47 protein-coding genes and 2 tRNA genes (1 of these 49 only partly in view) are annotated in these 48,595 nt (G+C 64.0%); 22 read left to right on the top strand and 27 right to left on the bottom strand.

Annotation, left to right across the window (positions count from 1 at the left end; genetic code table 11):
* Positions 1–61 precede the first annotated feature (61 nt).
* From FJ988_RS06085 to FJ988_RS06065, 5 genes are all read right to left on the bottom strand, one after another.
* On the bottom strand, positions 62–1,204 hold the full coding sequence (locus tag FJ988_RS06085) for a slipin family protein (protein ID WP_181183431.1): 1,143 nt from the start codon (positions 1,202–1,204) through the stop codon (positions 62–64).
* Positions 1,205–1,245: 41 nt separating this feature from the next.
* Positions 1,246–1,518, bottom strand: coding sequence for a hypothetical protein (locus tag FJ988_RS06080; protein ID WP_140815845.1), 273 nt, complete (start codon positions 1,516–1,518; stop codon positions 1,246–1,248).
* Positions 1,519–1,570: 52 nt separating this feature from the next.
* Positions 1,571–1,646, bottom strand: a tRNA-Arg gene (locus FJ988_RS06075).
* A 2-nt stretch (positions 1,647–1,648) separates the two neighbouring features.
* Positions 1,649–1,723, bottom strand: a tRNA-Leu gene (locus tag FJ988_RS06070).
* A 229-nt stretch (positions 1,724–1,952) separates the two neighbouring features.
* Positions 1,953–2,501 carry a histidine phosphatase family protein gene (locus FJ988_RS06065; protein ID WP_140815844.1) on the bottom strand — a complete coding sequence of 183 codons (549 nt, stop codon included), beginning with the start codon at positions 2,499–2,501 and terminating at the stop codon, positions 1,953–1,955.
* A gap of 154 nt (positions 2,502–2,655) precedes the next feature.
* Between FJ988_RS06065 and FJ988_RS06060 the strand changes: the two genes are divergently transcribed.
* From FJ988_RS06060 to FJ988_RS06050, 3 genes are all read left to right on the top strand, one after another.
* Positions 2,656–3,606, top strand: a complete 951-nt coding sequence (locus FJ988_RS06060) for an AEC family transporter (RefSeq protein ID WP_140815843.1) — start codon at positions 2,656–2,658, stop codon at positions 3,604–3,606.
* A gap of 176 nt (positions 3,607–3,782) precedes the next feature.
* Positions 3,783–5,240 carry an NAD-dependent succinate-semialdehyde dehydrogenase gene (locus tag FJ988_RS06055; RefSeq protein ID WP_140815842.1) on the top strand — a complete coding sequence of 486 codons (1,458 nt, stop codon included), beginning with the start codon at positions 3,783–3,785 and terminating at the stop codon, positions 5,238–5,240.
* Positions 5,241–5,433: 193 nt separating this feature from the next.
* On the top strand, positions 5,434–6,459 hold the full coding sequence (locus FJ988_RS06050; RefSeq protein WP_140815841.1) for an aldose epimerase family protein: 1,026 nt from the start codon (positions 5,434–5,436) through the stop codon (positions 6,457–6,459).
* A 45-nt stretch (positions 6,460–6,504) separates the two neighbouring features.
* Here the strand turns inward: FJ988_RS06050 and FJ988_RS06045 are convergent, their stop codons facing one another.
* The gene (locus tag FJ988_RS06045) at positions 6,505–7,425 is read right to left on the bottom strand and encodes a sugar kinase (protein ID WP_140815840.1); all 921 of its coding nucleotides are present in this window, start codon (positions 7,423–7,425) and stop codon (positions 6,505–6,507) included.
* 215 nt (positions 7,426–7,640) lie between these two features.
* On the opposite strand from FJ988_RS06045, the gene FJ988_RS06040 reads away from it, so the two are divergent.
* Positions 7,641–8,084, top strand: a complete 444-nt coding sequence (locus FJ988_RS06040; RefSeq protein WP_140815839.1) for a FixH family protein — start codon at positions 7,641–7,643, stop codon at positions 8,082–8,084.
* A 7-nt stretch (positions 8,085–8,091) separates the two neighbouring features.
* Complete coding sequence (locus tag FJ988_RS06035) at positions 8,092–9,300, top strand: cytochrome-c peroxidase (RefSeq protein ID WP_140815838.1); 1,209 nt, start codon at positions 8,092–8,094, stop codon at positions 9,298–9,300.
* Here the strand turns inward: FJ988_RS06035 and FJ988_RS06030 are convergent.
* Entirely contained in the window at positions 9,297–9,749 is a 453-nt protein-coding gene (locus tag FJ988_RS06030) for an Lrp/AsnC family transcriptional regulator (protein WP_140815837.1), read from the bottom strand. The two genes, FJ988_RS06035 and FJ988_RS06030, sit on opposite strands and share 4 nt — an antisense overlap.
* Before the next feature lie 164 nt (positions 9,750–9,913).
* Here FJ988_RS06030 and putA point away from each other — a divergent pair, with 164 nt between their 5' ends.
* A complete protein-coding gene (gene putA / locus FJ988_RS06025) occupies positions 9,914–13,522 on the top strand; it encodes a bifunctional proline dehydrogenase/L-glutamate gamma-semialdehyde dehydrogenase PutA (protein ID WP_140815836.1) in 3,609 nt (1,202 codons plus the stop codon).
* An 11-nt stretch (positions 13,523–13,533) separates the two neighbouring features.
* On the opposite strand, the gene FJ988_RS06020 is transcribed toward putA, so the two are convergent.
* The 5 genes from FJ988_RS06020 to FJ988_RS06000 all read right to left on the bottom strand — a co-directional run bounded on the left by FJ988_RS06020 (position 13,534) and on the right by FJ988_RS06000 (position 17,835).
* A complete protein-coding gene (locus FJ988_RS06020; RefSeq protein ID WP_140815835.1) occupies positions 13,534–13,905 on the bottom strand; it encodes a VOC family protein in 372 nt (123 codons plus the stop codon).
* Positions 13,906–13,907: 2 nt separating this feature from the next.
* Positions 13,908–14,222 carry an antibiotic biosynthesis monooxygenase gene (locus FJ988_RS06015; RefSeq protein ID WP_140815834.1) on the bottom strand — a complete coding sequence of 105 codons (315 nt, stop codon included), beginning with the start codon at positions 14,220–14,222 and terminating at the stop codon, positions 13,908–13,910.
* Positions 14,223–14,276: 54 nt separating this feature from the next.
* Positions 14,277–15,203 (bottom strand): energy transducer TonB, encoded by a 927-nt coding sequence (locus FJ988_RS06010; RefSeq protein WP_140815833.1) that lies wholly within the window; start codon positions 15,201–15,203, stop codon positions 14,277–14,279.
* Positions 15,204–15,341: 138 nt separating this feature from the next.
* Positions 15,342–15,734 (bottom strand): hypothetical protein, encoded by a 393-nt coding sequence (locus FJ988_RS06005; RefSeq protein WP_140815832.1) that lies wholly within the window; start codon positions 15,732–15,734, stop codon positions 15,342–15,344.
* A gap of 88 nt (positions 15,735–15,822) precedes the next feature.
* A complete protein-coding gene (locus FJ988_RS06000; RefSeq protein WP_246688441.1) occupies positions 15,823–17,835 on the bottom strand; it encodes a TonB-dependent receptor domain-containing protein in 2,013 nt (670 codons plus the stop codon).
* A 260-nt stretch (positions 17,836–18,095) separates the two neighbouring features.
* Between FJ988_RS06000 and hemP the strand changes: the two genes are divergently transcribed.
* The 5 genes from hemP to FJ988_RS05975 are packed head-to-tail and all read left to right on the top strand — an operon-like array spanning position 18,096 to position 22,220.
* Complete coding sequence (hemP, locus tag FJ988_RS05995) at positions 18,096–18,302, top strand: hemin uptake protein HemP (protein WP_040981784.1); 207 nt, start codon at positions 18,096–18,098, stop codon at positions 18,300–18,302.
* Between the two features lie 48 nt (positions 18,303–18,350).
* Positions 18,351–19,412 carry a hemin-degrading factor gene (locus FJ988_RS05990; protein WP_140815830.1) on the top strand — a complete coding sequence of 354 codons (1,062 nt, stop codon included), beginning with the start codon at positions 18,351–18,353 and terminating at the stop codon, positions 19,410–19,412.
* A gap of 11 nt (positions 19,413–19,423) precedes the next feature.
* Positions 19,424–20,317, top strand: a complete 894-nt coding sequence (locus tag FJ988_RS05985) for a hemin ABC transporter substrate-binding protein (RefSeq protein WP_140815829.1) — start codon at positions 19,424–19,426, stop codon at positions 20,315–20,317.
* Between the two features lie 6 nt (positions 20,318–20,323).
* Positions 20,324–21,424, top strand: coding sequence for an iron ABC transporter permease (locus FJ988_RS05980; RefSeq protein ID WP_140815828.1), 1,101 nt, complete (start codon positions 20,324–20,326; stop codon positions 21,422–21,424).
* Between the two features lie 7 nt (positions 21,425–21,431).
* Positions 21,432–22,220 (top strand): heme ABC transporter ATP-binding protein, encoded by a 789-nt coding sequence (locus FJ988_RS05975; RefSeq protein ID WP_140815827.1) that lies wholly within the window; start codon positions 21,432–21,434, stop codon positions 22,218–22,220.
* Between the two features lie 291 nt (positions 22,221–22,511).
* Here FJ988_RS05975 and rirA read toward each other — a convergent pair whose 3' ends face one another.
* Positions 22,512–22,973 carry an iron-responsive transcriptional regulator RirA gene (rirA, locus tag FJ988_RS05970; RefSeq protein WP_140815826.1) on the bottom strand — a complete coding sequence of 154 codons (462 nt, stop codon included), beginning with the start codon at positions 22,971–22,973 and terminating at the stop codon, positions 22,512–22,514.
* Between the two features lie 199 nt (positions 22,974–23,172).
* On the opposite strand from rirA, the gene FJ988_RS05965 reads away from it, so the two are divergent.
* The 3 genes from FJ988_RS05965 to FJ988_RS05955 all read left to right on the top strand — a co-directional run bounded on the left by FJ988_RS05965 (position 23,173) and on the right by FJ988_RS05955 (position 25,638).
* Entirely contained in the window at positions 23,173–24,468 is a 1,296-nt protein-coding gene (locus FJ988_RS05965) for a DUF445 domain-containing protein (RefSeq protein WP_140815825.1), read from the top strand.
* 65 nt (positions 24,469–24,533) lie between these two features.
* On the top strand, positions 24,534–24,962 hold the full coding sequence (locus FJ988_RS05960; protein WP_140815824.1) for a phasin family protein: 429 nt from the start codon (positions 24,534–24,536) through the stop codon (positions 24,960–24,962).
* 181 nt (positions 24,963–25,143) lie between these two features.
* Entirely contained in the window at positions 25,144–25,638 is a 495-nt protein-coding gene (locus FJ988_RS05955) for a MaoC family dehydratase (RefSeq protein WP_140815823.1), read from the top strand.
* A 172-nt stretch (positions 25,639–25,810) separates the two neighbouring features.
* Here the strand turns inward: FJ988_RS05955 and FJ988_RS05950 are convergent, their stop codons facing one another.
* Positions 25,811–27,232, bottom strand: coding sequence for a PLP-dependent aminotransferase family protein (locus tag FJ988_RS05950; RefSeq protein WP_140815822.1), 1,422 nt, complete (start codon positions 27,230–27,232; stop codon positions 25,811–25,813).
* Between the two features lie 104 nt (positions 27,233–27,336).
* Between FJ988_RS05950 and FJ988_RS05945 the strand changes: the two genes are divergently transcribed.
* Positions 27,337–28,200 carry a DMT family transporter gene (locus tag FJ988_RS05945; RefSeq protein WP_140815821.1) on the top strand — a complete coding sequence of 288 codons (864 nt, stop codon included), beginning with the start codon at positions 27,337–27,339 and terminating at the stop codon, positions 28,198–28,200.
* 9 nt (positions 28,201–28,209) lie between these two features.
* Here FJ988_RS05945 and FJ988_RS31545 read toward each other — a convergent pair whose 3' ends face one another.
* On the bottom strand, positions 28,210–28,599 hold the full coding sequence (locus tag FJ988_RS31545; protein WP_181183430.1) for a hypothetical protein: 390 nt from the start codon (positions 28,597–28,599) through the stop codon (positions 28,210–28,212).
* Between the two features lie 9 nt (positions 28,600–28,608).
* Between FJ988_RS31545 and FJ988_RS31540 the strand changes: the two genes are divergently transcribed.
* Positions 28,609–28,869: an FAD-dependent monooxygenase gene (locus FJ988_RS31540; protein ID WP_181183429.1), complete on the top strand. Its 261-nt coding sequence runs from the start codon at positions 28,609–28,611 to the stop codon at positions 28,867–28,869.
* A gap of 31 nt (positions 28,870–28,900) precedes the next feature.
* Here FJ988_RS31540 and FJ988_RS05935 read toward each other — a convergent pair whose 3' ends face one another.
* Genes FJ988_RS05935 through FJ988_RS05925 form a run of 3 tightly spaced genes read right to left on the bottom strand, consistent with a single transcriptional unit; the run spans position 28,901 to position 31,317 of the window.
* Entirely contained in the window at positions 28,901–29,941 is a 1,041-nt protein-coding gene (locus FJ988_RS05935) for a zinc-dependent alcohol dehydrogenase family protein (protein ID WP_140815820.1), read from the bottom strand.
* Positions 29,942–29,971: 30 nt separating this feature from the next.
* Positions 29,972–30,622: a maleylacetoacetate isomerase gene (gene maiA, locus FJ988_RS05930; RefSeq protein WP_140815819.1), complete on the bottom strand. Its 651-nt coding sequence runs from the start codon at positions 30,620–30,622 to the stop codon at positions 29,972–29,974.
* Positions 30,619–31,317: a fumarylacetoacetate hydrolase family protein gene (locus tag FJ988_RS05925; RefSeq protein WP_140815818.1), complete on the bottom strand. Its 699-nt coding sequence runs from the start codon at positions 31,315–31,317 to the stop codon at positions 30,619–30,621. Before FJ988_RS05925 ends, maiA begins: the two co-directional genes overlap by 4 nt.
* Positions 31,318–31,507: 190 nt before the next feature.
* Between FJ988_RS05925 and FJ988_RS05920 the strand changes: the two genes are divergently transcribed.
* Both FJ988_RS05920 and FJ988_RS05915 read left to right on the top strand, forming a co-directional pair.
* Entirely contained in the window at positions 31,508–32,191 is a 684-nt protein-coding gene (locus tag FJ988_RS05920; RefSeq protein WP_140815817.1) for a response regulator transcription factor, read from the top strand.
* A 174-nt stretch (positions 32,192–32,365) separates the two neighbouring features.
* Complete coding sequence (locus tag FJ988_RS05915) at positions 32,366–35,704, top strand: autotransporter outer membrane beta-barrel domain-containing protein (RefSeq protein WP_181183428.1); 3,339 nt, start codon at positions 32,366–32,368, stop codon at positions 35,702–35,704.
* Positions 35,705–35,826: 122 nt separating this feature from the next.
* Here FJ988_RS05915 and FJ988_RS05910 read toward each other — a convergent pair whose 3' ends face one another.
* Positions 35,827–37,167: a hybrid sensor histidine kinase/response regulator gene (locus FJ988_RS05910; RefSeq protein ID WP_140815815.1), complete on the bottom strand. Its 1,341-nt coding sequence runs from the start codon at positions 37,165–37,167 to the stop codon at positions 35,827–35,829.
* 6 nt (positions 37,168–37,173) lie between these two features.
* Complete coding sequence (locus tag FJ988_RS05905; RefSeq protein WP_140815814.1) at positions 37,174–38,421, bottom strand: FIST N-terminal domain-containing protein; 1,248 nt, start codon at positions 38,419–38,421, stop codon at positions 37,174–37,176.
* A 213-nt stretch (positions 38,422–38,634) separates the two neighbouring features.
* Here FJ988_RS05905 and FJ988_RS05900 point away from each other — a divergent pair, with 213 nt between their 5' ends.
* From FJ988_RS05900 to FJ988_RS05885, 4 genes are all read left to right on the top strand, one after another.
* Positions 38,635–39,135, top strand: a complete 501-nt coding sequence (locus FJ988_RS05900; RefSeq protein ID WP_140815813.1) for a (2Fe-2S)-binding protein — start codon at positions 38,635–38,637, stop codon at positions 39,133–39,135.
* 110 nt (positions 39,136–39,245) lie between these two features.
* On the top strand, positions 39,246–41,594 hold the full coding sequence (locus FJ988_RS05895) for a xanthine dehydrogenase family protein molybdopterin-binding subunit (RefSeq protein WP_140815812.1): 2,349 nt from the start codon (positions 39,246–39,248) through the stop codon (positions 41,592–41,594).
* Between the two features lie 13 nt (positions 41,595–41,607).
* Positions 41,608–42,405: a xanthine dehydrogenase family protein subunit M gene (locus tag FJ988_RS05890; protein ID WP_140815811.1), complete on the top strand. Its 798-nt coding sequence runs from the start codon at positions 41,608–41,610 to the stop codon at positions 42,403–42,405.
* Positions 42,406–42,684: 279 nt separating this feature from the next.
* Positions 42,685–43,707, top strand: a complete 1,023-nt coding sequence (locus tag FJ988_RS05885) for an acyltransferase (protein ID WP_140815810.1) — start codon at positions 42,685–42,687, stop codon at positions 43,705–43,707.
* On the opposite strand, the gene FJ988_RS05880 is transcribed toward FJ988_RS05885, so the two are convergent.
* The 7 genes from FJ988_RS05880 to FJ988_RS05855 form a co-directional block, all read right to left on the bottom strand.
* Positions 43,708–44,196, bottom strand: coding sequence for an SRPBCC family protein (locus FJ988_RS05880; RefSeq protein ID WP_140815809.1), 489 nt, complete (start codon positions 44,194–44,196; stop codon positions 43,708–43,710).
* Between the two features lie 78 nt (positions 44,197–44,274).
* Entirely contained in the window at positions 44,275–44,772 is a 498-nt protein-coding gene (locus FJ988_RS05875) for a GNAT family N-acetyltransferase (RefSeq protein WP_140815865.1), read from the bottom strand.
* 5 nt (positions 44,773–44,777) lie between these two features.
* Entirely contained in the window at positions 44,778–45,533 is a 756-nt protein-coding gene (locus FJ988_RS05870; RefSeq protein WP_140815808.1) for a copper homeostasis protein CutC, read from the bottom strand.
* A gap of 94 nt (positions 45,534–45,627) precedes the next feature.
* The gene (locus FJ988_RS05865) at positions 45,628–46,059 is read right to left on the bottom strand and encodes a cupin domain-containing protein (RefSeq protein ID WP_140815807.1); all 432 of its coding nucleotides are present in this window, start codon (positions 46,057–46,059) and stop codon (positions 45,628–45,630) included.
* Positions 46,060–46,325: 266 nt separating this feature from the next.
* Positions 46,326–47,840 carry a pilus assembly protein TadG-related protein gene (locus FJ988_RS05860; protein WP_140815806.1) on the bottom strand — a complete coding sequence of 505 codons (1,515 nt, stop codon included), beginning with the start codon at positions 47,838–47,840 and terminating at the stop codon, positions 46,326–46,328.
* 204 nt (positions 47,841–48,044) lie between these two features.
* Positions 48,045–48,176, bottom strand: a complete 132-nt coding sequence (locus tag FJ988_RS31355) for a hypothetical protein (RefSeq protein ID WP_281407743.1) — start codon at positions 48,174–48,176, stop codon at positions 48,045–48,047.
* A gap of 258 nt (positions 48,177–48,434) precedes the next feature.
* On the bottom strand, positions 48,435–48,595 hold the 3' portion of the coding sequence (locus FJ988_RS05855) for a hypothetical protein (RefSeq protein WP_140815805.1). Its footprint extends 118 nt past the window's final position; 161 of the gene's 279 nt are visible here — the last part of the coding sequence; the start codon falls outside the window, past its right edge; its stop codon occupies positions 48,435–48,437.

The raw sequence follows: 48,595 nt of genomic DNA, 5'->3' as shown, positions 1-48,595 counted from the left end.
GGCCGCCGGTCGACCCGGCGCCCCTTCCCATTTGACGTAACGTCAGCTCGGGCGACATGCATCAGTCGCGGAGCTTGACCAGGTCGTTGAGCAGCCCGCCTGTACCGTTGTGAACGGTGAGCCGCTCGACCTTGCCGGCGATGGCTTCGAGAGCCTCGAGCTCCTTCAGCCGCAGCATCACCGGGTTCTCGGCCATCACCTTGGCCGTGTTGAGGAGCGAGCGTGTGGCGTTCGTCTCCTCGCGACGGCGGATGACGTTGGCCTCGGCCTGCTTTTCGGCCGAAACCACCTGGTTGAGGATCTCGCGCATGTCGCCCGGCAGGATCACATCCTTGAGCGCGATGTCGCTGACCTCGAGGCCGATCGCGGCCATGTCGTCCCGCACCTTGGCCGCCGCGTCCTCGTCGACCGTCACCTTCTTGTCGAGGATCTGGTCGAGCGTGAGCGCGCCGAGCGTCTTGCGGAAGGCGTACTGCAGGGCGCGGTAGAGGGCTTCCGAAAAGTCCTTCACCGTGCTCACCGCCTTGACCGGGTCGACGACCCGGTATTCAGCGGCGATGTTGACCCGGATCGTCACGCGATCCCTGGTCAGCACTTCCTGCCCGGCGACATCGAGCGACTGGCGCTTGAGGTCGACGACCTTCACCTGGACCATGCGGCCGACGTTCCAGAAGGCGTGCACGCCCGCCTCGAGCGTGCGAACGAGCACGCCGTCGACGAAGAGCAGACCCACCTGGCCGTCCACGACCGGATGCAGGAACATGTGTTCCGTCTTCCGGGCCTGGCCGAGCCGGCGCATCACCGCCGGATCGATGGCGAGATCGGCCGCCGTGTCGACGGCCGTCACCTTCCACGGGCCGGCATCCGTCCACAGCACGAGCTTGCGGTCCGGCGACAGCACGGCAAAGAGCGCGCCGTCGCGCTCGACCACCGCGATGTCGGTGCGCCCGGTGCGAACGACGGTGAAATGACGCGCGGCCACATCCGGGAGCTTGTCGAACAATGCCTTCTCGTATGCCGAAACGAATTCCGGGTTCTTCAGGTCGTGCCTGGAGATTTCCAGGTTGCCGCGCCGGTTGGCGAGCCAATGCTCACCCGGCATCAGGACAGCCTGGATCTCGCCCTTGTAGAGGGCAACGGCACGCTCGTTTTCCTTTACGAGGACGCGCTGGCGTCCAAGAGTCTTTTCGAGAATGGTCTTCATTGTCTTACTCCTGTCGGGCATGGCCCCATGCGAGGGTCACGTCATGCGTCGATCTTCCTTTTCGTTTCTCGTTTCACGTCGTCGTACTTCACATCCCGGGCACGAATGATCCGGGGACCGGTGGCATCGAGCCGCGGCGGGCCTTCGGGAGCGGATCGCGAGGCGACGACGTGGGTGCCGGAGGCCGAAGCCTCCCTTGCCGACATTGCCGCGCCTTGATCGTCACCGCGGGCCTGGCCGCGCGCCGATGGCGTCGGACCGTCCGATACGGCTTTGGCCCGAAGGCTTCGGCCGTCTCGTCTGGTCTTCAGCATTCCGGTCCCCGGACCGATTTTCCGAATAACACCGTGACAGGGTGGCTTGGCTTGGAAGGCCAATGGAGAAGGATTCGAACCTTCGACCGTCAGATTCGTGGTCTGATGCTCTACCCAACTGAGCTATCCGTGGTGCTGATGAAGGGACTCGAACCCCTGACCTCCGGATGCTTAGTCCGGCGCTCTTCCTCTGAGCTACATCGGCGATCCCAACACCCGAAACGGCGCCGTACACAGCGCGGCAGAGCCGTCTGCGCGGGCGGAGGCAGAAGCTCCAACCGTTGTGCTCGCTTCGGTTTTCGTGACCGGGAGCGGGCGTATAGACCCTGCGACGGGTTGTCGCAAGCTGCATTGTCGCGGCGAACTTGCGGCTTCTTTCAGCTGTGGCGCTTTGGCAACAGTAGTCGAAGCAGCCAGCTAGAAGACGAAGCCTTTTAGAAGGTGACGCGTCCGAGCACCTTGAGGCCGTCGCCGTCCGGCGCCACCACCACGGCTTCGCCCTCACGCGGCGAAACGCCGGTAAGCGCCTGGATGTTTTCCAGATGCGTGACCAGCACCAGATTGTCGGAGCCGGAATAGCCGCTTATTTCCTTCATCACCGCGGCGATCTGCGCGGCCTTCTCGGCGGGATCGGTCTTGAGAAGGTCGAGCGGCGCGAAAGGTTGCGGCTCGGATTCGAAAGCGATGCGGGCGGTGTCGAGGCAGCGGCAATAGCGGCTGGAAAGCACGTGATCGATGGGCGCCGCGCGGGCCGCGAACAGCGCGCCGATGCGGCTCGCCTCCTGCTTGCCGCGCTCCGACAGATTGAGCTGCGTGGCGCAGTTGCCGATATCGAAATTCGCCGGATCGGTCGCGCCGGTGACGAAGGCATGGCGAAGCAAAACCACATGGCCGCCGTTGCGCAGCAGCGCCCATCCTGCGTCGGTCGCGTGGGCCAGGCTCGGAACGGCAAACAGGAAAAGCGCCAGGGCAAGTCGCAGCATCGGGAGTCCTATGACGGCCCAACAAGGCCGGGCCATGATCGGCATATAGGGACCGCAAAGCCGACTGAAAGACAAGCAGGGGAAGGCGAGCGAGTGGGGACGGGCTCCGTCGGCGCGATTGCGTGGCCGGCAGGCCTCGCCTATCACGGAAAAAATGTCTCCGCTCGTCGAAACCGTCCTCTTTGTCTTCAGCCTTGTCGCGCTCGGCTATATCGCCGGGCTCACCGGCTATCTGAAGCCGGCGAGCGGGGAGGGCATTTCCGAATTCGCCGTCAACGTGGCGATGCCGCTGCTCTTGTTCCAGACCATGGTGCAGTCGGATTTCCACGGCGTCACGCCGTGGCCGCTGTGGGGCGCCTATTTCGCCGCTGTGGCGATCACCTGGGTGCTCGGCCATATCGTCATGACGCGCCTCTTCGGCCGCGATGCTCGCGCCGGCATCGTCGGTGGCGTGTCCTCGGCCTATTCCAATGTCGTGCTGCTCGGCGCGCCCTTCATCCTCGGCGTCTTCGGCGCCGGCGGCTTCGAGGTGCTGTCGCTGCTGGTCTCGGTGCATCTGCCGATCATGATGATGGCCTCGATCGTGCTGTTCGAGATGTTTGGCCGCGCCAGCGGCGAGGCCGTCCATCCGCTACGTGTCATCAAGAGTTTCCTGCGGCGCCTGTTCATCAATCCGCTGATCATCGGCATTCTGGCGGGTCTCGCCTGGCGCTTCAGCGGCGAGCCGATGCCGGATCTGATCGAGCGGCTGGTCGACACGCTGGCCGACACCGCCGGCCCGGTGGCGCTGTTCGCGATGGGGCTCAGCCTGCGCCGCTTCGGCATTTCCGGCAACATCCGGCCGGCCCTGGCATTGTCGGCGCTAAAACTCTTCGTCATGCCGGCGCTGGTGCTTCTTTTCGTCTGGCTGCTCGGCCTGCCGCCGATGACGGCCAAGGTCGCGGTGGTGGTCGCGGCACTGCCGTCGGGCATCAATTCCTATCTCATCGCCGTCCAGTTCAACACCGGACAGGCGCTGGCCTCGAACCAGATGACGCTGGCCACCGCAAGCGCGGTGCTGACCACCTCGTTCTGGCTGACCGTCGCTGTCCACGTTTTCGGATAGGCGTCAGGGGCCGGCATCCAGCTCGTTTTTGCTGGCCCAACCCCTATATGCCATCTTGTGATTGCCTGCCTGCCTTTCCCTAGGTAAGAGCAATGCGCCGGCGTGCGGCCTTGCCAGCACGCTTCAACAAATATCCAGAAAAACGGCCGATCAGCGCGCCGAACGGAGGCCAGACCATGCTTCAGAAAACCAGTCATTTCATGCGCCAGGCCAATCTCATCAACGGCGAATGGGTGCAGGCCGACAGCGGCCAGACCGTCGACGTCACCAATCCGGCTACGGGCCTCAAGATCGGCACGGTGCCGAAGGCCGGCAAGGCCGAGACCCGCCGCGCCATCGAGGCGGCCGAGGAGGCCTTCAAGGGCTGGCGCAAGACCACGGCGCTCGAGCGCTCGAAGCTCTTGCGTAAGCTGCATGACGCGATGATGGACAATCAGGATGTGCTGGCTGAACTGCTCACCATCGAGCAGGGCAAGTCGCTCACCGAATCCAAAGGCGAGATCGGCTCGGCCGCGAGCTATATCCTGTGGTTCGCCGAGGAAGGCCGCCGCGTCTATGGCGACATTGTGCCGTCGCCCTGGGGCGACCGCCGCATCCTGGTAACCAAGGAACCGGTCGGCGTCATCGCGGCCATCACGCCGTGGAACTTCCCGTCCTCGATGCTGGCCCGCAAGATCGGCCCGGCTTTGGCCGCCGGCTGCACCGCGGTGGTCAAGCCCGCTTCGCAGACGCCTTATTCGGGCCTCGCCTGGGGCGCGCTGGCCGAAGAGGTCGGCTTCCCGAAGGGCGTCGTCAACATCGTCACCGGCTCGGCCGGCGAGATCGGCGACGAGCTTTGCACCAACCCGCTGGTCAAGAAGATCACCTTCACCGGCTCGACCGAGATCGGCAAGCTGCTCATCCAGAAGTCGGCCACGACGGTCAAGAAGGTATCGATGGAGCTTGGCGGCAATGCGCCGTTCCTGGTCTTCGACGACGCCGACATCGATCGCGCGGTGGCCGGCGCCATCACCGCGAAGTATCGCAATTCCGGCCAGACCTGCGTGTGCACCAACCGCTTCCTCGTGCAGGCCGGCATCTACGACCAGTTCGTCGAGAAGCTCGCCGCCGCCTCGAACAACCTCAAGGTCGGCTCGGGCCTCGAGGACGGCGTTCAGCAGGGGCCGCTGATCGACGAGAAGGCGGTCGAGAAGGTCGAGGAATTCATCGCCGACGCGACATCGAAGGGCGGCAAGGTCGTCGCCGGCGGCAAGCGCCATGCGCTGGGCGGTTCGTTCTTCCAGCCGACCGTCATTTCCGGTGCAACGCCGAACATGCGCTTCATGAAGGAAGAAATTTTTGGGCCGATCGCGCCGGTCTTCAAGTTCGAGACCGAGGAAGAGGCGGTGGCCTTGGCCAACGACACCGAATTCGGCCTGGCCGCCTATTTCTACACCGGCAATCTCGGCCGGGCCTTCCGCGTCATGGAAGGGCTGAAATACGGCATGGTCGGCGTCAATGAAGGCCTGATCACCACGCCTGAGGCGCCGTTCGGCGGCGTCAAGGAGTCCGGCCTCGGCCGCGAAGGCGGTCACCAGGGCATCGAGGACTATCTCGATACCAAATATGCCTGCTTTGGCGGCCTCGGCCTCTGAGATCGATTCCCGATAGGGGTAGATTTACGGAGCCGCTCCATCGTTCGCTGAAACGATGGAGCGGCTCTATCTGTTCTGGTTCAACGCAATTCCGCGCGGAAAACCGTCGGACACCTGGAATTGCTTTGGCCCGCCCTTGCCGGATCATCCATCGCCGGCCTAAATCCATCGATCAGCAACTGACATTTCGGGCATGGCGATGAAAGACGGCGAGGTCTTCGGCACGACGCAGGCGGGCGAGGCCGTTCGCCGGTTCACGATCAGGGGAGGCGGGCTCACCGCCAACATCATCGGCCTCGGCGCCATCATCCAGGATCTCAGGCTGGCCGGCCATGACGCGCCGCTGGTGCTCGGCTACGACCGTTTCGAGCCCTACCAGACCGACCGTGCCTTCTTCGGCGCCGTGGTCGGGCGCTTCGCCAACCGCATCGGCGGTGGCCGCTTCACCATCGCCGGCAATCGCTATCAGACCGAGCAGAATTTTCTCGGCAAGCACACGCTGCATGGCGGCTCGGAAGGCTATTTCCACCGGCCCTGGACGGTCTCGCTGCACGGCCGCGATTTCGTGACGTTGACGCTGCACGATCCTGACGGCGCGATGGGTTTTCCCGGCGCGCTCGACGTCACCTGCACCTACCGGCTGAAAATCCCCGGCACGCTCAGCATGGAGCTGACCGCAACCTGCGAGGAGCCGACGCTGTGCAACCTCGCGCAGCATTCCTATTTCAACCTCGACGACGGCGGCTCGGGCGACATTCTCGATCATCGGCTGATGCTCAATGCCGGCGCCTACACGCCGGTCGATGCCGAACTGATCCCGACCGGCGTGGTGAAGCCGGTCGACGACACGCCCTATGATTTCCGCCAGGCGCGGCCGCTGCGCATGGAAAGCGAAGGCGAGCAGCTCGCCTATGACCTGAATTACTGCCTGGCCTCCAGCCGCGGGCCGCTGCACCAGGCGGCCTGGGTGCAGGGCGCCAATTCCGGCGTCGAGATGGAGGTCTGGACCACGGAGCCCGGCCTGCAGCTCTACAGCGGCCAGTATGTGGCGCCGACATCGCCAGGCCTCGACGGCCGCCGCTACAAGGCGTTTTCAGGTTTTTGCCTCGAAGCGCAGACCTGGCCGGACGCACCGAACCGTCCGTATTTCCCGCAGGCGACGCTGTGGCCGGGGCAGATTTATCATCAGGTCACGGAATACCGGTTCCGGCTGCCCTGAAGTTCCCTGATATTGAAGTGATGTCCGTAGAAGCTTCGACGGCGCTTAACTGTCGAAGGCGGCCCGCAATGTTTCGAACGGCGCCAGCGCGCCACGGACCTGCACGACGGCGGCGGCGACTTTGTGCGCGCGGCGCGCTGCGTCGGCGGGCGGATGGCCGGCAAGCCGCGCCGCGAGATAGCCGCCGTTGAAGGAGTCTCCCGCGCCCGTTGTATCGACCGGCGTGGCGACGTGAACCGCCTCGACGCTTTGGGAGTTTCCATTTGCCGCGATCAGCGCTGGCTGCTCACCGTTCTTGACGATGACCTCGCCTGTCAGCTTGCCCAGGCGCTCGGCGGTCGCTTCCGGCGTCGCGTCGCCGAACAGCATTTGCTCATCGGGAAAGGTCGGCAAGGCGATGTCGGCGACGGCGAGCGCCTCGAGGATCGCGGCCTGCGCCGCTTCACGGCTCGACCAGAGCCGCGGGCGGTAGTTGGGATCGAAGGCGACGAGCGAGCCGGCGGCGCGGGCGGCCGCAATGGCAGTCAGCAGGGTCTTGCGCGCGGCTTCGTCCAGAATTGCCACGGTGATTCCGGAAAAATAGACAAGCGCCTGGTTTTCAAGGCTTTTCGCCAGTGCCGCCGGATCCGAGGCAAGCCGGCGCGCAGCCGCATCGGCGCGCCAGTAGGTGAAGGCGCGCTCGGCGCCGGTCAGCGTGATGGCGTAGAGGCCGGGCCTGGCGCCGGCGATGACCGGGCTGCCGCCTATGCCAATGCCGTTTTCGCTAAAGAAATCGATCTGGTCGCACGAAAAGGGATCGTCGCCGAAGGCTGAGACATAGGTCGCGGGCCGGTCCGGGCTCAGCGCATGCAGCGCCCACAGCGTGTTGAACGTGTCGCCGGCAAAGCCCATGCGCCAGTTGTCGCCGCTCTGCCCCGACAGTTCGATCATGCACTCGCCGATCGACGCGATACCGTTCACTGCCATGCGACCCGTTCCTGCCGAAGTCTATTCCGCAATTGCGGACGGAAAACCGCTGCGCACTTTTCCTGGAATTGCTCTAACGCTTTGTTGCTGTAGCTTTTTGCGATCGGCAGCGCCATGCTTGGCGAAGGCTGATTTTTGCGCCAGAAGCGATTTCCCACAGGCCGTGCGGGACGCGACAGCGAGCCCGCGACGTTAGCAGCCGAAGAGGAACGGGTTTGGCATCGGTATGGCGTTACATTCTTGCGGGTCTCGGTCTGGCTGCCTTGCTGGCAGGCATCCTGGCCGCCGTCTATCTGACGCTGCCGCAATCGGCCGTCGGCCCGGATACATCGCGCTCGAAGAAGACGCAGAACGGCCTGTTCGTGGCGAGCTTCGAACCGGAACGCGGGGTCGTGCGCCAGGGCGATCTGCAGTCCTGGGTGCTGACGCTGAAAACCGCCGCCGGCGCGCCGGTGGAGGGCGCGGCGATCGCCGTTTCCGGCGGCATGCCGCAGCACGATCACGGCCTGCCGACCAGCCCGCAGGCGACCGACTATCTCGGCGACGGGCGCTACCGCATCGACGGCATAAAATTCACGATGAGCGGTTGGTGGCAGCTGCATTTCAGCATTTCGGCGGCGGCTGGATCCGATTCCGTCGCCTTCAACATCGTGCTGTGAGCGTGCGATGAGGCGTCTTGCCGGCGTTGCAGGACTGCTCGCATTGGCCGCGCTCATCGTGCTTGGCGGTTGCGGCAAGCCTGAGTTCAGCGATGCGGAGAAGAAGACCATCGCCTCGCTGGCGCTGAACACGCTGCCTTCGCTGAAACCCGACACCACGAACCAATATGCCGACCTGCCGGCTGCCGCGGCACTTGGGTCGACGCTGTTCTTCGATGTCGGCATGAGCCGCGACGGCACGGTGTCGTGCTCGACCTGCCACAAGATCGACCGCCAGTTCCAGGACGACCTGCCGCAGGCGGTCGGCGTCGGCCGCACCAACCGGCGCACCATGCCGCTGGCCGGCGTGGCGCGCAATCCGTGGTTCTTCTGGGACGGACGGCGCGACAGCCTGTGGGCGCAGGCGCTGACGCCGCTCGAAAACCCGCTGGAGCAGGCGGGCAACCGGGCCGCCTTCGCGCATTACATCAAGAAGCGGTTCGGCGAGCGCTATGAGCGCATTTTTGGGCCGCTGCCCGATCTTTCCAGCGTTCCCGCCAATGCCAGCCCGCTCGGCAGCGACGCCGACAAGGCGGCGTGGAACGCCATGCCCGCCGGCCAGCAGGACGACGTCAACCGCGTCTATGCCAATATCGGCAAGGCGATCGCTGCCTTCGAGCGTTCGATCGAGCCCGGGCAGACGCGCTTCGACCGCTTCGCCATCGATCTGGCGACCGGATCCAAGCCGGAAGGCGACGCGGCGTTTTCGCCGGAAGAGATTCTCGGGCTGAAACTGTTCATCGGCAAGGCCAATTGCGTGACCTGCCACAACGGACCGCGCTTCACCGACAATTCCTTCCACAACACAGGTGTGCCGCCGGTCGAGGGGCTGCCGCTGGATCGGGGCCGGGTCGACGCGGTGGCGCAGGTTCAGGCCGATCCGTTCAATTGCCTCGGCAAGTTCCGCGACGGCGACGAAAGCGCCTGCCGCGAGCTGCGCTTCATGGTCAAGGACGGCGTGCAAATCATGCGCGCCTACAAGACACCGTCGCTCAGGGGCGCGGCGGATCGTGCGCCTTATATGCATGCCGGGCAGTTCACGACGCTGGACGAGGTGGTGGCGCATTATTCGAAAGCGCCGCTGGCGGTGGAAGGCGTTTCGGAGGTGCACCCGCTCGATCTGTCGGATCGGGAGCGCGCGGCGCTGGTGGCGTTTTTGAAGACGTTGTCGGATTAGCGATCCTTGACCGTCTCCATCGCCACGAAGGTCGAGGTCTGGGCGACGTGGGGCAGGGCGGAAATGCGCTCGCCGAGCACCCGGCGATAGGCGGCGATATCGGTGGTTCGGACCTTCAGCAGATAATCGAAGCTTGACGCCATCATGTGGCATTGCTCGATCTCCGGCACGCCTTGGACGGCGCGGTTGAAGGCGTCGAGCGCGGCCGACCGGGTGTCGGACAATTTCACCTGGACGAAGGCGACATGGCCTTCGCCCATGCGCTCGCGATCGATGATGGCGCGATAGCCCCTGATGTAGCCGTCCTTCTCCAGCCGCTTCACGCGCGCCTGCACGGGCGTTTTCGACAGGCCGACCTTGCCGGCCAGTTCCGACATGGAAAGCCTGCCGTCGCGTCCGAGCGCGGAAAGGATATTGCGGTCGATGCGGTCCAATTGGTCTTCAGTCATCGATTTGGCAGTCGTTGTGATCGATCTGAGGCCTATATGATAGTTCAATCGGCCCATCTTGTCGATTTCTTTGGATCGATCGGAATTCGCAACTGTGATAGTTTGCGCCATTCGGTCCGGTGGCCGCCTGACCGCCCGCTAACGCTCGCTTTCATGGATCCGACATGCCGCTCGACGCCATCCGCCAGCAGATCCGCGCCAATTATTTGCCCGACGAAGACGAGGCGGTGAAGCGCCTGTCGGCGGCGGCGGGCTTGTCGGCCGAGGAACGCAAGGCGATCTCGGCCCGTGCCGCCGAATTGGTGCGCGCGGTGCGCGGCTCGACCGATCCGCGGCTGATGGAGGTGTTCCTCTCGGCCTATGGCCTCTCGACCAAGGAAGGCGTGGCGCTGATGTGCCTGGCCGAGGCGCTGCTGCGCGTGCCCGACACCGAGACCATGGACGATTTGATCGCCGATAAGATCGCGCCGCATGACTGGTCGGCGCATTCGGGCGGCTCGAGCTCGATCTTCGTCAACGCCTCGACCTGGGCGCTGATGCTGACCGGCCGCGTGCTCGACGAAGGCGAGGGCGGCATCGAGGGCACGCTGCGCGCCATGGTGCGCCGTCTCGGCGAGCCGGTGATCCGCAAGGCGGTGGCCGCCGCCATGCGCGAGATGGGCGAGCAGTTCGTGCTCGGGCGCACCATTGCCGAAGCGATCAAGCGCGGCCGGCCGATGACGCAGAAGGGCTACCTCTATTCCTTCGACATGCTGGGCGAGGCGGCGCGCACCGAGGCCGATGCGCTGCGCTATCACCGCGCCTATGCGGACGCGATCTCCTCGCTCGATTCCGGCTCCAACGGCCCCGATATCCGCTACAATCACGGCATCTCGGTCAAGCTTTCGGCGCTGCATCCGCGTTACGAGGAGGTGCAGAAGGAAAAGATGCTGCCGGTGATGGCGGAGCGGCTTTTGTCGCTGGCGCTGGCGGCGCGGCATTCGCGCATGGGCCTCAACATCGACGCCGAGGAGGCCGACCGGCTCGATTTGTCGCTCGACGTCATCGAGCGCGTGCTGGCGGAGCCGGAGCTCGCCGGCTGGGACGGTTTCGGGGTTGTCGTACAAGCCTATGGTCCGCGCGCGGCCTTCGCCATCGACTGGCTCTACGCGCTGGCCAAGAAATACGACCGCAGGATCATGGTGCGGCTGGTCAAGGGCGCCTATTGGGACACCGAAATCAAGCGGGCGCAGACGCTGGGTCTCACCGGCTATCCGGTCTTCACCCGCAAGGCCAATACCGACGTTTCCTATATGGCCTGCGCGAAAAAACTGCTCTCGATGACCGACCGCATCTATCCGCAATTCGCCACCCACAACGCGCATACGGTCGCCGCCATCCTGTCGATGGCGAAGGACCGCCAGTCTTTCGAGTTCCAGCGCTTGCACGGCATGGGCGAGGCGCTGCATGAGACGGTGCGGCAGGCCGAGGGCACGCGCTGCCGCATCTATGCGCCGGTCGGCGCGCATTCCGACCTGCTCGCCTATCTGGTGCGGCGTCTGCTGGAGAACGGCGCCAATTCCTCCTTCGTCCATCAGCTGACCGACGAGGAGGTCGAGCCGGAGGAGATCGCGCGCGATCCGCTGCAGACGGTGGAAAGCCAGGGCCCGGCCGCCAATCCGGCGATCGCCCGTCCCGCCGCGATCTTCGGCGCCGGGCGCCGCAATTCGAAAGGCTTCGACATCACCGATCCGGTGACGCTCGCAGCCCTCGACAAGGCAAGGGCCCCGTTTGCCTCCGCCGACCGCTGGCACGCCAAGCCGATCACGCGCGCCGCCGGCTACGGCAAGCAGCGCCAGATCGTCAATCCGGCGAAGCCTGACGAAGTCGTCGGCAACGTGCATGAAGCGGCGGCCAAGCAGGTGGCGACCGCCGTGCGCATCGCCGTGGAAGCGCAGCCGGCCTGGGCAAAGCGCCCCGTCGCGGAGCGCGCGGCGATCCTCAGCCGGGCCGCCGACCTCTATGAGGCCAATGCGCCCGAGTTTTTCGCCCTGGCCACCCGCGAGGCCGGCAAGTCGCTGGCCGACGGCGTGGCGGAAGTGCGCGAAGCGGTCGACTTCCTGCGCTATTACGCGGCCGAGGCGGCCAATGCCGAGAGCGGCACCGAGGCGCGCGGCGCCATCGTCTGCATCTCGCCATGGAATTTCCCGCTGGCGATCTTCACCGGCCAGGTCGCGGCGGCGCTGGTCACCGGCAATTCGGTGATCGCCAAGCCCGCCGAGCAGACGCCGCTTATCGCCTTCCGCGCCGTGGAGATGCTGCGCGAGGCCGGCGTGCCGGAAGACGTCATCCAGCTGTTGCCGGGCGACGGTCCCTCGGTCGGCGCGCCGCTCACCGCCGATCCGCGCATCGCAGGTGTGTGCTTCACCGGCTCGACCGAGGTCGCCAAGCTGATCGAGAAGCAACTGGCCGAGACCGCGGCGCCCGACGCCATGCTGATAGCCGAGACCGGTGGGCTCAACGCGATGATCGTCGATTCCACCGCGCTGCCGGAACAGGCGGTGCGCGACATCCTGGCATCGTCCTTCCAGAGCGCTGGACAGCGCTGCTCGGCGCTGCGCGTGCTCTATGTCCAGAAGGATGTCGAGAAGAAGATGCTGGAGATGCTGAAGGGCGCGATGGAAGCCCTCAACATCGGCAATCCTTGGGCCATTTCGACCGATGTCGGCCCGGTGATCGACGACGAGGCTCAAGGCGCGATCAACGATTATTGCAAGAAGAAGGGGCTGGAGGGGCGGCTGATCGCCAAGCTGGAAGCGCCGGCCACCGGACGCTTCGTGGCTCCGCATGTGTTCCGCGTCAAAGGCATCGAGGAGATGGAGCGCGAGGTGTTCGGCCCGGTGCTGCATGTCGCGACCTTCGACGCCGACGAGATCGACCAGGTCATCGCCGCCATCAACCGCAAAGGTTATGGGCTAACCTTCGGCCTGCACACCCGCATCGAGGGCCGCGTGCAGCATTTCGTCGACGGCATCCATGCCGGCAACATCTACGTCAACCGCAACCAGATCGGCGCCGTCGTCGGCTCGCAGCCCTTCGGCGGCGAGGGGCTGTCGGGCACCGGGCCGAAGGCCGGCGGGCCGCATTATCTGCGCCGCTTCCGCAAAGGGCCGGAAGCCGGCACCGAGGTCGGCGACGGCCACAAGGTGACGGCGACCGAGCTTGCCGACAATCTGCCGGATCCGACGCTCGGCGGCTGGTCGACGCGGCCGGACCGCGTGGCGATCCTGCGCAAACATCTGCGCGGCAAGGGCGCTGCGGCGATCGCCGCCGCCGCCAGCCTCGATTTCGGCCAGGTCGACCTGCCAGGCCCGACCGGCGAGGCGAACACGCTGTCGCTTTCGCCGCGCGGCCGGGTGCTGTGCCTCGGCCCCGATGCCGAGACGCTTCTTTCCCAGGCGATCCAGGCGCTCGCGGCCGGCAACGCTGTACTTGCCGTGGCGCCCGGCGCGCCGGCAGCGCTTTCGGCGCTGACCGGCAAGGGGCTGCCGCTGGCGGCCATCGACGGCCGCCCCGACCCCGTCGAGGCGCGCTCGCTGCGCGTCGATGTCGTTGCCTTCTCCGGTACGCCTGAAGCGGCGCGCATCGTGCGCAAGGTGATTGCAGAACGTACGGGGCCGATCGTGCCGCTGGTCAGCGAAGTGCTGAACCCTGCGGCCTATGCGCATGAGCGCGCGGTCTGCGTCGACACGACCGCGGCCGGCGGCAACGCCAGCCTGCTCGCCGCTGCATGAGATGAGCCGCGCTACACCTCTTCGGGGGCGCAGCCGAACTTCAGCAGATTGCCGTGCGGATCATGGATATAGAATTCCTTCATATTCCAGGGCCGCACGGTGAACGGGCTGAGCCTTTCGACGCCGCGCGCCGAGAACTCGGCATGCAGCGCCGGCACTTCGCCGCCCCTGATGTAGCAGGATGAGACTTCCGGCAGCTTGCGGTCGTCGCTCTTCCAGAAATGGATCTCGATCTCGTTGCGGCGCACGATCAGATAGTCGTCCATTTCCGGCCCGACGACGCCGAAGCCAAGCGTGTCGCGATAGAAATCGCGCGTCGCCTGGATGTCGGGCGAGGGCAGGATCGGGATCGAGCGCGCGGGGTCGTCGGCCGGATCTGCCATGCTCAGGCGCCTTCCACGACCGAAAAGCCCTCGAATTGCGGATGGCCGAGATAGTGCACCTTCGAGCCGCCGGCATTGCGGTGGGCAGCGCGGAAGTTTTCCGACTTCGTCCAGGCGACGAAATCCTCCTGGCTTGCCCAGACGGTGTGCGAGGCAAACAGCGTATAGCCCTCGGTCTCGTTGACCGGGCCACGCAGCAGATGGAATTCCTTGAAACCCTGCATTTCGGAGAGGCTGGAATCGCGGTTCTTCCAGACGTCCTCGAAGGCTTCTTCGGAGCCGTTCTGGACCTTGAAGCGGTTCATGGCGATGTACATGGCGTTCCTTTCAAAATGGGCTGGTCAAGAGCGATGGTTTGGAGGCGAAGGCTTTCAAAACGGGCCGATCGCACCGGTGAATTCCAGGCGGTTTCCGACCTTTGCAGGGATGGGCGGGAAGGGCGCTGCCTTGCGCACGAAGCCAAGCACGATCTGGTCGAAAGTCTCCGAACCTGAGCTTTCGACGACACGCAGGTCGTCGATAGTGCCCTGCCTGCCGATGACGAAGGTGACGACGGTGTTGCTGCGCGCGGTTGCCTGCAGCGAGGGCGGCACCGCCCGATAGACGCGGCCGAGTTTCCGGATCACGCCGCTGCGGTAGTTGTCTTCCGCCGCGGCGCCCACCTCGTTCTGCCTCTTGCCCTTGCTCGCAACACGCTCGGGACGGTCCTGGCCGTCGGCCGCGCCACTCTTTTCGCTGGTTTGGCGCGGGTTCGCGGATGCCGGCCTGGCAGTTGGCACCGGCGGCAGCGCCGGCGTTGGCGGATGGCTGAGGATTTGCTGCTGTTGAGCAGGGCTGTGTTCCGGCGGTTTCGTCTCCGGCGCCACGCTGTCAGCGTCGTTCCGAGGCGCGTTCGCTACAAGTATGTCGAGATCGGTCGGCGGTTTCTCGGGCTCGGGTTGTCCCTTTGTGGCTTCGACCGGCGGTGCCGCTTCAGCCGGTTGCGTGGGCTTCGCCGGTGGTCGGGGAGGCGGAACCAAAGCGACGTTGACCGCCTCCTGCTCGGGATTGAGCGCGCTGCCGGCGATGTCGGCGCCGGATCGATCGCTGCCTGCCGCTTGCGCCGGATCCGCAAGATTGGCTTTTGAGCCGGGCGAGATCAGGAAGGCGGCTGCCACCGCGCCATGAACCAGGAACGAGACCGCGATCGCCGCCGTCCACTTGCCGCGCTCGCCAGCCGGACGAAGTCCGGCCAACGGTTCGCCGGGAGCGGCCGTCAACAGGCTGTCCTTGTCGGGAATGTCGCTTTTGTCCTGCATGGCGCGGGCCGGAAGCTGCCGCGATGGACGCAAGATTGTCAAATCAAGATCGGTTGCCGCAGGCAGCGCCGGATCGATCCCCGGCAGGGGCGAAAAGACAGCGCTGCGTGAGAGTGCCGGCTCGAAGCCCACCTTATGTCAGACCCCGAAAGCGATGCCGGTCTTGGTCGATGTCTTCAGGCCGCGCATGCAGGTCGCAGGGTCAACGCCATTGCCGGTGCATTCGGTGGTGCTGTTGATCAGCACGCGGCTGAGTTTGCCGCAATCGGCGCCGGCAAGGTCGAAGCGCGTAACCTTGGTCTTGCCAGCCGGAAGGTCCTTGAAGTCGAGCACGGTGAGCCGGTCGACGACGCCGGCTGCGTTGAACAGCGCGATCTCGAACGCCGCCTTGGAGAGATCGGCGCCGAGCGCGTTGTTGACGACGAAGGTCAGCCGGCAGCCTTTGTCGGAAGGCTGCGCGGCATTGAGTTCGAGGCTCAGCGCCGCAGCTGAGGACTGCGGCTGGGCGACCGCCGGAGCGGCGGCGAGCATTGTCGTCGCCACAAAGGCTATCGGGAAAGGAGACCTCCCGACTGGCCATTTCCACTTGGACGCGGCGGCCGCTTTTTTCATGGTGTCCTCAGAACTGGTACTGGGTCGAAGCATAGAACGTCCGGCCCTGGCCAGAACCGTAGGTGGTGAGAGCAGGCGTATACTGCTTGTTGAACAGGTTCGTAACCTTGAAAGAGAGGTCTACGTTGTCGTTGAATTTGTAGTTCGCGAACAAATCCACAAGCGTATAGCCGTCTGTCTGAACATTGATCGGCGTGGAGGCGGAGTCCGTTCCATTGCCGACATTGGTCCAGCCGTTGGACACGTAGTTGATACGGGTGCCGACCGTGAGCTTCTCCTCGATGAAGCGGGCGCCGAGCGTGAGCGCGAGGATGTCGTCTGGCAGGTAGCTCAGCGCGCCCAGACCAGGCTGTTCACTTGGCAGATCCGTTTCGGTGTGGGTGTAGGACAAGCCGGCGAAGGCGTATCCGACGTCATAGTTCGCCGACAATTCGGCGCCCCGCTGGTGCGTGGTGCCGGGTATGTTCATAAACTGGAACCGGCCGAACGGGCCAACGGCGGGATTGTAGCGGGCCGCAATATAATCTTCGACAGTCATGTCGAAGTAGTCGAGCTTTACCCGCAGCGCATCTCCAGCGGTCAGCACGCTGTCGCGCTTGAGATTGAGGCCGATTTCCCAGCCCTGCTGGGTTTCCGGCATCAGCGATGGGTTGGGTTCGAACGACACCGATGTGCCGCCTGGGTGATCGCCGCCGACCATGGTTTCCTGAAGCGTCGGCGCCCGCATCGTGCGCGAGTATGTAATGTAGGGCTGGAGCCAGTCGACCGGATTGTAGGCGAGCGTGATTTTCGGATCGAGATAACCCTTGGATTGGTCGACAGTGTATTGGCCGATCGAGGTAGGCCCGGCGTTGGCGCTGCCGTTCAGGCCATAGAAGTCGTAGCGGAGACCGCCGATGAGGTCGAAATTGCCATAGCGGAACGTATTCTCGGTGAACACGCCGCCGGTCCAGCTCGTGCCGCTCGCGGGATTGACGCCGCCTTTCGTGGAAGTCACGTCGTCATGGAAGTATTCCACGCCGTAAACGGATTGAACGGCGACATTGCCCCAGTTGAAGAGCGACGTGTTGGATACGTCGAAGCCGGCGCCTTTGTCGTTGATGTTGCGGCCGGCGGCCGAGCCTCCACCGCTTGCGTTGGTGGAGTAGTCCATGTCGAGGCTGTTGTAATAGCCGTTGACCCTCAGGTGAACGAGGTCATTGCCCGATGGGTCGTAGCGATAGTTCGCCGTGACTGTACGGTTGTTGATGGTCTGGAAGTAGGAGTTGGCCAGAAAATCGTTGTGATAGATGATGCCGCCGAGAGACAGCTGCTGGTCCTCGCCAAGGCCGAAATCGACTTTTGCCAGGCCGGATTTCAGCTCCTGGCCGGTATAGGGAACGGTAACGCCGTCGCCGTTCTTGTAATCGTTGGAATTGTGCCAACCGAGGCCGCCGACGATCCCCACAGAACCGTTCTTCATGCCTGCGGCCGTCATGCCGTTGAACCCGCCGCCGTTGGAGGCGCCCTGCATCCGGCCGAGCAGGCCATAGGTCTGTCCCTCGCGCACAACGTCATCGACGCCGATGGTCCTGAAATTGACGGAACCTGCGAGACCGCCGCCGCCGGCTGTCGAAACTGCACCGCGCGCAATGTCGATGCCGGCCAGGAAGTTCGGATCGACATAGGTGAAGCCAGCCGCCTCATGACCGGTGAAGCGGAAATTCTGCCGCACCCCGTCGATCATCGAATTGACACGGCCAGAGCCCTCGAAGCCGCGGATATTGACGGCGACACCCGGTTGCTGCGGGTTCGTGCTCGTGAAGGTGCCCGGCGTTGAACGCAGAACGTCGTCGATTTTGTCGCGTCCGAAAGTATCGAGCTGCTTCTTATCGATCTTGCTGACGCTGGCCGGCACGTCTTCCGGGTTGGTTCCCTTCCCCGTGGTGACGAGGATACGATCGAGCAGCGTACCTTGCTCCTGCTGTGTCGTCTTATCGGTTGTCGCCTGCTGCGCATGCGCAGCGCCGCCCGCCATCATAGCCGAAAGTGCCGCCCCGCTCAGCAGGACGGCAGTCCCCCGTGTCCTTAACCCCATAGCCCCAACTCCAAATTTCCAGGCTCGCAGCTGGCTGGCCGAGGGGCTCGCTCGCATTTTTGATCATGTCCGGCGTCTTAAATGTTGACTCATTTAGTCCGGTAATGCACTGACTAGTAAACATGATCATTCTAGTCAAGAAATGAATCGGCATTTTACGAGGCTGCGGCCACGGTGGCCGTCAGAGGAAAGGGACCGACCCGATGAACACGCACAATCCCAACGATTTCCGCTATCGCGTCCGCCGTCCGGAAGACACCCAGATGCGCTATGAACGGGTGCCGCTGGCGGTAAGGACGCTGTCCAGCAACACGCTGTTCCAGGGCGAGCACGAGATCGGCATCGAGCATCACGGCGCGCTCTACCGGCTGAAGATTACCCGCCAGGGCAAGCTGATCCTCAACAAGTGAGGATCGGCGGGGCAGGCGAGCAGAGATCAGGCATAACAGGTGAACGACATGGACCAGCGCGTTAAGCCGTCGCCGGAGGAAATCCGGCGGGCGCGAGAAGAAAATCCGAAAATGCGGGAGCGCGATTTCTCGGCGCAACTGGGCATCTCGGAAGCGGAACTGGTCGCGGCGCAGTGCGGCATCAGCGCGGTGAGGGTCGAGCCGCGCGTCAACGACCTTTTGACCGGCCTCGAGGCGGTCGGCGAGGTGATGGCGCTGACCCGCAACGAAAGCGCCGTGCATGAAAAGATCGGCGTCTACGACAAGGTCGTCACCGGCAATCACAACGCCATGGTGCTTGGCGAAAACATAGACCTCCGGATCTTCCCGAAGGTCTGGGCGCATGGCTTTGCCGTCGAGAAGCGCGACGACGGCGAGATACGCCGCAGCCTGCAGTTCTTCGACGCGGCGGGCGAAGCGGTGCACAAGGTGCATCTGCGGCCGGCGTCGAACCTCTACGCCTATCAGAAACTGGTGGCGAGCCTCGAATCGTCGAACCAGGAACCGACCGTCGCGATCCTCCCAGGCGCCGCGGAAGGCGAGGGCGAGGCTCAAGGGTCGGCGGCGACGACCGACGATCTGCGCGACCGCTGGAGCCGCATGACTGATGTGCATCAGTTCTTCGGCATGCTGAAGACGCTGAAGCTCAGCCGCCGCGAGGCGGTGCGCATGGTCGGCCAGGACTATGCCTGGCTGCTAGACAGGGACGCCGTGAGCGCCATGTTCCACCACGCGGCCGAAGGCGAGATGCCGATCATGTGCTTCGTCGGCAATCGCGGTTGCATCCAGATCCATTCGGGCCCGATCAAATCGGTCAAGCCGATGGGGCCGTGGATCAATGTGCTCGACGAGACTTTCCACCTGCATCTGCGGACCGATCACATCCATGAGGTCTGGGCGGTGCGCAAGCCGACCAAGGACGGCCATGTCACCTCGCTCGAGGCCTATGACACTAAAGGCGGTATGATCATCCAGTTCTTCGGCAAGCGCCATGAAGGCGAAGGCGAGCGCGAGGATTGGCGGTTTCTCGCCGAGAACCTGCCCCGCATCCCCAGCCCGACCGCCGCATAAGGTAGAATCCAATGCTAGTTTCATTCATTTTTCGCCCGGCGCGTGCGCCGCTGTTCGGCGTTCTGCTGGCGTTCACGACGCTGCCTGCAGGGGCCAATGAGGGAACGGCTGTCTTTTCAGATGCCTCGCGGATAGCCTCGATCGGCGGCTCGATCACCGAGATCGTCTATGCGCTCGGCGAGGAAGGCCATCTCGTCGCCCGCGATTCGACCAGCAACTACCCGCAAGCCGCGCTGAAGCTTCCCGATGTCGGCTATATGCGTGCGCTGTCGCCGGAAGGCGTTCTGTCGGTCAATCCGACAGGAATTCTTGCGCTGCATGGCAGCGGCCCGCGCGAAGCGGTCGACGTGCTCAAGAAATCAAGCGTGCCCTTCATCGAGGTGCCCGAGCACTACAGCCATGGAGGCATACTCGAAAAGATCCGTGTCGTCGGCAAGGCGCTCGGGGTCGACGCCAAGGCAGAGAAGCTCGCATCGGAGATGGATGCGAAGCTGACCGCCGCTGAAAAGCAGACGGCGTCGATCAAGGAACGCAAGCGCATCCTGTTCGTGCTGTCGACGCAGGGCGGTAAGATCCTCGCTGCGGGCAGCGATACTGCCGCCGAGGGCATCATCAAGCTCGCCGGCGCGGTCAACGCGGTCGAGGGCTTCTCCGGGTACAAGTCGATGACGGACGAGGCGATCGCCACTGCCAAGCCTGACGTCATCCTGACCATGAAGAATGCCGGCCGGGTGATCTCTCAGGATGAACTGTTCGCCAATCCGGCGATCGCCTCGACGCCCGCGGGCACCGCCCGCAAGGCAATCGTCATGGACGGAGGCTATCTGCTCGGCTTCGGCCCCCGCACGGCCGAGGCCATCCACGATCTTGCGGTGTCGCTCTACGGCAACCAGGTCACGGACTGAGCGGCGATGGCCGAACAGTCCATTTTCGGTGCCGCGGGCGGGGTGATGGCCGCCGAAGGCGACCGCTCGATACGGGCACGGTTCGTGATCCTGCTGCTTTGCCTTGCGCTGGCGCTATCGGTCTTCCTGTCGCTGACGTCGGGAGCTTCCGATGCCTCGGCCGTTCTCGTCCTCCGCGACTGGTTCATGGGCGGTGCGCCGGCTGATGCCGCACTTGCCGCCCGCGACCAACTGATCGTCTATGACATCCGCATGCCGCGCGTCCTGCTCGGCGTGCTTATCGGCGCGGCACTTGCGGTCTGCGGCGCGGTCATGCAGGGGCTGTTCCGCAATCCGCTTGCCGATCCCGGCCTGATCGGCGTTTCCGCCGGCTCGAGCCTCGGCGCGGTGGCGATCATCGTGCTCGGCGCGACCTGGCTTGCGCCGGTCACGTTGGCGCTCGGCACGCTTGCGCTACCGCTGGCGGCCTTCTTCGGCGGCCTCGCGGTGACCTTCCTGCTCTATGCCATCGCGACGCGTCAGGGCCAGACATCGGTCGCAACGATGCTGCTTGCCGGCATCGCCATCAGCGCCCTTGCCATGGCGCTCACCGGCATTTTCATCTTCATGGCCGACGACCGGCAATTGCGCGACCTGACCTTCTGGCAACTCGGCTCGCTTGCCGGCGCGACATGGCAGAAGGTCGGCACCGTCGGTCCGGTCATCGTGCTGGCGCTGTCGGCGATGCCGTTCCTGTCGCGCGGCCTCAACGCGCTGGCACTGGGCGAAGCGACCGCCGGGCATCTCGGCATTCCGGTGCAGCGGTTGAAGTACATAGCCATCGTCGGCGTATCGGCGGCGGTCGGCGCTTCGGTCGCGGTCAGCGGCGGCATCGGCTTCATCGGCATCGTCGTGCCGCATATCCTGCGGCTCGCGATCGGTCCCGACAACCGCTATCTGCTGCCGGCTTCGGCCCTGCTGGGGGCTTCAATGCTTTTGCTGGCGGATGCGGTCGCCCGCACCATCGTGGCGCCGGCCGAACTGCCGATCGGCATCGTCACCGCGGTCGCCGGCGCGCCGTTCTTCCTGTGGATACTGCTGCGCAGGCGCGGCATCGTTGATCTGTGAGGTCCCGATGATCGAAGCGCGCGACATTTCGGTGGCGATTGGTGGCAAACGCATCGTTTCGCATGTCGATTTCACTGCCCGTCCCGGTGAGATTTCGGCGATTGTCGGCCCGAACGGTTCCGGCAAGACGACCTTGCTCAAGGCGTTGACCGGCGAGCTTTCCTATACTGGAACCGTTACGCTCAATGGCCGCGATTTGTCGGCGATGAAGCCGGTGGAGGCGGCAACGCAGCGCGCGGTGCTGCCGCAATCGACGTCGCTGTCGTTTCCTTTCACCGTGCGCGAGATCGTCCGGCTCGGGTTGATCGGCGGGCGCTCCGGCGTGCTGCCCGGCGAGGACCGACGCCTGCCGGAGCGGGCGCTGGCGCGTGTCGATCTCGATGGCTTTGCCGGCCGCTTCTACCAGGAACTTTCGGGCGGCGAGCAGCAGCGCGTGCAGCTTGCCCGGGTGCTTTGCCAGGTGTGGGCGCCGGTGCTGGAAGGCAGGCCGCGCTATCTCTTCCTCGACGAGCCGGTCTCCAGCCTCGACGTGAAACACCAGCTCATCATCATGAACATCGCCCGCGATTTCGCCCGGCGCGGCGGCGGCGTGGTGGCGATCCTTCACGACCTCAATCTGACGGCCATGTATGCCGATCGCATTTTCGTGCTCTTGCGTGGCCAACTGGCCGCCGCCGGGGCACCTCGGGATGTGCTGAATGACGAGTTGATCGAGACAGTGTTCGACTGCCGGCTCAAGGTCGGCGCGCTGCCCGAAGGAAGCGTGCCGTTCGTGCTGCCGCAATCAGCTGCTTAGGCTGCAGGCGAGGACGGTCCCCCGTCCTTCGTCATCCACGGGCGGAGCGGGAGCGAAGCGGACGCGCAGACCCGAGGATCCATTCCGTTACATCGAACAAAAATGCGGCGATCCAGAACGGACGCTGGTGCCGACGCCGCTCGCTCTGCATCGCCGCGGCGCTCGAACGTCACGGAATGGATTCTAGGGTCTGCGCTGCGTCGCTGCGCTCCTTGCTCCGCCCTAGAATGACGAAGTCATGGGCGACGTCAAGCGCCGAGACATCAACAGAATCAAACTGCTAGGCCGATATCACGCCGCCGGGGCGCGCTGCTCGAGAAGGTCGATGCCGAGCAGATGGCGGACGTTCGGCCGCGCGGCGACCATGTCGGCGATCGTGTAGCGGGACAGCACGGCGAAGAAGGCGTTGAGCGCTTCGCGCAGCGCCGAATTCAGCGCGCAGCTGTCGACCAGCGGGCATTCGGCGGCGTCGTTCTCGAAGCATTCGGCCATGGCGAAGCTTTCTTCGGTCACGCGCACGACATCGAACAAATTGATCTGCTCGGCCGGGCGGCCAAGCCGCACACCGCCATTGCGGCCGCGCACGGTCTCGACCAGGCCGGCCTCGACAAGCGGCTGCAGGATCTTGAACAGGAAGAGTTCCGACACGGAGTAGGCGGCAGCGATTTCCGGAATGCGGCTCAACCGTTCTGTGTTGGCGGCGCAATACATCAGGATGCGCATCGCGTAGTTGGTCTGGCGGGTAAGCCGCATGGTATCCTCGCGAAACATTAGCGTGCGGCGAATATGGCCTATAGTTTGGAACAATTCCAGACTAGCGCGGCACAATAGCTGAATTTTCTCGTCAACTTTTCGTGCCCAGGCCGATGAAGCCGCGTCATTGCCTGATCATGAGCAATCCGGCAAGGCAGCGCCTAGATAAATCGCGATGACAATGAGGAGCGGCCCGTCCATGTCACAATCCGCCACGGCCGTGACGGCGGTCCGATTCGACGCCGATGCGCAGGCCAAGCTCTCGGCCCTGCGGCGCGTCAAGTTTATCGCGGGCGCAGCGCTTTGCCTTTGCGTTCTGGTGTTCGCGTTGGCGAAATCCTTCCAGGGTGCCTATCCGTGGCTCGGCTTTGTCGCCGCCTTTGCGGAAGCCGCGACCATAGGCGGCCTCGCCGACTGGTATGCCGTGGTTGCTCTGTTCAGGCGGCCGCTCGGCCTGCCGATCCCGCATACCGCCATCATTCCAGAGAACCAGCACCGCATCGCCGACAACCTCGGCCGCTTCATCGAGGGGAATTTCCTGGCGCCGGAGCCGGTGCGCGAAAAGCTCGCAGAGGTCGATTTCGCCGCGCTGGTCGCCGACTGGCTGGCCGATGCCGAGCGCGCCGCCGGCCTGTCGCGATTCGTCGCCCGGCTGGTGCCGCAGACGCTTGCCGCCGTGGAACAGTCCGGGCTGCGCGACTTCGTCACCAGCCGCATGCTGGAGCAGATCGAGAAGGTGCCGCTGGCGCCGCTGGCCGCCGACTTGTTGTCGGCGCTGACCGACGACCGCCGCCACCAGAAACTGTTCGACGAGTTCACCCGGGTGGTCGGGCGGTTCCTGAATGACGAGCAGGCGCTGGAAACGATGCGCGAGAAGATCCGCGAGGAACTGCCGTCGCTGTTCAACCTGTTCCGCGCCGATGCCTACCTGTTGAAGAAGATCGTCGCCTCGGCCGGATCCCTGCTCGAGGAAGTGCGCGCCGATCCAGGGCATCCGATGCGAGTCGAATTCGACCGCTTCGCGGTTGGATTCATCGAGCGGCTCAGGAATTCCAAGCAATATGCAAGACGCGCCGAGAAGCTGAAGCGCGATTTCCTTGACCGGCCCGAGGTGAGGACGCTGGCCGGCGACGCCTGGGCAAGCCTGCGGCTGTTCATCGAAGAGGACGCCAATGCGGAGAACTCGATGATCCGCGCGCATCTCGCCAATATGTTCGTCGAGGTCGGCCGGCATCTGGCCGATGACGCCCAGATCAGGGCCGATATGAACCAGGGTTTCGTGGTGGCGCTGGCCTCCTTCGTCGAGAGCCAGAAGAGCGGCGTGTCGAAATTCATCGCCGACCAGGTCAAGCGCTGGGATCTGGCGCAACTGACGCGGCTGATCGAGATGAACATCGGCAAGGACCTGCAATATATCCGCTTCAACGGCATGATCATCGGCGGCCTTGCCGGCCTCGTGCTCTACACGGCGGAGCGGTTGTTTCTGGTCAATTGACGCACGCCCAACGCGCACTATTCTCCTCACAGGAGGCCGCGTGGCGGCTGGCAGGGAGGCAGAGCATGGCAAAACAACCGGAATCCGACCATTTCCTAGACATGTTCAGCAGGTTCGGCCGCGACCTGAAGCTGCCGAATGTCGATGTCCAGGCGTTCCTCGACCACCATCGCAAGAACCTCGAGGCGCTGGAGAAGTCCGCCAGGGCAAGCGCTGCCGGAGCGTCCGCCGTCATGTCGAAGCAAAGCGAAGTGATCCAGCAGGCAATGCGCGAAATCACGCAGATGGCCCATAACTACCAGGCACCGGCCAGTCCGCAGGATTTCCTGACCAGGCAGGCAGAGTTCGCCAGAAGATCATTCGAGACGGCTGTGAAGACCACCAGCGAAGTGGCTGATCTGGCCCGTAAATCCGGCACCGAATCGATCGAGATCCTGCGCGACCGCATCAGGGATGCGATGGCGGAAATCCGCGCTGGCTACGACAAGAAATAGGGTTTCCGGCGTTCCCGGCTGTAAACTCGGACCCAACTCGAATGCAACCGGCCTCCGGGGCGGCGCGTTCTTGGCCTGCCGTAAAAGCATCAACTCTACCGGCGAAAATAACGAGCCCGCGAATTGACAGAGGCCGGCGCTTCGTGGTCGGGAGACGGGCAGGAGTGACGGGAAAGCAGGAATGACGGAAACACGGCCGAAAACGCCGCCGACCTTCGAACAGTTGCGCACCATGGCCGGGCAGGAGCTTGGCGTGTCCGACTGGACGGTTGTCGACCAGCGGCGCATCGACCAGTTTGCCGAATGCACGGGCGACCATCAATGGATCCATGTCGACCCCGTGCGCGCCAGACGGCAGAGTCCGTTCCGCACTACCATCGCGCATGGCTATCTGACCTTGTCGATCATCGGAGCGCTGGCGCTCGAAATGGGCATCGTGCCGGAAAACACGCAAGCAGCCTTCAATTACGGTTTCGACAAGGTGCGCTTCCTGGCGCCGGTCAGGGTCGGCGCGCGCATCCGGCTGCGCACGACGCTGCTGTCCATGGAGGATCGCGGCCCGGGCCAGTATCTGATGAAGGCGGAGAACACGGTCGAGATCGAAGGCGAACAGAAGCCGGCGCTGACTGCCGAAACGCTGGTGATGATGTATGAGCGCCGCAAACGCACCGGCTAGGTCCGCCGATATTCAGGTGAGGCCGGTCTGCAAACGGTGATTTCCTGCGCTTCCGGTGCTCACGTACGAAAAGTACGCTCCGCTCCGGTTCTCGGAAGCCACCGTTCTCGACTCGGCCTGACCCGAATCTCGACAGACCTGGCGGCGTCGGTTCATCGACTGATCAGGCCATCTAAGCGGCTTTCCGAAGACAATCAGCCATCGCCTTCTCAAGAACTCTGAAAACCCGCTCGTCCGCGCATTGGGCGACGTTGAAGCGCATGAAGCGGCCGGCGCTGTGCGACAGGCTGAAGGCATTGCCGGGCGCCAGCACGACATTGTCCGAGAGCGCGCGGCGGGCGATTTCGGCGGCGTCGATGCCGTCGGGCAGGCGGCACCACAGGAACATGCCGGCCGGCTGATCGATCCAGGGCATGATGCCCATCGCTTTCAACCGGCTCGCCGTTTCGGCCATGGCGCGCGCGAGCCGGACGCGCAACTGTTCGACATGCTTGCGGTAGCTGCCGTCCTTCAGCAGCATCAGCACCAGTTCGGCGGACAGGCGCGCGCCGCCGAAAGTCGTGGCGATCTTGAGGTCGGTCAGGCCTTCCATCCAGTCGCGAGGCGCCGCGATGAAGCCGCAGCGCACCGAAGCCGACAGCGTCTTGGAGAACGAGCCGATATGGACGACGCGCTGCAGCCCGTCGAAGGCTGCGAGGCGCGGGGCAGGGCTGTGCTCGAAATCGGCAAAAATGTCGTCCTCGACGATGGTGAGCCCGGCCTGGTCGGCGAGTTTTAGCAGCCGATGCGCGACGACCGGCGACAGGATCGCGCCGGTTGGGTTGTGGATGCCGGAATTGGTGATGTAGAGGCGCGGCCGGTGTTCGGCCAGCGCCTCGGCGAAGCGCTCGATATCCGGTCCCGAGGGCGTGTAAGGCACGCCGACCACCTTGGCTTGATGGGCGCGCAGCAGCGCATGGAAATTGAAATAGCAGGGATCGTCGACCAGCACCGCATCGCCGGGTTCGAGCAGGAAACGGCACAGGAGATCGATCGCCTGGGTGCCGCAATCGGTCAGCATGATCCGGTCGGGCGAGACCTCGATGCCGTGATCGGCCATGCGGCGCGCCAGCAATTGGCGCAGCGGGGGCAGGCCGAGCGGCGTGCCGTAATCGGCGAGCGCTGCGTCGTCGGCGCGGGCCGCGCTGCGCAGCGCTCGGCGCAAGGCGGCCTGCGGCATCCAGGAGGCCGGCAGCCAGCCGCAGCCTGGCTTCAGCATCTCCTCGCCGGCCTCCAGCGATTGCCTGGAGACCCAGAGCGGATCGACCTCGCGGTCGAGGCGCGGGCCGATCTCGGCCAGCGACAGCGGTGCAAGCTGGCCGGCGGCGTAGAAGCCGGAGCCCGGCCGCGAGCGGATCGTGCCTTCCGCGGCAAGCCGCTCATAGGCTTCGACCACCGTCGATTTCGAGACTTGCAGCGATTTGGCAAGCGCCCGGATCGACGGCAGTCTGGCGCCGGGCGTCAGCGCGCGCGCCGCGATGCGCTGGCGGATCGTCGCCATCACGCTTTCGACCAGCGTGCGCGCACCGTCATTTTCAAGACCAATGTCCGTCATCCGTATTGCTCGCATGACCATTACAGTTTTGCTGAATTGTACTCCATTGTCTCTGGCGAAGCCAGCGGACTCATCCGATAGAGGCTCAAACGACGGAGCCTCGAATGGACAAGACGGCGAACGGCTGGCTGAACGGATTCCTCGGTGTGCTGATCTTCAGCGGCTCGCTGCCGGCGACGCATGTGGCGGTGGCGGATTTCGATCCGACATTCCTGACGGCGGCCCGCGCAGCGATCGCCGGACTGCTCGGCCTGGCGATGCTGCTCGTGTTCCGCCAGAAACGTCCGGAGCGCGGCGATCTGATCTCGCTGGTGGTCGTGGCGCTCGGCGTGGTCGTCGGCTTTCCGCTGCTGACGGCGCTGGCGCTGAAGCATGTCACCACGGCGCATTCGATCATCTTCGTCGGCCTGCTGCCGCTGGCTACTGCGATCTTCGGCGTGCTGCGCGGCGGCGACCGTCCGCGTCCGGCCTTCTGGCTGTTCTCCTCAATCGGCAGCGCGCTGGTCGCCGGCTTTGCCCTGTCGCAAGGCGTTACCGCATCGCCGCTCGGCGACGGCCTGATGCTGGGCGCCATCATCGTCTGCGGTCTGGGCTATGCCGAGGGCGCCGCCCTGTCGCGCCGGCTCGGCGGCTGGCAGGTAATCTGCTGGGCGCTGGTGCTGTCGCTGCCGGTCATGCTGGTGCTGAGCTTTGCCACGTTGCCGCCGACACTCGCCAATGTCGGTTCCGGCGCCTGGATCGGCCTGGCTTACGTCTCGCTGTTCAGCATGCTGATCGGCTTCATCTTCTGGTACCGCGGCCTCGCGCAAGGCGGCATCGCGGCCGTCGGGCAGTTGCAATTGCTGCAACCCTTCTTCGGCCTGGCGCTGGCGGCGAGCCTGCTGCACGAAAAGGTCAGCCCGATGATGGTGGTCGTCACGCTGGGCGTCGTGGCCTGCGTGTTCGGCGCGAAGAAGTTCGCGCGGTAGTTTTGGCGATCAAGGTCGCCAACCGTTAACTGGATCCCAGGTCGGCGTGACGTCTGGAGGCGGTTGAGGGTTGAAGCTGCACAGCTCTGATTGATCGCCTAATTCCGTGCGCCGCTCCGAAAGCTTTTTGAAAGACCGCCCCGCCCATTCATAGGATTGGCTGACGCAAACGGTTCCGTCGATCCACATTGTTTTCATCAGCCGGCTTTTGACAGAATAGTCGAGGTCGAGCTGATACTGACCGCTCTCAGGAAACTCAAAAACTTCCCCGTTTCGCAGGTCAACCATTCTCACACCGATACACGCGGTGCCACATCCAACCATGACCATCGAGTAATGGCCGGCGAAATCGGCGCCACGCTTCATGTCCTCAAGAATATCCGCCTTTAACTCCTTCACCCAATCGTCTTGCGGCCAAAGCCGGATGTTCTTGGCGGCCTTTTTCTGAAAAACTTTTGCCGGAAAATCTTCGAAACGCAGCGCATCTGGTTCGGGTGGATTGAGAACCTCCGGCGTCGAGCCGCTCTCTGTCGATTGTTCCGGCGGGGTCGTGTTCTCTGCGTGGGCGACGCAGTTCACAATGATTGTCAGAAACAAGGCCAGCAGAAATCTCATTGTCCCCGCCGCTCGGTGGATTGTGTGTGTTCCCTTTATGTTCTAGACGTTTAACCGCAAACGTTTGCGCTTGTCCAGAGCGTCCCTAAAACTTCGTCACCACCCCGATGCCAATCCCCTCGAACCCGCCCATCGCCACAAGCGCCGCCGGCGCTTCCTCAAGACTGATCCTCTTGCCGACCAGCAACTCCGGCTTCAGCTTGCCGGTGCGGATCATCTCCATCATCGCGGAATAGCGGTAGGCCTGCATGCCGTGGCTGCCTAGAATTTCGAGTTCGAAGGCGATCACCTTGTCCATCGGCACTTGCGGGCGAGCGTGCTCGCCCAGCATCAGCCCGACCTGAACGTGGCGGCCGCGCCGGCGCAGGTTCGAGATCGAGTTGAACGAGGTGGTCGGGTGTCCGAGCGCATCCATCGACATATGCGCGCCGCCATTGGTGATCTGCTTGACCGCCTTGACCACGTTTGGCGTCGTCGAGGCGTTGATCGTCGCCACCGCGCCGATCTTCCTGGCAAAATCCAGCTTCTCGTAGGTGAGGTCGATAGCGATCACATTGGCGCCCATGGCGCTGGCGATCATGATCGCCGACAGGCCGACGCCGCCGCAGCCATGCACCGCCACCCATTCGCCGGGCGTCACCCGGCCCTGGTCGACGATGGCGCGGAAGGAGGTGACGAAACGGCAGCCGAGGCTTGCGGCGGTGGCGAATTCCATCTCTTCGGGCAGGCGCACGAGATTGGTGTCGGCATGTTCGATGCCGACATATTCGGCGAACGAACCCCAGCCGGTGAAGCCCGGCTGCGTCTGGTGCTCGCAGACCTGGTGGTTGCCGGATGTGCATTCGAAGCAGCGGCCGCAGCCGACGGCGAACGGCACGGTGACGCGGTCGCCGGCCTTCCAGCGGCTCACCTGCTTGCCGGCGGCGACGACCACGCCCGCCAGCTCGTGGCCGGGCACATGCGGAAGCGTGATGCCGTCATCATGGCCCATCCAGCCATGCCAGTCGCTGCGGCAAAGCCCCGTCGCCTCGACCTTGATGACGACGCCGTCGGCGGCTGGCTTCGGGTCGGGCACGGTCTGGATGGTCGGCGCTTCGCCGAATTTCTCGAAGACAACGGCTTTCATCGGCAGCTCCTCACCATGCTTTGCCCTGACTCACTCCGCGTCTATCTGATTCTGCGGCGCCGCCTTCTGGAACGCCGGCAGCGCCATGCAGGCGGCGTGAATGCGCGAAATCACCGGGTAGGGCGCCATGTCGACGCCGAAACGGGCGTTGTTGGTGACCTGGGCTGTCAGGCAGATGTCGGCAAGGCCCGGCTCGTCGCCATGGCAGAAGGCGCCTGTCTCGGGGGACGAAGCTAGAATCTTCTCAAGCGGCTGGAAGCCTTCGTTCACCCAGTGCCGGAACCAATTGACGACATCGGCGTCGCCGGCGCCGAACAGCGTCCGCAAAGAGGTCAGCACGCGCAGATTGTTGACCGGGTGGATGTCGCAGGCGATCATCTGCGCCAGCATGCGGACGCGGGCGCGGCCGAGTGCGTCTTCGGGCAGCAGCGGCGGCTTGGGGGCGATCTCGTCGAGATATTCGATGATCGCCAGCGACTGGGTCAAAAGCCTGCCGTCGTCGAGCACCAGCGCCGGCACCAGCCCTTGCGGATTGACCGCGAGATAGGCGGGCTCGAGATGCTCGCCGTGGCGCAGATGGTGCGGGACATAGCTGTAGTCCAGCCCCTTCATCGCCAGCGCGATCCGCACCCGGTAGGAGGTGGAGGAGCGGTAGTAATTGTGCAGGACGAGGTCGCTCATCGCCTCGGCTGACCTATGGTGACCTCGATGGCGCCGATGCCGTCAACGCCGCCGGTGATTTTTTGGCCCGCCTGGACCGCGCCGACGCCGGCCGGCGTGCCGGTGAAGATCAGGTCGCCGGCCTTAAGCTCGACTGCTTCGCTGCAGATCGCGACGACATCGGCGACCGGCCAGATCAGCTCGGCAAGGTCACCGTCCTGTTTCACCTCACCATTGACGGCGAGCCAGATGCGGCCCTTGTCGGGGTGGCCGGACTTCGCGGCAGGCACCAGCGGGCCGCAGGGCGCGGACTGATCGAAGGCCTTCGACCAGTCCCAGGGCCGCGCGGCTTTCTTGGCCTGGTCCTGCAGGTCGCGGCGGGTGAGGTCGACGCCGACGCCGTAACCCCAGATGTGCGACATTGCATCTTCACGCGCAATGCGGAAGCCGGGTTTGCCGATGGCGACGACCAGCTCGATCTCGTGGTGCAGGTTCGCGGTCAAAGCCGGGTAGGGGATCTCCGTGCCGCTATCGACCACCGCATCGGCGGGCTTGGTGAAGAAGAAGGGCGGGTCGCGCTCGTCATTGCCGAGCTCGCGCGTATGCGCCGCGTAATTGCGGCCGACGCAGAAGATGCGGCGCACGGCAAAGCGCTCCGCCGAGCCGGCAATGGCGACCGAGGCGATGGCCGGCGGCGGAAGGACGTAGTCTGTCATCTTGGTCTCTGCTTTAAGATATGAATGCGCCCGCACCTTCGACCGATTTCGGCGGCTGGGCAAGGCCCGCAAAAACATGGCCCTGTCGTCTGGCGGCAGCGCTATTCGTCATTGGCCGATAGACTATTTGCCAATAATCTGGAGATGGTCGGAAGACTATCCTCTGGCCACAAGAAACCGAACCGATGTCATGACCGCCCCCAGCGATCGCGCCCGCTTCCTGATCATCGATGATCACCCGCTGTTCCGCGAGGCGCTGCACAGCGCCGTGCAGATGGCCTATCCTGATGTCGACACGGTCGAGGCGCGCTCGATCGCGGAAGCGCTGGAGCTGCTTTCCGGCACAAAACCGTTCGACCTGGCGCTGCTTGATCTCAGCATGCCCGACGTGCACGGTTTCGAAGGGCTGCTGCAGCTCAGGACCCGCTATCCGCGCCTGCCGGTGGTGATCGTGTCGGGCTATGAGGAACCAAAAATCATCTCCGAGGCGCTGTCCTATGGTGCGGCCGGCTTCATCCCGAAATCGGCGCGCAAGAGCGACCTCGCCGCCGCCATCCGCTCGGTGATGGACGGCGCGGTCTATGTGCCGGAAAATTACGAGGGCCAGCCGCCCGACCCCGACAGCACCGACCGCGCCGACATGGTGCAGCGCCTGGCCAAGCTGACGCCGCAGCAGCTCAGGGTGCTGCAGATGCTGCGCCAGGGCATGCTCAACAAGCAGATCGCCTATGAGCTGCAGGTCGGCGAAACCACGGTCAAGGCGCATGTCTCGGAGATCCTGCGCAAGCTCAACGTCTATAGCAGGACGCAAGCGGTGATCGAGGTGTCGAAACTGGACAATGCGGAACTGTTCAGGGATCAGGCGGGGTTTTGAACGTCGCTAGACCTGGTGGTGCTGAAACAAGTACACCTTCATCGTAGTTTGGGTGGCGGGTTCCGGTCGAAAAGTCGTCCCAAAAATAGTCGCATGTAGTTCCGCCGAACGAGAAGATTGCGCAACGGATCCATGGCAAGGGTGGGGCGGATTCCAGCTCCCGAGACCCGCCCCGTGCAGATCAAGCCGTTTCTCCTCGCCTCCGCATCGAGCCTTGCGCTTCTTTCCGTGCCCGCGGTGGCGCGAGCCAGTTGCCCCCAGCTGTCCCTCAGCAACCAGACCTACACCAATGCATCGGCGATCTGCTTCGTCACCACGAGCGGCGTCGTCGATCTGACAAATACCAATACGGGCACGATCGGCGGCGTTGGGGATACGGCGAGCACCGACACCACCACGATCGACAATGCCGGCTCGATCAGCAGCTCCTTCTCGGCAATCAGGTTGCAAGGAACGCTGACCCTCACCAATCGCTTGGGCGCCACCATCTTTGGATCGAGAGGAGCCATAAATGCGGGCTCCGGCGGTATCACCACGATCGTCAACGATGGCAGGATCGAAGGCATCTACGCCCTTGATGGGGACCATTACCTTGACCTGACGAACACCGGCGTCATGGCGGGGCAGTCATTCGGCATCGACGGCTACACGGTGAAGGCGACCAATTCCGGCACGATCTCGGGTGGCTACTTCGCCCTCAGGGCCATCGGCGACCTGACCCTCGACAATTCGGGCAGCATCGTCACGGACACCGACCCATCGACCTACAGCACGGCTGTCAGGGCCTGGGGCGGCACCACAATGATCACGAATTCGGGGCTGATCTGGAGCGACAGCGGCTATGGCATCCACGCGGAAGTCTACGTAAGAAACACTCCGGTAGGCTCTTTCAGCTTGACCAACACCGGCACGGTCGGCGGCGACATCGGGGTCTATACCGCCTCCAACAGTTTCAGCACTGTCAGAGCGACCATCGTCAATTCCGGCACGATTTCGGGCTACTCGGCGGCCATTTCGACAGGCGGTGACCTGACCCTCGACAATTCGGGCTGGATCAAGTCCGTCGGCAATTCGGGCGATTGGGATGGTGTCGCGGCCCACGGCGTCACCACGAAGATCACCAATTCGGGCAACATCGACAATTTCGGCGTCTATGGCAGGGGCATCCTCGCCGACAGTACCGATGCCGCCGCCTCTCTGACGTTGACCAACAGCGGCACGATCACCGCCACGTTCGGCGTCAATTCGCAGGTCGCCACGACAACGATCGACAATTCGGGAAGCGTTACCGGCACGGGCGGCGCTGGTGTCTACGCGGGTAGCGTGGCCGCCAACGCGTCCTTGGCTTTGACCAATAGCAACAGCGGCACGATCACCGGCGAGTACGGTGTCGATTCGCAAGTTGTCACGACGATGATCGACAATTCGGGCACCATCACCGGCGTCTACAATGCCGGAATTTTTGCCGAAAACGCGGTCGCCGATGCATCTCTGACGGTGACCAACAGCGGCATGATCACCGGCGAGTACGGCGCCTTCTCGCAGGTGGCCACGACGATGGTCGACAATTCGGGGACCATCGCCGGCACAAGCGATTCCGGTGTCTTTGCCTACAGCCCCCTCGCCAAGAGCACCCTGGCGTTGGTGAACAATGGCGCGATCGCTGGCGGCTACTTCGGCGTCAATACGCAGGTGGCCACGACGACGGTCGACAATTCGGGGACCATCGCCGGCACAGGCGACTCCGGTGTCTTTGCCTACGACTCCCTCGCCAACAGCTCCCTGGCGGTGGCCAACAGCGGCGCGATCGCTGGCGGCTACTTCGGCGTCAATGCGCAGGTCGCCACGACGACCGTCGATAACTCAGGGACGATAACCGGCGCGGCTGGCGTCGGCACCGGTGTCTATGCCTACAGCTCCCTCGCCAAGAGCTCCCTGGCGTTGGTCAACAGCGGCACGATCACCGGCGGCTACGGCGTCAATGCACAGGTCGCCACGACGACGATCGACAACACCGGAACCATCATCGGCGCGGCCTACTCCGGCGTTGGCGTCGGCGCCTTCAGCGGACTCGACGGCGCATCCCTGCGGTTGACGAACAGCGGAACGATCACAGGAGGCTACGCCGTCTCATCGGCGGTCGCCGCGACCATCGACAATTCGGGAACGATCGCCGGGACGCTTGGCATCAACGCATATGGCGCGCTTACGCTGACCAATACGGGCCTGATCTCCGGCTACTACAAGGCGGTCCTGCTTGGCACCAACGGCAATAGTATTACTCTCGGCAAAGGCGCGCGCTTCGACGGCGTGATCGACTACAACCGCACCACCGGCAACACCACCCGCTTCGGCCCTGGCAGCTGGGTCCTCGACGTCGCCAATTACAATGCCGCGGGCAACACGATCGTCACCGCCGGCAGCGCCTATGTCGTGAAGGGAAACCAGATCATCGTCGCCGATGGTTCCGCGGTGCAGGCCAGCGCGCGCGATGCGCTCGACATCACCCGCTCGCTCTCGGGCCTCGCCGGCGATGCGCTTTCGCTGTCGTCGTCCTCCTTGCCGGTCGCCAGTTCCTTCCGGGGTGCGCTCGCCTATGCCGACGACAATGCCGTCGATCGCGGATTCACCTCCGCGGCACTAACCGGCTCAGGCCAGGAAAACCCGTTCTCCGGCTTCTCGAACGGCGCCGTCGGCGACGGCGCCGGCAACATCGTCTGGTCGCGCGTCCTGGCAGGGCGCAGCGTCGCCTCGCAGGACGCGGACAGTGGCGCCTCCTCGATGAACTTCGTCGGCGCTGCCTTCGGTGGCGATCATCGCTTCTCGGACGCACTGCGCCTCGGCGGCTTCTTTGGTCTGGCGGACAGCCGCACCGAGAACGACGGAGGTTCCTCGCTCAAGTCCAAATGGTATTATGCCGGGCTCTATGGCAGCTGGTCGCCGGGCGCCGCCTTTGTCGAGGGCAATCTTACCGGCGGCTATGCCGACAACCGGTCCGAGCGTCTTATCACCAACGGCCTCGCTACCGAAGCGGCCAGCGGCGAATACGGCTCGACTTTCGTCTCGCCTGAGCTGGCCGTCGGCTATCGTGTCGCGCTGGCGTCCGGTGTAAGCCTGACGCCGCAATTGCGTGTCCGCTATCTCGGCGTAGACACCCAAGGCTACAGCGAAACCGGCTCAAGCGCCGACATGACGGTTTCCTCGCACTATAGCGGCTTCCTGGAGGAGCGTGCGCTGGCAAAGCTTGAAGTCGACAGCGAGCGCTGGAGCCTCTTCACCACCCTCGGCGTCGTCGCCCTGCAGCGCGTGCAGGGCTCAGGCACGGATGTCAGCCTTCTCGGCATCGCCTCGACCGTGCCGGAAGGCGACGCAAACCTCTTCGGCCCCAGCTTCGGCCTCGGCGGCAACTGGAAGATGAGCGACACCGTCTCGCTCTACGGCGCCGTCAACGGAACGGCCGTGAACGACAAAGCCAGCATCGACACCAATGTGGGGCTGAAGATGGTGTTTTGAGGGGCGGGGAGCCGGCGTATTTGCGATGAGGCGCGACGCAGAGCGCTGCTGTATTCCGGCATCTGGCTGCCGGATGAAAAGGCGGCCCCAGAGGCAACCTCGCGCCTGGTCACCGTAAGGGACTAAGCCAGCAAATGCGCCAGCAACGCCCTTAGCTGCGCCGGCTTCAGCGGCTTGCGCATCAGTTCTATCCCTGCGGCCCGCGCGGCCTTGGCGACCGGCTCGGAGCCGTCCGCGGTGACGATCAGGGCCGGCACCGGGCGGCCGAGATAGTCGCGCACCTCGGCGATGGTCGCGGTGCCGAGGTCGCCGCCGTCGAGATGCTGGTCGGCGATGACGATGTCGGGCACCCAGTCCGTGTCGCCCAGGAGGTCGAGCGCGTCGTCGGTCGAGGTCGCAGCGCGCACATGGCATTGCCAGCGTTCGAGCAGCGAGGTCATGGCGCTGAGTACGTCGGCATCGTTTTCGACTAGCAGAACCTTGGTGCCGAACAGGCCGTAGCCGCGCGGGCGATCCATGTCGGCGATGGCCGCCACCGGCTCGACCGCCGCCATGCCGACCGGCACGTCGATATGGAAGATGGTGCCGCGTCCGACTCTGGAGGAGAAGGTAACCGGATGGCCGAGCGCCGCAGCCATGCGGCGTACGATTGCCAACCCCAACCCCAGCCCGCCGCCGGCAAGCCCGGCATCGGCAAGGGTCGCGGCGCCGCGGTGGAACTCCTCGAACACCGCTTCGCGCTGGTCCTCGGCGATGCCGCAGCCGGTGTCGGCGACGTCGATGCGGATGGTGTCGCCGCGATGCCTGGTGCCGACCAGCACGCCGCCGGCGCGTGTGTAGCGCAGCGCGTTGGACAGGATGTTCTGCAGGATGCGCCTGAGCAGCGTGCGGTCGGAGCGCACCAGCACATGGACCGGCCGGAACTTCAGCGACAGCCCCTTCTTTTCCGCTTCGGGCAGGAAGTCCGAGCGCAGTGAGGAAAACAGCGCTTCGAGGCAGACGTCGCCGATCTCGGGCTGCACCACGCCGGCGTCGAGCTTGGAGATGTCGAGCAGCGTGCGCAGTAGGTCTTCCATCGTCTCCAGCGAACGCTCGACCTGACGCACCAGCTTGCTGCCTTCCTCGCTGGTCTGCACCTCGGCCAATGCCGAGACCGACAGATGCGCGGCGTTGAGCGGCTGCAGCACGTCGTGGCTGGCGGCGGCGAGGAACCTCGTCTTGGAGAGGTTCGCCTGCTCGGCCGTTTCCTTGGCCGCGCTGAGATCGATGTTCGACTGTTCGAGCCGGCGCAGCGTGGCGTGCAATTCCTCGGTGCGGTTGCGCACCCGATTCTCCAGCGAGATCGCGGTCTGGAACAGCGAGAAGGCGTTGCCTTGCTGGTCCATCGAGCGCTCGACGCGGCCGACCAAAGCGGCGTTGATCTTCTTCAATCTGTCGAGGTCGTTGATGTCGCGCAGCGGCATGGTGATTTACTCGGCCGCCTGGCGCTCGCCGAAGGCGATGCCGGTGAAAGTCTGGTTCAAATGCATCGAGCGATATTGCTCGCCATAGGTGCCGAAGCCGATGACGTTGTTGGTCCGGTAGAGTTCGGAAATGTCGCGAAAGACCTGGCGGTTGCGCGCATCGAGGCGGCGCAACACGCAGTCGAAGCCGAGGATCATGTCGATGCCGCCCAGCTTGTGCTCGACGTCGCGAAGCGCGGCGCGGGTCGCTTCCACCATGTTCTTCGGCTGGGCGATGGACAAAACGACACCGTCGTCGATGGCGCAAAAGAAGGATAGCGACCCGTCGGCATGCATGCGCTGGATCGAACGGCAGTAATATTCTCCGCCGACCTTCACGACCACGGGGTGGGAGGCGAAGCTCAGCGGCGTCAGCGTCTGCGGCATGATCCCGACCGAGGCGGCATACTCTTCCGCCGCGTTTGTGGCGTTGAATTCGCGCACGATGCGGTGATCGGGGTCGGAGGCTGTCACCACCAGCTTCTCGTCCGTCGGGATGAAATTGTCGGTCTTGAAGACGTGGAACGGGATCTCCGTCGCGATCAGCATGATGATGGCGCTGTCGGAGGCCACCTTGCCGTTGGCGATCAGCCTGGTCGTCTCGAATTTCAGGTCGTCGCCGGCCGAGCCGCCGATCAGCGGAATGTCGTCCAGCCCCCAATGGATGGCCGAGGTCACCGCTTCCTCGGCGTAAGACAGGCCGTCGATGAAGCAGAGCGCGAAAATGCCCTTGGCGTGGTCGTGGCCGACGCGGTCTTGGTCTAGGCGGGCGCGCAGCAGGCGCCGAAGGGCGGCGACCTCGCCGGTGATCTTGTCCATGCCCGACGAGGACAGGTCCTCGACCATGATGCTGACGGCCGAGAACGATGCCGAGGGCAGGAGCAAGGCCAGCAGATGGCCTTCCTCAAGCCCGTGCGGGGTGATTTCGCCTGCGGTCGAACAGCCGGCATAGGCAAGCGAAGGCACGTGCTGCTTCAGCGCCTGCGCAAGTGCCGACGCGTCGATCAGGCTTTGCGAGAAGAACAGCAGCGCGAAGCCGGCGTCGACTATCGCCGCCTCGGCCGCGACCGCCCGGGCAAAGGCATTCGCGTCGGGCTCATCGGTGGTGAGCGCCGAAAGGCCCGATGCGTAGCGTGTGCTCGAACTGGCCAGCTGCCGCCTCCGCGATTCCTCCGACGCTTGTCGTGCGTGCCTGTTCTTTTGTGTGTCGGACACGCCCGCGTCGAGGGCATCTTTGCCTTCAATCCCTGATTTGGCAATGGGCAGGGCATGGCGCTCGGCAGCGTGCCGGCCATGACCCGAAAGTACAAGGAGCCGAGCGCTGGCAGCGCTGTTTTGGCCGTTGTACGGTACGCGAATAACGCACTGCCGAAGCACAGGCACGGCATCGGCAACGCGATAACCAAGGTTGACACCCAGGGAGGTTGCATGTCGGACGTGTCGTTGACTGTGAATGGGAAACGGGTCAGCGGGAGCGCCGAGGACCGAACGCTTCTGGTGCATTTCCTCAGGGAACATCTCGGCCTCACCGGCACGCATGTCGGCTGCGATACCTCGCAATGCGGCGCCTGCGTCGTGCATGTCGACGGCCGGGCGGTGAAGTCCTGCTCCATGCTTGCCATACAGGCATCCGGCTCGACCGTCGTCACCATCGAAGGGCTGGCGAACGGCGCCGACCTGCATCCGGTGCAGGCGGCCTTCAAGGAGCATCACGGGCTGCAATGCGGCTTCTGCACGCCGGGCATGATCATGACCGCGACCGACATGATCGCGCGCCATCCGGAAGGCCTCGACGAGCCGACGGTGCGCGCCGAGCTCGAAGGCAATATCTGCCGCTGCACCGGCTACCACAACATCGTCAAGGCGATCCTGGCCGCATCGGAAACGATGTCGAAAGGCGCCAAGGGCAAGGCGAAGCAGGCAGCATAGAAAGGGGAGTAAGGGAGTAGGGCAGAAAAGACCCGCGCAACGAGGCCCATCTTCCCTACTGCCTTACTCCCCTACTGCCCTACTCCCCTAAATTCCGGAGGAATTTTTCCATGGGTATCGAAGGCGTCGGCGCCCGCGTGGCGCGCAAGGAAGACAAGAGGTTCATCACCGGTGGCGGCCGCTATGTCGACGACATGGCCGTGCCCGGCATGAAGCATGCCGTGTTCGTGCGCAGCCCGCACGCGCATGCCGAGATCAAGAAGATCGATGTCAAAAAGGCGCAGGCGATGCCGGGCGTCATCGGCGTCTTGACCGGCAAGGAGCTCAAGGCCGACGGCATCGGCAATCTGATCTGCGGCTGGATGATCCATTCCAAGGACGGCTCGCCGATGAAGATGGGCGCCTGGTCGCCGCTCGCGGTCGACAAGGTGCGCTATGTTGGCGACGCGGTCGTCATCGTGGTCGCCGATACCAAGGGCCAGGCGCGCGACGCGGCGGAAGCGGTCGAGATCACCTATAAGGAATTGAAGGCCGTCGTCGACGCCACCAAGGCGATCCAGCCCGGCGCGCCGCAGATCCATGCCGAGTCCGACAACAATTTGATCTTCGACTGGGAGATCGGCGACGCCAAGGCGACCGACGCCGCGATCAAGGCGGCTGCGCATGTGACGCGTATGAAGATCGTCAACAACCGGCTGGTGCCGAACGCCATGGAGCCGCGCGCCGCCCTCGGCCATTACGACAAGGCGGAGGACCACTACACCTGCTGGACGACGTCGCAGAACCCGCATGTCGCGCGGCTGGTGATGAGCGCCTTCTACAATGTCGCGCCGGAGAACAAGCTGCGCGTCATAGCGCCCGATGTCGGCGGCGGCTTCGGCTCGAAGATCTACATCTATCCGGAAGAGATCGTCTGCCTGTGGGCCTCGAAGAAGACCGGCGTCCCGGTCAAATGGGTGGCCGACCGCACCGAGAGCTTCCTCTCCGACGCGCATGGCCGCGACCATGTCTCGACGGTGGAAATGGCCTTCGACAGGGACAACCGTATCATCGGGCTGAAGGTCGACACGATAGCCAATCTCGGCGCCTATATGTCGCTGTTCTCGTCCTGCGTGCCGACCTATCTCTACGCGACGCTCTTGTCTGGCCAGTACGACATCCCGGCGATCCACGCCAATGTGCGCACGGTCTACACCAACACCGCGCCAGTCGATGCCTATCGCGGGGCAGGGCGGCCGGAAGCGACATACCTTCTGGAGCGCACGATGGAGACGGCCGCGCGCGAGCTCGGCGTTTCGCCTGCAGAGCTTCGGCGCCGCAACTTCATCAAATCCTTCCCGCATCAGACGCCGGTGATCATGAACTACGACGCCGGCGACTATAACGCCTCGCTCGACGCGGCGATGAAGGCGGCCGACTATGCCGGCTTCACCAAGCGTCGAGCGGATGCCGGCAAGCAGGGCAAGCTGCGCGGTATCGGCATGAGCTGCTATATCGAGGCCTGCGGCATCGCGCCGTCGGCGGCGGTCGGCTCGCTCGGCGCCGGCGTCGGGCTTTGGGAATCGGCCGAGGTGCGCGTCAACGCCGTCGGCACGATCGAGGTCCTGACCGGATCGCATAGCCACGGCCAGGGCCATGAGACGACCTTTGCGCAACTGGTCAACCAGCGCCTCGGCGTGCCGATCGATTCAGTGTCGATCGTGCATGGCGACACCGACAAGGTGCAGATGGGCATGGGCACCTATGGTTCGCGTTCGGGCGCCGTCGGCATGTCGGCGGTCTCCAAGGCGCTCGACAAGGTCGAGGCCAAGGCGAAGAAGATCGCCGCGCATCTGCTCGAAGCCGACGAGGGCGACATCGTCATCGAGAACGGCGAGGTGAAGGTCGCCGGTACCGACAAGAGCCTACCGTGGTTCCAGGTGGCGCTTGCTGCCTACACCGCGCACAATCTGCCGGCCGGCATGGAGCCGGGCCTGAAGGAAACGGCCTTCTACGATCCGGCGAACTTCACCTTCCCGGCCGGCTGCTACATCTGCGAGGTCGAGATCGATCCGGAGACCGGCGTCACCGAGATCGTCCAGTTCGTCGCCGCGGACGATTTCGGCAACATCATCAATCCGATGATCGTCGAGGGGCAGGTGCATGGCGGCATCGCGCAAGGCGTCGGCCAGGCGCTGCTCGAAGGGGCGCATTACGACGGAGGCGGGCAACTGCTCACCGCAAGCTACATGGATTACACCATGCCGCGCGCGGGCGACCTGCCGTCGTTCAAGGTCTCTACCTCGAACACGCCTTGCCCGAGCAATCCGCTCGGCATCAAGGGCTGCGGCGAGGCCGGCGCCATCGGCTCGCCGCCGGCGGTGATCAACGCCATCACCGATGCGCTGGGCATCGTCGACATCGCGATGCCGGCGTCACCGTCGACGGTGTGGTCGGCGATCCGGGCGAAGAAGCACTGAGGGAGGAACGAACATGTATTCGGTCAACTATCACCGCGCTTCCTCCGTCGCCGACGCCGCCAAGCAATTAAAGACCGGGGACGCCAAGCTGCTCTCCGGCGGCATGACGCTGATCCCGGCCATGAAGACGCGGCTGGCAGCGCCTTCCGACCTGGTCGACGTGTCGCGGCTGAAAGACCTGCAGGGCGTCAAGGTCTCGGGCAAGACGGTGACTATTGGCGCCGCCACGACGCATTACGACGTCTCGGCCGACGAGAAGCTGAAGAAGGCCTGCCCGGCGCTCGCGCATATGGCATCGCTGATCGGCGATCCGGCGGTGCGCCACAAGGGCACGATCGGCGGCTCGATCGCCAACAACGATCCGGCCGCCGATTATCCGGCGGCACTGCTGGCGCTGGGTGCTACGATCGTCACCAACAAGCGCGAGATCGCGGCGGACAAGTTCTTCAAGGGCCTGTTCGAGACGGCGCTGAAGGATGGCGAGATCATCACCGCCGTGTCCTTCACCGCGCCGGCCAAGGCGGCCTACCAGAAATTCCGCAACCCAGCCTCGCGCTACGCGATCGTCGGTGTGTTCGTCGCCAAGGGCAAGGACGGAGTGAGGGCCGCCGTCACCGGCGCCGGCGAGGACGGCGTCTTCCGCTCGAAGGAGGTCGAGGCCGCGCTGACAAAGAGCTTTGAGGCCGCGGCGCTCGACGGACTGAAAGTATCGGCAAAGGGCCTGATGAGCGACCTTCACGCCTCGGCTGACTACCGCGCCAATCTGATCTCGGTGATGGCCAAGCGCGCGGTGGCGGCCGCCAACGCCTGACATTTTAGCAGAAAATAATATCAAGGGGCCGGACTGGCCCCTTTTTCGTTTCTGGACCATGCAGTTGCGCAGTCGTCGATGACATCGCGCTCGGCATGGCAATTCGTTGCTTCAAGCAAATCCGGCCAACTGCTTTCACGAAACTGTCAGCTCGGACATCTCGCGCTTGCACAAACTGATATTGCACTGCAATATAGCAGCGGGTGGGAAATGCGATCCGGGTTCGGCACGCTTCTCGCTGTCTGCGCCCTTTCGCGTCCCGAGTGCGAAAGGATCGGCATGTCCGAGATCTCCGCAACCCATCTGGTTCTTGCCAGGCCCGTTGCCGAAGCCGCCTCGCGGACAAGGCTTGCCTATCTCGACGGGTGGCGCGGCCTGTCGATCGCGCTGGTCTTGATCGGCCATTTCTTCCCGGTTCCCGGGATCAATCTCGGCGTATTGGGCGTCGAGTTCTTCTTCGTGCTCTCAGGCCGCCTGATGGGCGAGATCCTTTTCATCGAGCGCTTCCCGCTGAAGACATTCTTCAAGCGCCGCTTCTCGCGCATCTATCCGGCGTTGCTCGTGTTCGTCATCGCCGCCATGATCGGCCTTGCCGGCACCTACATCGCTTTCAAGTGGAAGGCGGCGCTGACGGCGCTGACCTTCACCTATAATTACGCGGGCATCCTGATCAACCGCGCAGGCGCCCTCGACCATATCTGGTCGCTCTGCGTCGAGGAGCATTCCTACATTCTGCTGGCGCTGATCAGCGTGCTGGTTTCGGGCCGCGCCAACGTCGTGCGGCTGCTTATCGTGCTGGCGCTGCTCGCCATGGCCAACGGCGCGATTTCCTACTGGGTTCTCCACATCGGCTACGAACAAAGCTACTGGCGAACCGACGTACATATCGCCTCGATCCTGCTGTCGGCAGCGATCTGCCTGATCAAGGCCGACGGCCGCTTGCCGTCCTTCCTGACAAGCCCGTATACGGCGCTTGCGGCGGCGGCCGGCGGGATTCTGTTGTTTGCCAATCCGATACCGACGCCTCTGCATTACATTCTGGCCGTGCCGCTGCTGGCGCTGGCGGTCAACACGCTCGACTTCGCCGACGGCACTTTGAGGGGACTGCTGTCATCGCGGCCGATGGTAATGCTCGGTCTGTGGTCCTATTCGCTGTATCTTTGGCAGCAGCCCTTCTACAAATTCGTGGACGAGAAGGGCAGCGCGGCGGTCCCGATGCTGGCGGCGGTCTTCGCCTGCGCGCTCTGCAGTTTCTACGTTGTCGAGAAACCCGCGCGCGGCTGGCTCAACCGCAACTGGTGATCAATCGGCCTTTGCCGCCTTCCGCGCCGCCAGATAGCGGCGCAGCCCGGCTTCGCCGCGCGGTGTCGTCCAGCGATGGTTCCAGGCAAAGGCTGGCCTGAGCAGCGGCGCCAGGAATTTGAGGATCGGCCTTTCGACCGTCACCTGCCAGATCAGGTCGACATGGGTGCCCGTTCCGGCCGGCGACAGTTCGGCCCGCCACAGGCCGTCGAAATCGCCAAAAGTCTTCACCACGACCAGCCGGCCGGGCTCGAGCTCGGTCGCCTCGATGATGAAATTCAGCTCATAGGGCAGGGCGCCCCGCGCTCTCGCCCTGGCGCGCGCGCCGACGACGCCTTTGCCCTTTTTGTCGAGCGGCTCGATCTCCTTGTAGGCGTCGCCCCACCAGAGCGGCAGCAACTGGGCGTCGGACAGCACATCCCAGACTTCCTGCGGCGTGCCTTCCGGGATGTCCCAGCTTTCGTCGAAGCGAAAGACATTGCTCGGCATGATGTTCGCGCCCCCTGGCAGCGGAGCGCTTACATTAGCCTTTGCTTGTTTTCCTGGCCAGTGGTGCTCCGGCAGAGCTCAGGCTGCGATCGGCTTTGCCCAATAGCGCACCGATTTCTTGCCGCCATGGATCACGGCATCGCCGACTTCCGCGAAACCGAGCGCGGCATGAAAGGCATCCGAGGCCGGATTGGGCGGATCGGCATTGACCTCGCAGGTGACGATCGCGTGGCCGGCGCGCCGGGCCTGCTCGAACAAATCCTCGTAGAGCCGACGGGCATGGCCGCGGCCGCGCGCCGCCGCGGCGACGACGACACGGTCGACATAGACGAAGCGCGGATAGCGCCCGCGGAACCAGAGGAAATTCGGGCTGTCGTAGCTGGCATCCTGGTCGAAGGTCATGATGAAGGCTTCGAGCGCGCCGATGCGGCGCGCGTAGAAGGCTTGCCCGATGAGGAAGGACAGCCGATCCGCCTCCAGCCAGGAAAGTTCCGCCGCATGCTCGTTGTTGAGGACGAGGATGGCCGCTTCGTCGGCGGGCGAGACGCGTTCGATCGGCAGCGCTTCTCGGGTCATAGCCATCAGGCCCTCGCGGCCTTGATCGTTGCCGCCACCAGGCCCTGATCGGTCACCGTGTTGCGGTATTCTCGGTCGAGGTCCGTGCCGCCCATGCCGACTTGCGGGTTGCGGTAGCGCATGGCGCTGGGCACATCGGCAAGCGCTGCGAAATGCATCTCGGTCAATCCGGTCCGCTTGCGCACCTCGCCGATGTTGTCCGGCGCCAGCGCGCCGCAGCCGAGGATGATGATACGATCGCCGGCCTGGCGGACCAGCTCAGCCAGAACCTCCACGCCTTCTAGTGCGGTGTCGCGCTGGCCGCTGGTCAGCACGCGGCCGACCTTGCAGCGGATCAGCGCCTCGAGCGCTTCGGCCGGATCGCGCGTCATGTCGAAGGCGCGATGGCAGGTGACGTTGAGCGGGCCGGCCGCCTCGACCAACGCGCTCATGCGCGTTTCGTCGATCGTGCCGTCGGCGGTCAGGCAGCCGACGACAACGCCGGCCACGCCAAGCGCGCGCAGCGCTTCGACGTCTGCCAACATCGAATGGTATTCGGCTTCGCTGTAGAGAAAATCGCCACCGCGCGGGCGCACGATGACATGGAAGGGGATGGACGCGCTGTCGAGCGCGGCGCGCACCGTGCCGAGGCTCGGCGTGATGCCGCCCTCGACCAGGCTGGCGCACAGCTCGACCCGATCGGCGCCGGCGGCCTGCGCGGCAAGCAGCCCGTCAATGCCTTCGACGCAGATTTCGATCAGGGGTTTTGCGGCTTCGGTCACTGGCGTCCATCCATGGCTGGCGAGATGCGCTGAGCCCTAGCATCGGGCGTGCCGCAGTGAAAGCCGCAACGATCGGTCCAGCGGTTGCCGGCTGTCACTGCTGCAGGATGGTGTTCTTGGCGCCTTGCTCGACCTGGTCGATCACCAGCAGTTTGACCGGATCGGCGCCGATATTGGTGGCCTGGTGCCATTGGCCGATCATCTCGATGATGAAGTCGCCCGGTTTATAGGTGTTGCTGGCGCCGGTCTCGACATTGGTGACCTTGAGCGTGCCTTGCTCGACATAGGCGTAACGCGGGAAGGGGTGCTTGTGCACCGGCAAGGTGGCGCCCGGCGCGATCTGGAATCTCGAGACCTGGACCTCGACATTCTTCTGCGGCAGCGTGATCGGCTGGCCGGAAGCGGTGGTCGTCTTGGACGCCAGCGGCGTGACGACGACAGGGATGTTGCTGCTGTCCAGCGCGTAGGCCGCGGTCGTGGAAAATACCGCCGCCAAAAGCAGCGCCAATGCTGGGATGTTTCGCATGGGGTCCCTCCAGATTTGCCGGACCATCGCCTGGGGAAAAGCGATGCGCAAGCATGCTTTGTGGGCGGAAGGTTTCGGAAGGTCGATCTGGAAAAGCGGAAAGGGCCCGGACATGCCGGGCCTGAATAGCTGCAATGCGTAGTTGCATAAATGAGTGATAGCTAATATAAGGCTCCCGCCTCGCTCAATGGACTTGCGGGGTAGACATAGCCCGGCTCGCGAACCCTATGCTCTCAACAGCATCGCAAGTCGGGCTTTTCTCCATCCTAGCGATAGAGCTGCGCCTCGTCGCGGAGGAAGTTATCCAACGTACCCTGACCGCCACGCCCAGTGATGTCGACAAGCTCGACATACACGGATCCACCCGACGATGCGCCCGCCACGGGCTCGGACAGAAAGAAGCTGGCGAAGGCCTCAACAGGCAGGTTCGTGCTGTTGCCATTGAGGTCGTTGCCGGCGGCCTCAAGAGCATTGCAATTGAGAATAGCGCCGTAAAGCAGGCGCCGGTCGACGGAAGTGACTGGCGGTTGGCAGGAACTTGGCGGTGTGCCGACTTCGCCGCCAGCCGATGCATGGCCGACCAGATTGTTCGCCAACTCATACTTGTAGACTTGGTAGCGCGTAGGCTTGCTCGTATCCCACGATGAGGGGTATGCGATTCCGCTGAAATTGGTGCTCCAATATCCAGACAGGTTCCAGTTTCCATCGCCCATGCGGCCGCTCATATAGGGCGTCGTTGCGTCTCGCGGGAGCCCCATGTTGCCGGTGCCGTTGAACGTCAACTGGTTATAGTTGGGGCACTGATTGCTGTTTCCGTTTCCGTTTCCGTTCCCATTTCCGTTGCCGCCGGTCGACGCACCTTTTCGGACATTTGCTGCCGGTCCATAATCAGGTGAGTTGAATGCGTTGCCATTGGCTTGGATGCCGAAGCGGACATTGAAGGCGTCCTGTATGGGACCAGTGTTCTGCCCGGTCTTGGTGCTGACGCTTTGCGCCGAATAGCAGCCCAGCGGCTTTGACGTTGCGATCGTCTCGGCAAGTCCCTGGGCGCCGTTGCCAACGCTGGCAGGCGGCGCGAGAAAGCCGAAATTGCCTGGGCCGTAGGCCGCATTGTTGCCCACGGTGCGCAGCTCAATCAGTCGGCGCCGAATGGCCGGGTCCGCGGCTGCCTGTTCGAGCGTCGCTCCCCCGGCTGAGTTGGTGCCATTCACCATCTCATAGGGGTTGCAGATGAACACGGGGGTATAGTTGCACACGCTCGACCCGAAACCTGCAACCGAAACCGCGCCAACGTTGAAACCGTTGCTTGCACTATTTCCGGTCAGGAATGACGCTGGAAAGATCGCGGCGAATCCTACGGGAGCAACCGTAACCTGGATGAACCGAGCATTCGGTGCATCGGTCACCTCGTCCGTGATGATGTTGGCCGCTGCAATAGGAGCCGTGTCGGAGGCTGGCAGCGAACGAAGATAAGTTCGCGTAACTCCCGCCGATTGGAGCAATTGGGGAACGCCGGCGGTGGAAAACGTATAGTTGTTGCTGACCAGGGTCGCCAGGGCACGATCTGCGCGTGTGATTGAATCCGTTCTGCCGTCCAACTCGGCCGCGGCCGCCAACGCCATGCCGTCGGCGCCTTTCTGCAGATCGAAATGAAGGTTGTTAACTCTGCTCATGTCGATCGCCAGCAGAGAGAAACCGATAATCGCCGGCAACATGATGGCTACCAGGAGCAACGCGATACCACGTTGATCACGCCAGAACTTACGCAGCACTCGAAGCATTCCGCGCCCCCGCGCAGGTACTCTTGTTGCCCCCTGGTTCGAAAACATGCTCGCGAGCGGCACGCTTCCGCAAGCTGGACCGTATGCCCCACCGATATGGTCACAGTTGCGGACTTGTATTCCGACTTGGGTCGCATGCCGGCTGAAACGTTCGGCGGCGATTCCTGACAGTTCTGTAATGGAGACCCTTTGTCCGACCGACGATCAACCGGTCAGGCGTTCCGCAACTTGCTTTATGGAACGCTCCATCGCGGCGACGAAGACGCCGTTGTTGGCCAATCGGTCCCACACGGCGAAACTGGCGGCCAGCGAGATTAGAACCAGCAGCGTGCGCATTTCGAACCCCCTCAAAGGTTCGAGCGGCATCATCTGCGTGCGGCAGAGGAAATGCAAGCAGTCGCTGATACTCGGCCGGCGGCGCAGTTCGAAGGCGAAGCATCGTGCGCGCTGGATTTCGGAAAGCTCATCTGGAAAAGTGGAAAGGCCCCGGACATGCCGGGGCCTGAACACTGGTACGGTCGCCCTAACCAGTCGACTGGCCGGCTCGATGGCTTGGCGATCAGATCGTGATTGCGTAATCCGACAGGTTGGGGATCAGCTCGGCACCTTGCCGCCGTTCTTCTTGCAGGCCGCGCGGAATTTTTCGCGGTCCTTTCCGTGAAGACCTTTCTGATCCGCAAGCGCGGAGCACTGCTTCGAGATCGCGGTCTTTTCCGGCGTCATGGCGGTTTTCGGCTTCTTCGTGGTTGGCGCCG

The organism is Mesorhizobium sp. CU3 (assembly GCF_006442965.1).
Lineage (GTDB): Bacteria > Pseudomonadota > Alphaproteobacteria > Rhizobiales > Rhizobiaceae > Mesorhizobium.
Note: the sequence above shows the minus strand (reverse complement) of the source record. Positions and strands in the feature narration are given on the sequence as shown.

Coding starts and splice junctions, on each gene's coding strand:
- FJ988_RS05900 (WP_140815813.1), top strand. CDS start 38,635: ATGTCGGACGTGTCGTTGACTGTGAATGGGAAACGGGTCAGCGGGAGC.
- FJ988_RS05860 (WP_140815806.1), bottom strand. CDS start 47,840: ATGCTTCGAGTGCTGCGTAAGTTCTGGCGTGATCAACGTGGTATCGCG.
- FJ988_RS06030 (WP_140815837.1), bottom strand. CDS start 9,749: ATGACTGAAGACCAATTGGACCGCATCGACCGCAATATCCTTTCCGCG.
- FJ988_RS06050 (WP_140815841.1), top strand. CDS start 5,434: ATGGCGATGAAAGACGGCGAGGTCTTCGGCACGACGCAGGCGGGCGAG.
- maiA (WP_140815819.1), bottom strand. CDS start 30,622: ATGAGCGACCTCGTCCTGCACAATTACTACCGCTCCTCCACCTCCTAC.
- FJ988_RS05880 (WP_140815809.1), bottom strand. CDS start 44,196: ATGCCGAGCAATGTCTTTCGCTTCGACGAAAGCTGGGACATCCCGGAA.
- FJ988_RS06005 (WP_140815832.1), bottom strand. CDS start 15,734: ATGCTCGCCGCCGCTCCGGCGGTCGCCCAGCCGCAGTCCTCAGCTGCG.
- putA (WP_140815836.1), top strand. CDS start 9,914: ATGCCGCTCGACGCCATCCGCCAGCAGATCCGCGCCAATTATTTGCCC.
- FJ988_RS06060 (WP_140815843.1), top strand. CDS start 2,656: ATGTCTCCGCTCGTCGAAACCGTCCTCTTTGTCTTCAGCCTTGTCGCG.
- FJ988_RS05985 (WP_140815829.1), top strand. CDS start 19,424: ATGCTAGTTTCATTCATTTTTCGCCCGGCGCGTGCGCCGCTGTTCGGC.
- rirA (WP_140815826.1), bottom strand. CDS start 22,973: ATGCGGCTTACCCGCCAGACCAACTACGCGATGCGCATCCTGATGTAT.
- FJ988_RS05965 (WP_140815825.1), top strand. CDS start 23,173: ATGTCACAATCCGCCACGGCCGTGACGGCGGTCCGATTCGACGCCGAT.
- FJ988_RS05980 (WP_140815828.1), top strand. CDS start 20,324: ATGGCCGAACAGTCCATTTTCGGTGCCGCGGGCGGGGTGATGGCCGCC.
- FJ988_RS05975 (WP_140815827.1), top strand. CDS start 21,432: ATGATCGAAGCGCGCGACATTTCGGTGGCGATTGGTGGCAAACGCATC.
- FJ988_RS06085 (WP_181183431.1), bottom strand. CDS start 1,204: ATGAAGACCATTCTCGAAAAGACTCTTGGACGCCAGCGCGTCCTCGTA.
- FJ988_RS05950 (WP_140815822.1), bottom strand. CDS start 27,232: ATGACGGACATTGGTCTTGAAAATGACGGTGCGCGCACGCTGGTCGAA.
- FJ988_RS05920 (WP_140815817.1), top strand. CDS start 31,508: ATGACCGCCCCCAGCGATCGCGCCCGCTTCCTGATCATCGATGATCAC.
- FJ988_RS06010 (WP_140815833.1), bottom strand. CDS start 15,203: ATGCAGGACAAAAGCGACATTCCCGACAAGGACAGCCTGTTGACGGCC.
- FJ988_RS06045 (WP_140815840.1), bottom strand. CDS start 7,425: ATGGCAGTGAACGGTATCGCGTCGATCGGCGAGTGCATGATCGAACTG.
- hemP (WP_040981784.1), top strand. CDS start 18,096: ATGAACACGCACAATCCCAACGATTTCCGCTATCGCGTCCGCCGTCCG.
- FJ988_RS05935 (WP_140815820.1), bottom strand. CDS start 29,941: ATGAAAGCCGTTGTCTTCGAGAAATTCGGCGAAGCGCCGACCATCCAG.
- FJ988_RS05875 (WP_140815865.1), bottom strand. CDS start 44,772: ATGACCCGAGAAGCGCTGCCGATCGAACGCGTCTCGCCCGCCGACGAA.
- FJ988_RS06080 (WP_140815845.1), bottom strand. CDS start 1,518: ATGCTGAAGACCAGACGAGACGGCCGAAGCCTTCGGGCCAAAGCCGTA.
- FJ988_RS06035 (WP_140815838.1), top strand. CDS start 8,092: ATGAGGCGTCTTGCCGGCGTTGCAGGACTGCTCGCATTGGCCGCGCTC.
- FJ988_RS05990 (WP_140815830.1), top strand. CDS start 18,351: ATGGACCAGCGCGTTAAGCCGTCGCCGGAGGAAATCCGGCGGGCGCGA.
- FJ988_RS05955 (WP_140815823.1), top strand. CDS start 25,144: ATGACGGAAACACGGCCGAAAACGCCGCCGACCTTCGAACAGTTGCGC.
- FJ988_RS05885 (WP_140815810.1), top strand. CDS start 42,685: ATGTCCGAGATCTCCGCAACCCATCTGGTTCTTGCCAGGCCCGTTGCC.
- FJ988_RS05960 (WP_140815824.1), top strand. CDS start 24,534: ATGGCAAAACAACCGGAATCCGACCATTTCCTAGACATGTTCAGCAGG.
- FJ988_RS05910 (WP_140815815.1), bottom strand. CDS start 37,167: ATGCCGCTGCGCGACATCAACGACCTCGACAGATTGAAGAAGATCAAC.
- FJ988_RS05925 (WP_140815818.1), bottom strand. CDS start 31,317: ATGACAGACTACGTCCTTCCGCCGCCGGCCATCGCCTCGGTCGCCATT.
- FJ988_RS05945 (WP_140815821.1), top strand. CDS start 27,337: ATGGACAAGACGGCGAACGGCTGGCTGAACGGATTCCTCGGTGTGCTG.
- FJ988_RS05890 (WP_140815811.1), top strand. CDS start 41,608: ATGTATTCGGTCAACTATCACCGCGCTTCCTCCGTCGCCGACGCCGCC.
- FJ988_RS06020 (WP_140815835.1), bottom strand. CDS start 13,905: ATGGCAGATCCGGCCGACGACCCCGCGCGCTCGATCCCGATCCTGCCC.
- FJ988_RS06015 (WP_140815834.1), bottom strand. CDS start 14,222: ATGTACATCGCCATGAACCGCTTCAAGGTCCAGAACGGCTCCGAAGAA.
- FJ988_RS05895 (WP_140815812.1), top strand. CDS start 39,246: ATGGGTATCGAAGGCGTCGGCGCCCGCGTGGCGCGCAAGGAAGACAAG.
- FJ988_RS06000 (WP_246688441.1), bottom strand. CDS start 17,835: ATGATGGCGGGCGGCGCTGCGCATGCGCAGCAGGCGACAACCGATAAG.
- FJ988_RS31355 (WP_281407743.1), bottom strand. CDS start 48,176: ATGCGCACGCTGCTGGTTCTAATCTCGCTGGCCGCCAGTTTCGCCGTG.
- FJ988_RS06065 (WP_140815844.1), bottom strand. CDS start 2,501: ATGCTGCGACTTGCCCTGGCGCTTTTCCTGTTTGCCGTTCCGAGCCTG.
- FJ988_RS06055 (WP_140815842.1), top strand. CDS start 3,783: ATGCTTCAGAAAACCAGTCATTTCATGCGCCAGGCCAATCTCATCAAC.
- FJ988_RS05865 (WP_140815807.1), bottom strand. CDS start 46,059: ATGCGAAACATCCCAGCATTGGCGCTGCTTTTGGCGGCGGTATTTTCC.